The sequence below is a fragment of the Plantactinospora endophytica genome (genome assembly GCF_016862915.1).
Classification (GTDB): Bacteria; Actinomycetota; Actinomycetes; order Mycobacteriales; family Micromonosporaceae; genus Plantactinospora; species Plantactinospora endophytica.
This window is the reverse complement of record NZ_BONW01000052.1, coordinates 1-45,124: the sequence shown is the minus strand read 5'-3', so window position 1 is coordinate 45,124 and position 45,124 is coordinate 1. Positions and strand designations below refer to the sequence as shown.

Annotated in this window: 40 protein-coding genes and 5 pseudogenes; 22 read left to right on the top strand and 23 right to left on the bottom strand. The window is 66.8% G+C overall.

Going from position 1 to position 45,124, the window contains the following annotated elements; translation table 11 throughout:
- The 4 genes and pseudogenes from Pen02_RS42355 to Pen02_RS40295 all read left to right on the top strand — a co-directional run.
- Positions 1-184, top strand: a pseudogene (locus Pen02_RS42355) (IS110 family transposase); the annotation flags it as partial.
- A 210-nt stretch (positions 185-394) separates the two neighbouring features.
- A pseudogene (locus tag Pen02_RS40305) lies at positions 395-921 on the top strand (helix-turn-helix domain-containing protein); the annotation flags it as partial.
- A gap of 114 nt (positions 922-1,035) precedes the next feature.
- Positions 1,036-1,379: pseudogene (locus Pen02_RS40300) on the top strand (RNA polymerase sigma factor); the annotation flags it as partial.
- Positions 1,380-1,472: 93 nt separating this feature from the next.
- Complete coding sequence (locus tag Pen02_RS40295) at positions 1,473-1,919, top strand: sigma-70 region 4 domain-containing protein (protein ID WP_239142013.1); 447 nt, start codon at positions 1,473-1,475, stop codon at positions 1,917-1,919.
- A 318-nt stretch (positions 1,920-2,237) separates the two neighbouring features.
- Here Pen02_RS40295 and Pen02_RS40290 read toward each other — a convergent pair whose 3' ends face one another.
- Both Pen02_RS40290 and Pen02_RS40285 read right to left on the bottom strand, forming a co-directional pair.
- Entirely contained in the window at positions 2,238-2,786 is a 549-nt protein-coding gene (locus Pen02_RS40290) for a DUF6232 family protein (protein WP_275413670.1), read from the bottom strand.
- Positions 2,779-3,237: a hypothetical protein gene (locus Pen02_RS40285; RefSeq protein ID WP_203871482.1), complete on the bottom strand. Its 459-nt coding sequence runs from the start codon at positions 3,235-3,237 to the stop codon at positions 2,779-2,781. Before Pen02_RS40285 ends, Pen02_RS40290 begins: the two co-directional genes overlap by 8 nt.
- 447 nt (positions 3,238-3,684) lie before the next feature.
- Here Pen02_RS40285 and Pen02_RS40280 point away from each other — a divergent pair, with 447 nt between their 5' ends.
- Complete coding sequence (locus tag Pen02_RS40280) at positions 3,685-5,799, top strand: NACHT domain-containing protein (RefSeq protein ID WP_203871481.1); 2,115 nt, start codon at positions 3,685-3,687, stop codon at positions 5,797-5,799.
- 218 nt (positions 5,800-6,017) lie between these two features.
- Here Pen02_RS40280 and Pen02_RS40275 read toward each other — a convergent pair whose 3' ends face one another.
- The 3 genes from Pen02_RS40275 to Pen02_RS40265 form a co-directional block, all read right to left on the bottom strand.
- A complete protein-coding gene (locus tag Pen02_RS40275) occupies positions 6,018-6,851 on the bottom strand; it encodes a hypothetical protein (RefSeq protein WP_203871480.1) in 834 nt (277 codons plus the stop codon).
- Positions 6,852-7,420: 569 nt separating this feature from the next.
- A complete protein-coding gene (locus Pen02_RS42350; RefSeq protein ID WP_239142011.1) occupies positions 7,421-7,801 on the bottom strand; it encodes an excalibur calcium-binding domain-containing protein in 381 nt (126 codons plus the stop codon).
- A 581-nt stretch (positions 7,802-8,382) separates the two neighbouring features.
- Positions 8,383-9,636, bottom strand: coding sequence for an NYN domain-containing protein (locus Pen02_RS40265; protein WP_203871478.1), 1,254 nt, complete (start codon positions 9,634-9,636; stop codon positions 8,383-8,385).
- Between the two features lie 1,157 nt (positions 9,637-10,793).
- Here Pen02_RS40265 and Pen02_RS40260 point away from each other — a divergent pair.
- Both Pen02_RS40260 and Pen02_RS40255 read left to right on the top strand, forming a co-directional pair.
- Positions 10,794-11,069 (top strand): hypothetical protein, encoded by a 276-nt coding sequence (locus Pen02_RS40260; protein ID WP_203871477.1) that lies wholly within the window; start codon positions 10,794-10,796, stop codon positions 11,067-11,069.
- Between the two features lie 294 nt (positions 11,070-11,363).
- Positions 11,364-11,813: a DUF6283 family protein gene (locus Pen02_RS40255; protein WP_307837772.1), complete on the top strand. Its 450-nt coding sequence runs from the start codon at positions 11,364-11,366 to the stop codon at positions 11,811-11,813.
- Positions 11,814-12,142: 329 nt separating this feature from the next.
- Here Pen02_RS40255 and Pen02_RS40250 read toward each other — a convergent pair whose 3' ends face one another.
- The 4 genes and pseudogenes from Pen02_RS40250 to Pen02_RS40235 all read right to left on the bottom strand — a co-directional run.
- Complete coding sequence (locus Pen02_RS40250) at positions 12,143-14,965, bottom strand: NACHT domain-containing protein (protein WP_203871475.1); 2,823 nt, start codon at positions 14,963-14,965, stop codon at positions 12,143-12,145.
- A 112-nt stretch (positions 14,966-15,077) separates the two neighbouring features.
- Positions 15,078-15,626, bottom strand: coding sequence for a DUF6232 family protein (locus Pen02_RS40245; RefSeq protein ID WP_203871474.1), 549 nt, complete (start codon positions 15,624-15,626; stop codon positions 15,078-15,080).
- On the bottom strand, positions 15,619-16,077 hold the full coding sequence (locus tag Pen02_RS40240) for a hypothetical protein (protein ID WP_203871473.1): 459 nt from the start codon (positions 16,075-16,077) through the stop codon (positions 15,619-15,621). The genes Pen02_RS40245 and Pen02_RS40240 overlap by 8 nt, the downstream gene beginning before the upstream one ends.
- A 187-nt stretch (positions 16,078-16,264) precedes the next feature.
- Positions 16,265-16,865 (bottom strand): annotated as a pseudogene (locus Pen02_RS40235) (ISL3 family transposase); the annotation flags it as partial.
- An 18-nt stretch (positions 16,866-16,883) separates the two neighbouring features.
- On the opposite strand from Pen02_RS40235, the gene Pen02_RS40230 reads away from it, so the two are divergent.
- From Pen02_RS40230 to Pen02_RS40215, 4 genes are read left to right on the top strand one after another with little or no spacing between them, the layout of a single operon-like run.
- On the top strand, positions 16,884-18,383 hold the full coding sequence (locus tag Pen02_RS40230; RefSeq protein ID WP_203871489.1) for a hypothetical protein: 1,500 nt from the start codon (positions 16,884-16,886) through the stop codon (positions 18,381-18,383).
- Positions 18,380-19,177 (top strand): hypothetical protein, encoded by a 798-nt coding sequence (locus Pen02_RS40225; RefSeq protein ID WP_203871472.1) that lies wholly within the window; start codon positions 18,380-18,382, stop codon positions 19,175-19,177. Before Pen02_RS40230 ends, Pen02_RS40225 begins: the two co-directional genes overlap by 4 nt.
- Positions 19,178-19,186: 9 nt before the next feature.
- Positions 19,187-23,680 carry a coiled-coil domain-containing protein gene (locus tag Pen02_RS40220; protein WP_203871471.1) on the top strand — a complete coding sequence of 1,498 codons (4,494 nt, stop codon included), beginning with the start codon at positions 19,187-19,189 and terminating at the stop codon, positions 23,678-23,680.
- Positions 23,677-24,747 carry a Wadjet anti-phage system protein JetD domain-containing protein gene (locus Pen02_RS40215; protein ID WP_203871470.1) on the top strand — a complete coding sequence of 357 codons (1,071 nt, stop codon included), beginning with the start codon at positions 23,677-23,679 and terminating at the stop codon, positions 24,745-24,747. The genes Pen02_RS40220 and Pen02_RS40215 overlap by 4 nt, the downstream gene beginning before the upstream one ends.
- Before the next feature lie 79 nt (positions 24,748-24,826).
- Here Pen02_RS40215 and Pen02_RS43155 read toward each other — a convergent pair whose 3' ends face one another.
- The 5 genes from Pen02_RS43155 to Pen02_RS40190 all read right to left on the bottom strand — a co-directional run bounded on the left by Pen02_RS43155 (position 24,827) and on the right by Pen02_RS40190 (position 28,893).
- Positions 24,827-25,081, bottom strand: a complete 255-nt coding sequence (locus Pen02_RS43155) for an integrase core domain-containing protein (protein WP_372445769.1) — start codon at positions 25,079-25,081, stop codon at positions 24,827-24,829.
- Positions 25,082-25,205: 124 nt separating this feature from the next.
- A complete protein-coding gene (locus tag Pen02_RS40205) occupies positions 25,206-26,036 on the bottom strand; it encodes a CHAT domain-containing protein (protein ID WP_275413671.1) in 831 nt (276 codons plus the stop codon).
- Positions 26,037-26,261: 225 nt separating this feature from the next.
- The gene (locus Pen02_RS40200; protein ID WP_203871468.1) at positions 26,262-26,795 is read right to left on the bottom strand and encodes a hypothetical protein; all 534 of its coding nucleotides are present in this window, start codon (positions 26,793-26,795) and stop codon (positions 26,262-26,264) included.
- 10 nt (positions 26,796-26,805) lie between these two features.
- The gene (locus Pen02_RS40195) at positions 26,806-28,311 is read right to left on the bottom strand and encodes an RNA-directed DNA polymerase (RefSeq protein ID WP_203871467.1); all 1,506 of its coding nucleotides are present in this window, start codon (positions 28,309-28,311) and stop codon (positions 26,806-26,808) included.
- A 219-nt stretch (positions 28,312-28,530) separates the two neighbouring features.
- Positions 28,531-28,893, bottom strand: coding sequence for a hypothetical protein (locus Pen02_RS40190; protein ID WP_203871466.1), 363 nt, complete (start codon positions 28,891-28,893; stop codon positions 28,531-28,533).
- Positions 28,894-29,080: 187 nt separating this feature from the next.
- Here Pen02_RS40190 and Pen02_RS40185 point away from each other — a divergent pair, with 187 nt between their 5' ends.
- Positions 29,081-32,386 (top strand): P-loop domain-containing protein, encoded by a 3,306-nt coding sequence (locus tag Pen02_RS40185; protein ID WP_203871465.1) that lies wholly within the window; start codon positions 29,081-29,083, stop codon positions 32,384-32,386.
- A gap of 13 nt (positions 32,387-32,399) precedes the next feature.
- Positions 32,400-33,089: a hypothetical protein gene (locus Pen02_RS40180; RefSeq protein WP_203871464.1), complete on the top strand. Its 690-nt coding sequence runs from the start codon at positions 32,400-32,402 to the stop codon at positions 33,087-33,089.
- Between the two features lie 138 nt (positions 33,090-33,227).
- On the opposite strand, the gene Pen02_RS40175 is transcribed toward Pen02_RS40180, so the two are convergent.
- Positions 33,228-33,494 (bottom strand): hypothetical protein, encoded by a 267-nt coding sequence (locus Pen02_RS40175; protein WP_203871463.1) that lies wholly within the window; start codon positions 33,492-33,494, stop codon positions 33,228-33,230.
- A 165-nt stretch (positions 33,495-33,659) separates the two neighbouring features.
- On the bottom strand, positions 33,660-35,009 hold the full coding sequence (locus Pen02_RS40170) for an IS701 family transposase (RefSeq protein WP_239142009.1): 1,350 nt from the start codon (positions 35,007-35,009) through the stop codon (positions 33,660-33,662).
- Between the two features lie 114 nt (positions 35,010-35,123).
- Between Pen02_RS40170 and Pen02_RS40165 the strand changes: the two are divergent.
- Together Pen02_RS40165 and Pen02_RS40160 are read left to right on the top strand one after the other, a co-directional pair.
- Positions 35,124-35,993 (top strand): annotated as a pseudogene (locus tag Pen02_RS40165) (IS5 family transposase).
- 182 nt (positions 35,994-36,175) lie between these two features.
- Positions 36,176-37,066, top strand: a complete 891-nt coding sequence (locus tag Pen02_RS40160; protein WP_203871462.1) for an IS5 family transposase — start codon at positions 36,176-36,178, stop codon at positions 37,064-37,066.
- A 5-nt stretch (positions 37,067-37,071) separates the two neighbouring features.
- Here Pen02_RS40160 and Pen02_RS40155 read toward each other — a convergent pair whose 3' ends face one another.
- Positions 37,072-37,338: a hypothetical protein gene (locus Pen02_RS40155; protein WP_203871461.1), complete on the bottom strand. Its 267-nt coding sequence runs from the start codon at positions 37,336-37,338 to the stop codon at positions 37,072-37,074.
- A 250-nt stretch (positions 37,339-37,588) separates the two neighbouring features.
- On the opposite strand from Pen02_RS40155, the gene Pen02_RS40150 reads away from it, so the two are divergent.
- Positions 37,589-38,089 carry a PASTA domain-containing protein gene (locus Pen02_RS40150; RefSeq protein WP_203871460.1) on the top strand — a complete coding sequence of 167 codons (501 nt, stop codon included), beginning with the start codon at positions 37,589-37,591 and terminating at the stop codon, positions 38,087-38,089.
- Between the two features lie 186 nt (positions 38,090-38,275).
- On the top strand, positions 38,276-38,563 hold the full coding sequence (locus Pen02_RS40145) for a hypothetical protein (RefSeq protein ID WP_203871459.1): 288 nt from the start codon (positions 38,276-38,278) through the stop codon (positions 38,561-38,563).
- A 182-nt stretch (positions 38,564-38,745) separates the two neighbouring features.
- On the opposite strand, the gene Pen02_RS40140 is transcribed toward Pen02_RS40145, so the two are convergent.
- The 3 genes from Pen02_RS40140 to Pen02_RS40130 all read right to left on the bottom strand — a co-directional run bounded on the left by Pen02_RS40140 (position 38,746) and on the right by Pen02_RS40130 (position 39,719).
- Positions 38,746-39,075: a DUF433 domain-containing protein gene (locus tag Pen02_RS40140; protein ID WP_203871458.1), complete on the bottom strand. Its 330-nt coding sequence runs from the start codon at positions 39,073-39,075 to the stop codon at positions 38,746-38,748.
- A gap of 108 nt (positions 39,076-39,183) precedes the next feature.
- On the bottom strand, positions 39,184-39,477 hold the full coding sequence (locus Pen02_RS40135; RefSeq protein ID WP_203871457.1) for a hypothetical protein: 294 nt from the start codon (positions 39,475-39,477) through the stop codon (positions 39,184-39,186).
- Entirely contained in the window at positions 39,474-39,719 is a 246-nt protein-coding gene (locus Pen02_RS40130) for a hypothetical protein (protein WP_203871456.1), read from the bottom strand. The genes Pen02_RS40135 and Pen02_RS40130 overlap by 4 nt, the downstream gene beginning before the upstream one ends.
- Before the next feature lie 223 nt (positions 39,720-39,942).
- Between Pen02_RS40130 and Pen02_RS40125 the strand changes: the two genes are divergently transcribed.
- Genes Pen02_RS40125 through Pen02_RS40115 form a run of 3 tightly spaced genes read left to right on the top strand, consistent with a single transcriptional unit; the run spans position 39,943 to position 41,290 of the window.
- The gene (locus tag Pen02_RS40125; protein ID WP_203871455.1) at positions 39,943-40,278 is read left to right on the top strand and encodes a hypothetical protein; all 336 of its coding nucleotides are present in this window, start codon (positions 39,943-39,945) and stop codon (positions 40,276-40,278) included.
- On the top strand, positions 40,275-40,673 hold the full coding sequence (locus Pen02_RS40120; protein ID WP_203871454.1) for a hypothetical protein: 399 nt from the start codon (positions 40,275-40,277) through the stop codon (positions 40,671-40,673). Before Pen02_RS40125 ends, Pen02_RS40120 begins: the two co-directional genes overlap by 4 nt.
- Positions 40,670-41,290 (top strand): hypothetical protein, encoded by a 621-nt coding sequence (locus Pen02_RS40115; RefSeq protein WP_203871453.1) that lies wholly within the window; start codon positions 40,670-40,672, stop codon positions 41,288-41,290. Before Pen02_RS40120 ends, Pen02_RS40115 begins: the two co-directional genes overlap by 4 nt.
- A gap of 420 nt (positions 41,291-41,710) precedes the next feature.
- Here Pen02_RS40115 and Pen02_RS40110 read toward each other — a convergent pair whose 3' ends face one another.
- Positions 41,711-42,109 (bottom strand): hypothetical protein, encoded by a 399-nt coding sequence (locus Pen02_RS40110; protein WP_203871452.1) that lies wholly within the window; start codon positions 42,107-42,109, stop codon positions 41,711-41,713.
- Positions 42,110-42,289: 180 nt separating this feature from the next.
- Here Pen02_RS40110 and Pen02_RS40105 point away from each other — a divergent pair, with 180 nt between their 5' ends.
- Positions 42,290-42,454, top strand: coding sequence for a hypothetical protein (locus Pen02_RS40105; protein ID WP_203871451.1), 165 nt, complete (start codon positions 42,290-42,292; stop codon positions 42,452-42,454).
- Positions 42,455-42,482: 28 nt separating this feature from the next.
- Here the strand turns inward: Pen02_RS40105 and Pen02_RS40100 are convergent, their stop codons facing one another.
- On the bottom strand, positions 42,483-42,947 hold the full coding sequence (locus Pen02_RS40100) for a hypothetical protein (RefSeq protein WP_203871450.1): 465 nt from the start codon (positions 42,945-42,947) through the stop codon (positions 42,483-42,485).
- 9 nt (positions 42,948-42,956) lie between these two features.
- Complete coding sequence (locus Pen02_RS40095) at positions 42,957-43,412, bottom strand: Panacea domain-containing protein (protein WP_203871449.1); 456 nt, start codon at positions 43,410-43,412, stop codon at positions 42,957-42,959.
- A 1,528-nt stretch (positions 43,413-44,940) separates the two neighbouring features.
- On the opposite strand from Pen02_RS40095, the gene Pen02_RS40090 reads away from it, so the two are divergent.
- The coding region (locus tag Pen02_RS40090; RefSeq protein ID WP_372445768.1) for an IS110 family transposase at positions 44,941-45,124 on the top strand (184 nt) is incomplete at its 3' end.

Sequence of the window (45,124 nt, the reverse complement as noted above, 5' to 3'; positions counted from 1 at the left end):
CCGCGTCTTCAGCCTCTCTACCTTCGCCGCACTCACCTGCTGCCCAGACTCACGCGCCTACTACGACAGGAAGAAAGCCGAAGGAAAAACACACCGCCAAGCATCCGCCGCCCTCTCCCGGCGACGCGTCAACGTCCTCTGGGCCTGCATCCGAGACAAGACTCCCTACCAGCCACGACCACCAAGGCCAGGAAGCGAAGACTCACGATCAAATAAGCCGGACGTCACGAACGCGGCAGTCAGCGGGTCCGCCCCGTTCATGTCCTAGGTGTACTGACCAGGCACGTTGGTTGAGGTTGTGTGACGACACGACCTGACGGATCTTGATAGCGAGGACCTCCTGTCGTGGAGTGGAGCTGCCGAAGGCGACCACACCACTGACCAGGAGGTCCTCGTGTCTCACGCTAACGCAGCACTGACTCCGCGTGCCCGACTGCGTCTGGCCAAGCTCGTCGTGGATGACGGGTGGCCCGTCGCGCGGGCCGCCGAACGCTACGACGTGTCATGGCCGACCGCGAAACGTTGGGCGGACCGCTACCGGATGCTGGGTGAGGCCGGTATGCGGGACCGTCTGTCACGGCCGGTCTCGCAGCCGAGGAAGACACCACAACCCGTGGTCCGCGAGATCGTGCACCTGCGGTGGAAGCACCGGCTGGGGCCGGTCGCGATCGGTGATCGCCTCGGCATAGCCCCATCAACGGTGCACGCCGTACTGACCCGGTGCCGACTCAACCGGCTCTCACACATCGACCGAGTCACCGGCGAACCTGTCCGCCGCTACGAGCACCCGACCCCCGGATCACTGCTGCACGTCGACGTCAAAACCTCGGCAACATCCCCGACGGCGGCGGTTGGCGCTACGTCGGACGCGCCCAGGGCAAGAAGAACCGCAGCGCCACCGCGAGCAAACCCCGCAACAAGCTCGGGCAGGGTTGACAGTTGTTGCCATCTCCGGTATACGGATCTCTATACAGGAATTTGACTCTCAAACCACTGCCGTAGCTGCGCCAACGTTGGAGACATGTCCCGGCCGGCGGCGCATGGCTGGTCACCATCGCCCGCAACCTCATCGCGGACCACCTCAAGTCCGGACGCTACCGGTTCGAGATCAGCACCGGTGACACACTCGCCACCGACATTGAGGACCGCACTCCGGAGGGCAGCCCGAAACCACGGTATTGGACCATCTCACCAACGTCACCCTGCTCAGCGCCGTCAAACAGCTCAACCCGGAGCAACAGCAGTGCATCGCGCTCAGATTCCTGCAAGGGTTCTCGGTCACCGAAACGGCCCAGGCGATGGGCAAGAACTAAGGCGCGATCAAAGCGCTGCAGTACCGGTCAGTCCGTGCCCTCGCCCGACTCCTACCCGACGGCTTTGACGGAAACCAGCCGGCACCACCGGAGCAGACCAGCACACCGCCCGGCGGCGCCGCTCACCCCGCGCCGACGGCTACCGTTCAGACGCCACCAATGCCGGTCGACGTTCCCGCCGTCCCAGGTCCCCGCAACGACGACACCTCCGCACGGGTACGAACCTTGCCGGAACAGCAGCGGGTCATCTACAACATGATCATTGAGCAGGGCAAGACCACAGCCGAAGTAGCCCGGCTGATCGGCCTCGCACCATCCACGGTCCGCGTCCACCTCTCGCGGGCCAACCGCGCGGTCGCTGCCCCTCCACGACAACCACGACCTCAAACGCAGCCTCAGTGCCGCTACATCGCGACGGATTTCTCCGCGATGGACATCAGCCCGGCGAGCCTCATGCGACTGCCGAAGGGACAGCGCGATGTCGTACGGCGCTTCCTCGACGGGGCAAGCCGAGAGCAGATCGCCGACAAACTTCAGATCAGCGAGACGACCGTCCGATCACAGCTCTCCAAGGCGATGCGAACCTTGCACAATGATGACCGCTGACGGCCCCAGCACCAAACGGCGGTCACTATCGCCGACGTGCAGGCCGTCTTGGGCAACCACCGGTCCCACCAACGACGACAGCAGCGGCTTGTAACGTGCCGAACCCGTCGCACATGCATCGAGCTGGAAGCTTTGCCCCTGGTTCCAGTTGACTGCCCCTGTCCAGGACTTCTGACCTCGCCAGGTCTGGCAGTTGGCGCGAGGTCCGCGTCGACAAGTGTGAAGGCGATACCCCGTTGACCCCACGATGCCACTTCGCGCCTGTCATCACCCACGCCACCGTCGTTGACCGAGACTCACCGTAGACGGCCTGGGCGATCATCCACCCAGTGCGGCGGTCCCCTGGTCGGTGTCGGACCTCGCAACCGGCTTCGGCTGTTGCAGGCGGGCGACCTCGCGCGCGCGAATGAGAGCCCGGGTCACTTGCCCGAATCGGCGCTCGTCGGCGGTGACGAACAACAGGACAGTCTGACCTCGATACATGCCCCACAACTCGTATGTCCGGGGACGCCGACGGTGCATCAGCACCGCGCCCAGGGCCACGAATGTCGCCGCTCCGCCAAGGGTTGCCCCGACGATGCCGCCCAAGCCGCGCCAGGTGAGAGTGGCGGCAAACGCGAGCGCTACCGCAAGAGCCAAGACCGTCGCCCACAGGGATTCGTGGGGTCCGCGGGCCGTCTGTAGGTGCGACAGCTCGGCCACGGGAAACCGCCGGCCCTCCACCACGAACATCTCCCTCGTGATCAAGATGCCCGGTAGCCGCAGCAACGCGACCGTAGATGGGACGCTGGCAAGGTCGTCTGCTGCCGGGCGCCGAGGCGGCTCTTGGACATGCCCGGTGCCGGCGCTTCCTCCAAGCTCAGACATCAGCACTCCCAATGCGTAACGGATCGTCCCGATCCGGCACCACCGCGTCAGTGCCGTCATCAATAGAGGGGCCGGCGGTGCCACTGGGCGGAGGCAGGGCGGCCGGCGCGGGCGCGTCCATCGTGGTGATGGAATCCGCAGTGGGCTCCAACGAGGTCGTCGATACGGCACCGATCTGCGCGAGCGTGGCCCGGATGATCAACGGGGCGCCAACTCCGATGAGGAACGCCCCGGCCGCGCCGCTCACCTGGTCGTCTGCACCCAACGCGCCTGCCACGATCGTTGAGACGGCCAACCGGAGTAGCGAGCAGATCAAGTACAGCGTGGCACCGATCTCGCCGGGAACTTGCCACGGCCACGTCCGCTGTTGACGGATCGAGGCCACCAGATTGAGAGCTTCGACGACGAACCCACCGGCGAGTCCCCACATGGCCACTTCCGCCAACCCCACGAAGCCATGGTAGTGCCGCGGCAACGGATCGTGCCATCTAGTGCAACAGCGTGGGTGGCTACGGCGCCGCCCGTTGTGCCGTCGCCAGCGGCACGACGATGACAATGGATGAGATCAGCCCGGTTCGTTCCGGGCAGCTGCTGCCGGACCTTCTATAGACGGCGGACAGCCCGACGATCTGGATACAACGCGCCATGTCAGGCCCGCGCTTCTGCGGCGTCAAGGACTCGCCCGAGCGAGCTGACCCCGGGCTGAGATCGGGGTCAGCCCTTCCATGCGCCAACCGGCAGGAACAGCGCTCTCCGGCCGTACCTGCTGCTCGCATCGGTTGACGTCATCCCCTCTAGTCGGGTCCTGCGCCTGCCCAATCGTCAGCACGGACGTGAGCCGCGAATCGACCGTCTGCCCTATGTCGATCACCGTGAGCCGCATGGAACGCTGCGTCACGTGACAGGTCGCGTGGTCTTCCGGATGCTGCTCCGAGCCGGAGTGGTGCTGGTCGTGCTGGCCGGCGGCGTCGCCGGTAACATGTTGTTGGTCCGAGGGCAGAACGACCTGCTCGAACTGGCTATCGGTGCAACATTGGTGACGCTGGTCGGATCCGCTGCGGCGGGACGCGTAATAAGTCGCGCCAGCTCCCGTACGGCCTCGCCCGACGCACTCGACGCCGCTGCCGATGCGCTTGCCGAAACGGTCCGTCGGCAGTGGGAGGTAGCTGCGCTGGAAAGGGGCCTAGTCAGTCCGAAGCCAGTCCCGATCCGGTGGCGGTGGTCGCGATCGTCGGTGACCGGGCCGGTCACCGACGCCGTAGGAACAGACGGCGCAACGGCACGTTTTCCGCCGTTGCCCGGGACAACAAGGGTGTCAGAAAACGACCTGACCGGTGGCGGGATGCAGGCCCTGTTCGCGGTGTATGCCGGGCTGGATTCCGGGCGCCTGCTCATCGTCGGCGGCCCTGGCACCGGCAAGACGGGTGCAGTAATCACGCTCCTCATTACTGCCTTGCGGCATCGCGACGAGCTTGGTGAATCCGACCGTAAGGTGACACCGGTGCCGGTACTGGTCAACTGTCGTTACTGGGATCCGAGCCGCCTTGCGTTCGCGGATTGGGTCGCCAAGCAGTTGCGTGACACCTACCGATTTTTGCGCGCCGACGAGTACGGCGCCGACGTGGCTGAGCGCCTGATCGCTCAGCAGCGAGTCGCAGTGCTGCTGGACGGCTTCGACGAGACGCCCGAGGAGCTACGGCCGACAATCCTCGGAAGCCTCGACGGACAGGCACGCTGCCGGCTAGTCCTAATTAGTCGCAACGAACAGCTCGCCGACGCGGTCCGGCATGCACACCTCGCCGGTGCTGCGGCCTTGGAACTGCTTCCGGTCAGCAGGGAGGACGCCGCCGACTATCTGCTGCGCTGTCGAGTACAACCAGCACCCGAGTCCTGGCAGCGGCTCGTGGATCAGGTTCGGTCGGGCATCGACGGGGCTATTGCCGAGGCGTTGAACAAGCCACTCACGCTGACACTGGTCCGGGATACCTTCCACGCCGACGATGCCACAGCCCTACTGGGTCCGGCCCGCTTTGACAACAGCAATGCCGTGGAGGACTTCCTGCTGGATCGGGTGGTCCCGGCCGCATACGCGACCCGACCCGGCCGCCCTGCACCCCGCTACACCGCAGCGCAGGCAAACCGGTGGCTGCGCTATATCGCACGGAAAATGGGCGAAGAGGACACTTACGATCTTGCGTGGTGGCGCATCCCCGCCTGGCAACCATCTACGTTCCGGGCTGTCGCCAACGGGCTGCTCGCCGCTTTGGTGTTCGCGGTGATCGGTTGGGTGACGTTCGGGTCGGAGTTCGCCGCGATCACCGGTGTTGCTGGCCTGGTGGCCGGAACCCTCGTCGGTGCGTTCGCGGAGTGGCGACCCGAAGACCGCCCGGCAAGGGTCACGCCCATCCGCTGGCGAGCGCTCGGTTCACCGGGCCGGAGCCGGCTGAACCTTATCGGCCTGGTCATCGGCCTCGGATACGGCACGGTCGCCGGCCTCACCTTCGGCCTGCGGGGCAACCCGGCACTCGGACTTGCGTGCGGCATCGCAACGGCGCTCGCGTTCCAGTTCTCCACGGCAGTATCAATCTTGACGGCAGCCCCCTATGCTGACGCAGGCAATCCCGTCGACCCGCTCACAGGCTGGCGTCGGGACCGAGCTACGGGCCTCGTGGTGGGAATTGCCTTCGGCCTTGCCTCGGGAGTGCTAACCGGGATTGCCTTCGGCATGTGGTACGGATTTGGCCGCGGCCTGACGATCGGCGTGACTGTCGGCGTCGCGACTGGGATAGCCATGTCCCTGTCCTACGTCCGCACCTGGGACGCGCGGCTAGCATTCGTACAGATCTGGCTCGCTGGGGACGGTCCCGTTCGCTCGATGGAGTTTTTTGAGGACGCGCACCGCCGCGGCGTTCTAAGGACAGTCGGACCTGTATACCAATTCCGCCATGCCCGGCTCCGCGACCGGCTGATCGTCCAACACCATTCTTGCCATCAGGACGCACGGCCGGGGTGAAGTTCTCCCCGGGAGGCACCTAAGCCTCAGCCTCAGCCGCAAGACCACATACACTGCCGCCTTCGGCTACTGCCCCGTCGTCAACCCGTCGACCGGCCGCCCACCCCGGGCGGCGTCTCGGCTCGGACGTCGGGGGTGGGCTCTGACCCGTTCGGGCCCCGGCTGCCAGTCTGGTCGCGGCGAGGCGTCGACCAGTCGGCACAGCGTCCGGAGTTCAGCTACCGCCGGGAGAGTAGGATGACGTCGCCCTCGGCGTGGTCAGTCAGACACGTCGCGGCGTCGGGGCAGCCGTGCACGTGTACCCACACGCTGGCGCGGCCGAACGTGAACCCATCGCCTCCGCCGACCTGGGCCACCCAGCGTTGTGGCGTTGCGTCGCAGGTGGTGACCGATATGCCGAAGCCTCGAGAGATGGTCGTGCGGCCGACCCGCTGTTGCAGTTCTCCGTCGATCCGGGGCTGGCCGGTGGCGCGGCAGGTAAGGGTGCCGGAGACCCTCGCGGATCCGGCGTTCAGGTCGACCCGTCCGCGAGGATCGAGCGTGACGTCGAGTACCGACGAGCCGTCGAGGTGGAACCTGAAGTCGGCGCCCGGGGGTGACCACGGAAAGGCGCTGACCATCAGGTAGTAGGTGGTGCCGGCCACGGCGGTCCCGGCGCCGTTGTTGCTGCCGCAGACGACCGGTGTCAGGGCGCCCCGGGTACCGGTGTAGACGCTCACGAACGCGCCGTACGGTTCTGCCGTTCCGGTGGCTGCGTACATGCCGCTGCGGGTCGGGGTGAAGCGGTACCAGACGGTGGAAAGAGCGGTGCTGAGACAGGGCTGCGGGTCGTCCGTCGCCGTGGTCGCATCCGCGCTGGAGACCGTGTCGGCAAACGGCAGGGATCCTCCGACCAGGATCGCGTGGTCGAAGTCGTCGTTCGTCGGTGGCGCCGCAACTGCGGATCCGGGCCAGGTCAGCAGCGTGAGGGCGACCGGAGCGGCGACAATTGTCGTGCCTTTTATGGCTGACCTCGCTTCTCGGGTGCTGTCGCGCGATGAGCGCCCGGACACCAATGCTTCCCGGGCAGGTCGGGGTGCTTGGATCGTCCCGTTCCGACGGGCCGGCTCCGGCGGCCGCACCGGGAGGTACCGGCCATACCTCAACAAGACGGTGGAATCAGTCCGGCTGTTTGCATTTGATCGAGTACGCCTGCCTGGGCGGTGGCGCCCTGGACCGCCGCGAGCAGGGCCATCAGCTCCACCGCCACCCGCGCTCTCACCAGTAGAGTTCCTCGCGTCACCATGCGTACCAGTACCGGTCAAGCCCTTCGCCACAGTGCCGCCTCCTGCACCTCCTCGTACGGCTGGCCGGCGCAGCACTCGACGAGCTCCCGACCCATCGACATCCCGCCACTTCAGCGTCGACGTGCCGCTGGCTCGAGCAGCGACGCACTCCCGACAACAAGTTCACCAGCTGCATCCGTTTCGTGATCACGCTTGATTTCTGTGGCATCCGGTCCACTGTGTAGGGACGGCGGCGGCCGTGCGGCTGGCTGACCTAGTGGTGCTGCGGCCGCACCTGGCTGGCGTGGGTCGAGTTCCCCGAACGGTACAGGCATTGGGCTCTACCTCATCTGCGGTCATTCGCAGCCAACGCCATCTCCGTCTCGGTCCAGATGGCGGCCATATCCGGGTTCGCCCTTTCGAATCGGGTCCGCGCCCGCGGCTCGGACGGCGGCGCAGTTCTCGTAGTAAACGTCGCCGTCGGAGCCGGGTCCAGGGTCGCCGTTTCCCTGTCTGCCCTCGCACGCCTCGCCGTCCCCGTCTGCGTCCAGGGCCGCCCGGTATCCGGGCTCGCCTTCGAACAGAGGTGCAACACCGGCGTCGTATGCCTGGTCGCAGTTGCGGTAGTAGGGCACCTCGGCCGAGTCAGGTTCCGGATCGACCTTTTTGCCTGTCGCCGACGGCGAGGGAACCTCGACGCTTTGCGTAGCCGTTGCCGTCGTTGCTGGTGGCGTCATGGGAAGCAGCACCCAGTGTTCAGGGCTGCCCCACGTCAGGCCGCCGTCCTCCCGATCGAAGCAAACAACGTTGGATCCATCTGCGGTCGGAAGCGTGATCCCTGGCGAAGGGCAAGGTTCACCAGGAACGGGACCCGCCACCGTCGGGGTTGCGATCGGGACAGGCTCGGCGCCAGGAGCGCCCCGTTGGCCAGACGGGACGTTCTCGCCACCCACGACTCCGCCGATCAGCCCAACCGCAAAGATCAGGACCGCAATGACGAGACCGCGCCTCTCACTGCGAGTCAGGTCTGCTGCCCAATCTCGTGTAACGGCGGCAAGAACACGCGGGTGCACGTGCTGCAGAACTCGACGATGCGGCTGGCCAAGCATCGTTGCAGTGTGTCGGGAACGCTCGCCGAAGTGCACCCGTTGATCGGGTACGCGCGGCCGGCCGACCGTCCAACACCCAGCGGCGTTTACTGCTCAAATCGGAAGCCGAAGAGGCCGCCCATCGTTGTACTGGTCCGTAAGTCGCTGCGACAGCACGAACTAGTCGGCATCGAACCTCCACCGGCGGCTGCGGCCGGAGCGCAGCCCGTTCAGTGCTCGTTCTGAATCCACGCTCGTACCGCAGCCCGTTCCGCCTCCGACAACTCCATCCGGGCGTTGACCGTCAGCCGCAGCACGTTACCGGCGAACTCCGAGGCGAGGTTCGCTGCGTCGTGCTGTGTCTCTCGCCAATCGACCTCGCTGTACTTCAGGCCGATGAGCACGAAGTGGATCGCACTCCTCGTGACCGTGTGTCCCCGCCGAGCGCACGCCTCACGGATCACCTCCTCCGCCTGCGCCTGTGGTAAGGCGGGGTTGGCACGGCCCTCGTCGGCGATCGACCGGAACAGGGCCTGGTAGGCGTCTGTGCCAATCAGAGGTGCTCCGACGACCCGACTTACTCGTTCGGCGATCTCCGGCGCGCTCGCGGGCTGGACCAGTTCGTGCCTGGCCGGGTCGAGCAGCCAGCCGGGGTGGCGCGGCTCCAGCACCAGGGTCTCGTTCTGGATCGCCGCAACGAACTGCTTGAACCCGCCCGCCCGGACCCAGTCTTTCGTCGCCTCCCGTCCCACGACCTTGCGGACATAGTGTGCCGCGGAGGCGAGGTCGACCGGTGTCGTCGACTGTGCCACAAGCTGCCGCACCGCCGCCTCGAGGCGGTTCCGCACGTTGTCGCTGTCGAAGTCGGTCAAGGCAGCGGAGGCCGCGCGTGGCTGCGGGAGTGGGGTGCGGACCTGGTCCACCCCGGCTTGCGACTGACTCAGGCCTAAGGCTTCCTCGATGAACATGATGTCCGGGATCGCGAAGTCGCACACTGACTGTAACGCGGCGGCGGTTGGCCCGCTCACCAGCATCGCCGAGGTCCTGTCGTGCTCGCGCAGTCGCATGAACACCGGGGTGAAGTCCGCGTCGGTCGACAGGACGACGAAGTCGTCGAACCGGGTTGGGTGGGTGAGGGTATCGAGGATGTCGAGGACCATGTGGATGTCGGCACTGTTCTTGCCCCTGCTCGTCAGCGACGGGCAGTCCACGACCCGGAACCCGGCCCGAGTGAAGTATGACCGGAACTTGCCGGAATGGCTCGGCTCCAGGTAGCAGATCCGGCGTAACAGTACCCGCGGGACCTCGTCGTCGTCGACCCGGAATGGGCCGAGATCCTGCTCCATCCAACGCACCCAGCGGCCCGGGTCAGTAGCGAATGCCGCGGCCGCGTCGGGGCTCGAGTTACGCAAACCAAGGTACACATTCTCGAAGTCAACAAATAGCGCCGCACGGCGATACGAACCAAACTGGGCTTCGGCCATGGCGCTACCTCCAGAGATGTGGACGCCTCGACCATAGACGGCCGAGGACGTGTCCGGCGTCGACCATTCGGCCCCCAAATTTCCTACCGTCGGAACGAGTGTCGGGACCAGTCCGGCCCGCTCCGCTTCTCCTGGCGCTCGTGATTCACCGCCCCCACTGATGACGCGCGCCACACCTGCAGCGGTGGGCGTGCTTCGCCAATGGTGTTCGCGAAACATCCCGATGAGGCGCGACGCCGCGCACCGGCCGGTACACGAGAGCGATACTGACCACTACCGACTTGGGGAAGAGGCCGCCTTCACGACACGAGCCGACTGGTGACCTCATCCGAGTTTCGGAAGATGTCACGTCCCCGCACCGCGCCTGACCAGAGCCTTGATCAAATAGGTGCCCCGATCCGCACCTTCGGATCGAAGGCGACAGAGATCATCTCGGCGACTGCTCCCAAATCTGCCCCCAATGAAACGTTCAGCAGATCAACCGCTCCTTACCCACCACTCCCCCGAACCTCACTCTGCCAGGAGCGATAGACAGCAGTTGAAGTCCGTTCAGCGCCGTTGCGCGCAGTTGTGTCAAGGAACACCGGCCAACGCTCTGACCTGCAACGATACAAGGGGACCAAATCGGCGCAGTGCCGATACATGCAGGTCAAGGCAGCCAAGCGCCGTTTGACGCGGTTGGGAGCACAGCTTCGCTCCCGATCTGCTCCCCCAACAACCCGACAGCCGGAACCGCATGCCTCGCCCATGTCATTGGTCAACTACCGATGGCACGCGAGTGGGTCGTAGATGCGGGGAGCCGACACGCTCCAAGGTGGGGCCATCCGGCCTATCTGAGAGTTCACCGAGGAGTAGGGCATAAAACAAGCCTGCCGAAGAGGCGGGGCGGAAATCGCACTCGGCACCGCGACCGTCGGGCTGATGGCCGGCACAGCAGGCCCGCCGGCCACCGCGAGTGCCCAGCAGACCCGGGACACCGTCTCTGACGGTCCGGCAGGTAGCGACACAATCCGTAAAATCATCCTAGGATCATCGTCGAAAGGCGACATCGATCTGGCGGCCTGAAGTCGGTTCGGGCAGCCGTTTGCTGAGTTCGGGCGTGGCACTAGCATCGACTGGCGCTGCGAGGAGGCGTCAGTGACGTGAGGGGCTGACCGATGCCGGACCTGAGGATGACGCCGACCCGGATCGCTGTACTCCGCGCCGTCGCCGATCCCGCCATGACGATCTACAGGGTTCGGAGGTACGGCAGCGATGATTTCATGACGATCTGGTTGCAGGCCGGCACCGAGCGAGTCGTGACCCGAGTCGCGAACGACCTCGCTGGCGCCGATCTGATCGAAGCAGGCGACCTCCTCGGCCCGGAGTGGGCGGACAAGCGACCGTGGAGGCTGACCGAGGGCGCAGAGGTACACGCCGCCTTGGACGTGTAAGGCAGTGGCCACATCTGGCCGGAAGACCGCCTAGATCCAGACCGGCAAGAGATGACCGCTGGCGCGGCTCCCGGGTGAGCAGGAGAGCGCGTTCGAGGTCAACTCCCACCTGTGCAGGGTCTGCTGTAAGGGCTGGGGAGCGGCGACGGCGCGTCGTCGCCCTGCGCCTGAACCCTGGCCGGCAGCGACCGTCCGAGTTCGGGTGTGATCCTGGCCCCTCCCGGGATACGCTCCGGAGGGCAACGAGCAACAGGCGCTGGCACGAGACGCTTGCCTAGACTATCCACGTCGGCGATGCTCAGGCTCGTGTCGTCTTCTATGGTGCCTCCGGCGCCGCGCCCATGCGATAGCTGTCCATACCGGCGTGACGTGCCTTCCGGGGTATGGTCATTTGAAGAGTACGAGAAGCTCCGCAATTACGACGCGCCCACGTACGCCCAGCCGACCTCGCTCTGGCAATGTCACCAGACCGATGCCGGCAGCGACCACCGCCGGCTTTGCGCCGGATGGGTCGGATGCCACGGCGGCGACCACCTGCTCGCACTGCGACTAGCTCTCGCCGAAGGCCGCATCTGCGCGGACATCCTCCGCGCCGCTGCGGACTTCATCTCCCCCGTGCCGCTGTTCGCCTCCGCCAGCGACGCGGCCAACCACGGCCAAGCCGAGATTACGGAACCAGGCGAGGCCGCCCGCCGCGTCATCGCCAAAGTCACTCAAAGCCGCCAAGATCTTCTCGGCTCGTAGAGTCGCGGTCTACGAAAGCCGCCGGGCTCCGCGGCGACCCATCGCACGCAACAGGCTCTCGCCCGCCTCGACGTAGACCGGGTTCGGGCGGTCGCAATAAATGCCGACCCCGAAGGGGCCGACGACAGTGGTCAGGTCAGTTTCTCTGCGGCACCTGCACCTGCACCACCTCCTGGTCGGCCCCCGGAACGTTCGTCCGATGCACCGCGCGGATGCCCCGACCCTGCGGGACCCGGATTTTCGGCACCCGCAGGGTCGGGGACGATCCAGCCGTCGGCGCCCGGGCGACGAGTTGAGTCAGCGGGTGATTCGGACCTGGAGGACGAGCTTCACCGTAACGGCTGCGTTTCACCCACCACGTCGATGTGCCCGCGCATCCAGCGCATCAAAAATTCGCGAACGTGTACGGGGATGTTCCGATCGCGCAACTCGAGCTCGAACGCCTCCTGTTTCGGCTCGCCACCGACGCGGCATTCCCAGAGGCGGTCGATGACGGTGGCACGGTTCTTGCGGTCCGGGCCGAACTCCAGGTACGGCAGAATTAGCACTAGGCGGGTGGCAAGGTCCTCACCGCCGTTCGGCACTGGCTCCTCCTCGATACGCTGGACTGTGAAGGAAGTCCGGTCGGTTGGCGCGGGCTCGATCCGCGGCAGCCACGGGGTGGGTTGTCGCACCAGAAGATCGCGCAGCTTGTGTGCAGCATCCGTCAACGGGACTGGCTCCACAGACGCGACCGAGAGATCGTTCACGAGGAGCTCCACGACCCAGGGATAACCCGCCCCAGAGAGCGCCCCATCCGCAACGTAGAAGGGGGAAACGCCATGGAGGGTGAGGACGTCAGCCGCAGCGGAACCATGCCGAAGACGCGCCCATGGCCAACGGTGACGCCACCGCTGGCACGCTTCCTCATACTGCCCTTCGAGCTGCTTCTGAATCTCGATCCACGTCGTCCGGCGTGTCTCATCCTCCATGGCGAGACCTCGGGAGAGATTTGAAACTAGGAAGTGAGCGATATTGTCGTCGGCCTCGAGCCGCCTTCCGAAGGCTTCAGTCAGCCGGTGGCGGACGAACGGGAGATTTCCCGGCAGGCTCCGGTACAGGACCGTGTAAAGCGGGCCATCCACCGAGTCAAGCACGGTGAAGAACTCCGTCGACGGCAGCACCTGGAAACGGCCTGTCTCGTCCCACCCGCACGCCCGGTCAACGACCATGTCGACGACCCGGATCACCACGTCGGGTGAGACGCAGACGTCACCAAGCGAGCGGGCGCAGAACGCGATGAGCGCGTCTCGCTCCTCCCCTAATAGGCCGCTCAGATCGCCCATGGCGTGACGGAGTAGGCGATCGCCACCGTCGTCTATGTTCCGCTCGATTAGTTGCAGCGCGAGTTGGGCCACGACCTCCCACTCATTGCGGCGTACTCTCGGAGCGAGCTGCTTCCACACCCTCACCGGCGTCCTCGATCGGCGCACCAGATATTCAGTGGCGAAGTATTCGAGGAAGGTACGGTGCGCGAATCCGAAAATCGGCTCGGTGACGGTTGAGCCAACCTCGGCCAGGATCCAGGCGCGGCCGGCGCAGTAGTCGAGGAACTCCGCCGCCACCGCAGCGGCTTGGTCGTCGTCGAAGCCCTTGCCGGTCAGATGCTGCTCCAGGATCCGCTTGATCCGGCCGCGTGGCTGCTCTGGAACCGCGTGACGGGTCAGCAGCGTCCAAGCCAAATGCTGTACGGCCGAGCGCACCCGGCCCTCGAACCCGAGCCTCCGGGACACGCCACGTAGTTGGTCCCACTGCTCGAAAACCATCAGCGCGCAGCGCTCGTAGACCTGCCCCCGGTTCCGTGGGATGAAGTGGTCCGCCGCGTATATCGCGCACAGCACGCTGAGTAGGAGCGGGCTGCTGCGTAGATCCTCGATTGGCTTGCTCTCCTTAAGGAACATGCTGGCGAGCCGGTCTCGGGCGGCGGGCGGTGCGCCATCGTCAAGGTGGAACCATCGCCGCGCGTAGGTCTCGACTCGGTCCTTGTCGAACGGGGCGAGCCCACAGGTGCGAAACAGAGCGGGGTCGAGGCTGGCTTCGGCGTAGCCGATCCGCCGCGAGGTCGCGACTACCGGCACCAGCGGGTGGAGCAGCACAAAGCCCTTGATCAAATCGGTGACACGCCGTCGGAGTCCGATGTCGGTGAGTTCGTCCAAACCGTCGAAGATGACGACAGCGCGGTTGTTCATCACCAAGTACTCGACCGTGTCAGCGGTGAGGTCGACGTTGTATGGAGCCTTACAGACTGCAACCAGATGCTCGGCCACGGTCCGCTCGCCGGCCTCGAGAGCGGCCGAGAAGTGGCGCAGCACGACGAGCAGCGGCACGACAGTGCCGTCCGGATCGGCGGCAAGGTCGTGGGTCAGCTTCTCAGCGAGCGTCGACTTGCCCGCACCCGGGTCACCAAGAATCACGTGGCGTCGTCCCGGCTCGGTCAACTCCTCAATGTCAACCGCCGCGTCCTCCCGGGAGTCCAGATGCAGCGACGGCGCTACGTAGAGTCGGTCCCACGGCACGCTACGCACCTTGCCGTTGTGTGGCATCCGCATCTCGCCGTGCATAAGACTCACCTGGGCCCGCAGGCGCGCCCACTCATCGTAGATCCGAACCACGTCAGTAAGCCTGCCCAGGAAAGCGCCGTTGCGGGCGCCCGCCGCGGTGACATGTCCAAGAGCGACCAAGACCTCGGGCGCTGTGTCCGGCGAAGCCGTCTCGGCGCCGGCTGCCGCTAACAGCGCGTCGAGCACCACGTCGGTTAGTCCGAGCAGACACTCGGCGGGTAGGCACGCCACCAACCGCAGTCCATGCCGGATCTGCTCACGCACTGCTGACAGGTGCTCCTCTCGGGCACCGACGCCACGGTGCATTCGACCGATCACCACTTGGAGAGCGACCTGTTCGAACTCCGGAGAGGTCAGATAAGCCGCAAATCCCCCCATCTGGCTGGGCGAAACCTCGTCGATCAGGCCTGCAGCAGTTCTCTCTGCCATGAGCGGGCGAGCGGCGTCCCGGAGCCGGCGGACCCGCATTTCACCGCGGACCCCGCTCAGCAACTGACCGACAATCCGCCCGACCGTCCGGCTCAGTGTCGCTTCCAGCCCAGTGTTCACCACCAGTCAGCGCCTCCAGCTGAGTTCTCGAAGTTGTGTAGTGGATCGCTGTGGGCACCTGTCGTCATCGCCCACGCCGCCGGCGTCGACGGCCACCTCAAGACGTTTCGAACGCTTATGCACCGTTCGCGGACGTACCCTGGTCGGCGTCGGACGGCGCACGCGGCACTGGCCGTTGCAGGCGGGCGACTTCGCGCGCGCGGATGAGGGCCCGGGCCACCTGCCCGAATCGGCGTTCGTCGGCAGTGACAAACAACAGCACCGTCCGGCATCGATACATCCCCCACAACTCGTATGTCCGGGGGCGCCGACGGCGCATTAACACCGCGCCCAGGGCAACGAATGTCGCCGCCCCGCCGAGGCCTGCCCCGACGATGCCGCCCAGGCCCCGCCAGGTGAGTGTGGCGGCAAACGCGAGAGCTACCGCGAGAGCCATGACCGTTGCCCACAGGGATTCGTGGGGTCCGCGGGCCGTCTGTAGGTGCGACAGCTCGGCCACGGGAAACCGCCGGCCCTCCACCACGAACATGTCCCTCGTGATCAAGATGCCCGGCAGCCGCAGTAACGCCACCGTAGGCGGGACGCTGGCATCGTCGCCTGCCGCCGAGCGCCGGGGCGGCTTCTGCACATGCCCGGTGCCGGCACTTCCTCCAAACTCAGACATCACCACTCCCAATCCGTAGCGGATCGTCTTGATCCGGCACCACCGCCTCAGTGCCGTCACCAGCAGAGGGACCGACGGCTCCACTGGGCGGAGGCAGGGCGGCCGACGCGGGCGCGTCCATCGCGGTGATGGAATCCGCAGTGGGCTCCAACGAGGTCGTCAATACGGCACCGATCTGCGCGAGCGCGGCCCGGATGATCAACGGAGCGCCAACACCGATAAGGAACGCCCCGGCTGCGCCGCTCACTTGACCGTCTGCACCCAACGCGCCCGCCACGATCGTTGAGACGGCCAACCGGAGTAGCGTGCAGCTCAAGTACAACGTGGCACCGATTTCGCCGGGAACTTGCCACGGCCACATCCGCTGCTGACGGATCGAGGCCACCAGATTGAGAGCTTCAACGACGAATCCGCCGGCAAGCCCCCACATGGCCACCTCCGCCAAGCTCACAAAGCCATGCTACGGTCGCAGTGACAGACCGTGCCACCCAGCGCACGTAAAGTAGATGGCTGTGGGGCGCCGATCCTTGGGCCGTCGCCGACAGTATGGGGGCCTGTCTCGCTAACGGCTCTGTCTCACATTCGGTGGTGACGGAGCGTGTTGTTATCCGAGGAGGATGCGGTGGCGGAGCAGGGTGAAGCCTCTGGTCGAGCAGGCTGTGGAACTGGTGCCAGCGTTCCAGGGTCGTCTGCGCGCGAGGCCCGTCGTAGATGGGTGCGTCCAGCACGGCGGCCCAGCAGGCGCTGTGTGCCTTCACCTCGCTGAGCGCGGCTTCGCACAAGTTGTGCCACAGGTGCCACCTGTCGGCGACCTGGACCGCGTCGGGCAGGGCACGGCGGAGGCCTCGGCGTAGGTAGCTGAGCCGTCACGGCATACGACCTCGACGCCCGGATGCTCGCGTAGCCACGCTTCGAGGGTGTCGGCGGTGCGGTCGGGCAGCACGTCAATCCGCTCATGTGTCTCGGCGTCAATCAGCACGGTGGCATAGCGGTGCCGCCGACGCAGAGCGAAGTAATCGACGCCGATCACACGGGGCGTCCGCCCGGTGGGCAACGGGATGCGCAGCAGGGCGCGCAAAGCCGTGTGGCGAGACAGGCCTACGGCGAGTATCGCCAGCAAACGTGGCCCGCCAACTCCTTGACCACAGCTTTGACAAGCGTGCGGCAGGAACGGCGGCACCGGCGTCCCCCGTTCGCGAGTCCAGTATGAACCTGCGGCCGTATTTTCTGGCACGTTCCCGCGCTACTGTCCCCACCGTGGTGGAAACAGCGAGTGATGTCGGGCTTGCTCAGCGCATCAAGGCGCTGGCCTGCACTGCACCGTTGCACGATCTTGACAACCGCAAGACGCAGGTCCAGACCGGGAACTTCTCCGTCTACCAGATGAGCGAGCTGGCGCTAAACGCCATCGATCTGGTCACCCTGGCGATGGACTTCGACGCGGGGGCTCCGCCCGAGCGTATTGAAGTTGAGCTTTCCCGCTTTGTCGCTCGTCAGGCGCCCGACCATGACGAAGCCGAACACCGACGGGTTGCCCGGTGGGTGCTGGAGAACCTGCTCAACGTCGGCTCGACCGACCGGGGCTTCCGCGCGGTGTACGGCATGACCACCGGTGATGGCAGCTACAGCCGCTACGCGTTCGACTTCAAACTGCTGGAAGAGGTCTCTGGGCTGGACGGCGGGATCTTCCTGCGGGCCACGAACGAGGCAGTCAACGTGCTCGTCGGTGCGCTCGAAATCGACATCGAGTCGGCCCAGATCGCTGCAGACCTGCGCTTGGAGACGCTGATCCGGCGCGGCCGGCTGTCCGACGCTCAGGCTGCCGCCCAGGCCGCCCGCTACCGGACCATTCAGTACGGGGAGAAGCTGCGCCGGCGTCTGGAAGCAACCGAGCGCGATGTGCGCACCGTCGACTGGCTGCACGAGATGCCGCAGTTCATCGCCGAGGCAATCGAGCACATCGAGGCCCGCTACAAGGCGGAGAACGCGATTCTCGTCAACATCACTGAGGCGCGTGACACCGCCGATACTGCGGCCCGCAAGCTGCAGGCCGCCCAACTGGTCGAGGTCGTCCGTGACTGCCTGCGCCGGCATGAACAGTTGCAGGCAGCGTTGCAGGGCGCGGGTCGGCGGTTCCGGGCGCAGCAGGACCGGCAGACGTTTGCCGCAGGCAGCGCCGGGGCAGCCTTGGATCTGCACGCCCAGTTACTCCTGCCGGTCCTCGCGCTGCCGGTCGCACATGCCGACGAGGTCCTCGCCGCGTATTTCGTGCGCGGCGTTGGCGTGCGGGTTCCGCCGGCGCTGCGCCTGGTCGACCTGTTCACCGCGCTGGTGACCGCGCCAACCGAGCGGGAACTGCTCGGCGGCGAGATCGAGGACCCCGATCTCGACGAGGTCGTGGAGGAACCCGCCTTCCCGGCCGAGTGCTACGAGATGCTCGACGACCTGCTCGATCTGGATGTGGAAGCGCCGCGGAGGCTGTCCGGCCTGCTGGAAGAGGCCCGCACCCGGCACCCCGAACTCGCCGCGCTCGTCGTGGTCCGGGTCATTGCGCTCGCCGCGCAGGAGATCAACCCGGCGATGCGTCATCAGGCATCCAGCGTCTTTATCGCCGTCGACGATGGCACGCCACTGCACGATCCGGAGTACGGCGGAGCCGATCTCCTCGTGGCGCGTGCCGCCATCGAACGCGTGTACGCCGCCGACCGCCCCGTTTCTCGCATCTCGACGTCGATACCGGAGGAGGACGCCGCGTGACAACCGCAGCACAGCTCACGGCAGATGCGGCCCGGCTGATTGGCTACGGGTTCCGACCCAAGCTCGTACCGGCCCGCGATGACACGTACCGCGACCTCGTCCTGCGCGCCCGCACCGATGACGACTTCGCGGCGGAGGTCCAGGCGGTCGCTACAGGACTCGACCTGATCGTCCTGGAAATTAACGACCGCAGCGGCATTGTGGTCGGCTCCACCGAGGACAGCGTCTTCGCGGTGAAGATGACCGACTACGCCCGCCGCACCGGAGGCGAGGGCAAAGCGTCCGAGCGGGTCCTGCACGCCCTGGCCCACCTGGGCGCGGCGACATTGGCCTTTCCTCGGCCGGCCGACCTGGCCAACGAGACCTTTCTGGGTCGGATCACCGTCGACGGCGTCGAAGCGTTCGTCCGTGAAGCGGCCGGCCGTCTCGCCGAGGCTGCCATCGAAACCGACACCGCGGACGTCGCGACCGATCAGCCAGGGCTGGAGGCAGCCTGGCGTGTCTACACCCGGCGGGCACGAACCGGCAGCACCGGCGACGGCCGCAAACTGGCCAGCAGCACGACGGGAATCGTGAGCAAAGCGCTGACCTTCCTGGCCGATCAAGGACTTCTCGTACGCACCGGCGATGAACGCCGCGGCACCTTCCGCACCACACCCCGCTACCGCACCCAGGTCCGCGAGGCCGGCGTGGTGATGTTCGAGGAGCTGCTCCGGCTCGGGATCACCGAGATCAGCGACGGCACCGGGACCGTCACGGTCGGCTGGACGGCCGAGTCGCTGGCGCAGCTGTAGGGAGAAACGATGTACGAGCTCAACCGCGTCCGGTTGTTCTGTGTCGGCCCGCGCGGGGCCCGGTACACGGACGTCACGCTGGACCTGTCCGGTGTCGGGCAGATCATCGCTGGGCAGGGCAGCCTATTCAGTACGACCGTGCGGCGCCCCAGTCCGTACAGCCTGCTGCTGCTGGAGAACGGCGGAGGCAAGAGCGTGCTGCTCAAGCTGCTCTTCTCCGTCGTGTTGCCGGGCCGGCGCAACGCCGTCGGCGGGTCGGCCGCAGTGATGGAGAAGTTCGTCCTCGGCGACGACGCCGCGCACGTCGTCCTGGAATGGATGCATGTCCGCACCGGTGACCGTGTTATCACCGGAAAGACGCTGCAGCGGCGACGGAGCGGCTCGGCCGCCGACCGGCTGGCCGAACACTGGTGGTCGCTGCGCCCGCACCACGGCGTGGAGATCGAGACCCTGCCGTTCACGGCTGACGGCCGGCGGCTGCGATTGGAGGGGTTCCGCGAGGCGCTGCAGGAGATCGATCGCGCGGCACCGATCACCCAGCTGACCTGGGTCGGCGCGGAGGTAGGCGCCTGGGCCGACCATTTGCGGGACACCGGGATCGAACCCGACCTGTTCGGGATCCAGCGACGGATGAACGCGGACGAGGGCGACGCGGCCAGCGCGTTCAAGTTCAAATCCAGCCGGGAGTTCGTCGAATGGCTGCTGAAAATCGTCCTCGACGCGGAGGACGCGGTGAGCGTCGCGGGAAACTTTGACAGCTACGCACGAACGGTCGGCGACCGGCACGCGATGCTGCTGGAGCGTGACTTCGCGGCTGGTGCTGTGGCGGCGTTGCGGCCGGTGGCGGACGCCCACGAGCGTCATCACGCCGCGCGCACCAGCCGCGAGAGCGCCGTCCACGACGGGACCGCGCTGCTGCTGCGCGTCCGGGCTCGGGAGACGGCCGAAGCCGAGTCCACGCAGCGGTTGCGCCAGCTGGCCAAGGACGCCGCGGCGACTGCCACTGCCCGGGAAGGCGACCGCGATCGGGCGCGCGACGTCGTCAACGAGACCCGCCGACAGACATTCGTCCTGGAACGCGCCGACGCCCAAGAAGCGCATGATCAGGCGAAAGCTGGGCGTGACGCCGCCGATGCCGACCTGCGCGGATGGGCGCTCGCCGACCTGATCGAACGCAAGACAGCGGCCGAGCAGAAGTCGGCCCGGCTCGCTGAACAGATCACCCAGGCCGAGCGTGATGCCCGGCCGGCGTTGGACGCACGCGACCGGGCTGCCGGTGCGTTGCTGAGCAAGCTGCACGCCGAGGCAGCAGCCGCCCGCGACGAGCGAGATCGGCGGAACGAGCTCGCGGCGGCGCACCTGGGCAACGCCGCAGAGTTAGACAAAGAAGGTAGACAAGCGCTCGTCGAGGTCGAACGGCAGCGGATCGAACAAAAGGCGATCATAAAAGAGGTCGCTAACAGCCGGGCGAAGGTGGAGGCCGCTGTCACGGCGGGTCTGCTTGCGGCGGGCCAGGGCGTGGCGGAGGCAGCGTCCGAGGCGCAGGAGACGGCCAGGCTCGTCGCCGAGCGGATAAAACAGGGTGAGCAGGCACTCGAAGGCGCGAAGAGCGCCGTTCGTGACACCGCAAAGGCCGCTCAGAAAACACGCGAGGCGTTGAGCGTCGCTCGCGGTCGCCACGAGGATGCCAACCGGGATCTTCAAGCTGTCCTCGACCCGGCCGCCCGGCTGACCGCGAACGAGCTCGTCCAGGTGGCGCTGTCCACCGATGCCGTCGACATCGACATGCTGGACGACAGCGCCGACGCGCTGGCCGAACGATTGCACGACGACGACGTGGAACGCGGGCTGGAGCTCGACGAGCTACGCGACGCTCAGCGCGAGGACCAGCGCCTGCTCGACGCGCTCGGCGACGCCGGCCTGCTCCCGCCGCGCGTCGAGGTCGAGGCAAGCCTGGAAGCCCTGCGAGCCGCCGGTGTCGGGGCGCACGCCGGCTGGCGCTACCTGGCCGAGAACGTGCCCGCCGCCGAGCGCGGCCAGGTGATCGAAGCGCATCCGCAGCTGGCCGACGGCGTCGTCATCGTCGACCCCGCCGCCATGCCCGCCGCCCGCCAAGCGCTGAACGCCGCGCGACTGCTCCCGGCCGCCGCGGTGGCCGTCGGCACCGGCGCCCGCATGTTGACCACCCTCGCCGAGCAGCCGGGTTTCGATCCGGCCGAGGCCGTCGGCGAGCAGTTCGTCGTGCAGCCCAACCCGGCGCTGTTCGACGCCGAGGCCGCGGAGATCAAACGTGGCCAACTCCGCGAGACGATGGAACTCCGCGGCAGCGAAATCAACTCTGTCACCGCCACGCTGACGAGCCTTCGGGAGGTTCAGACTGAGCTGGCCGCCTGGCGGCGACGTTGTCCTGCTGGACGGCTCGACGAGCTACGCGAGACCCTCACCACCCGACGGCAGGAGCTGGCGGATGCCGAGTCAGCCGACGGAATCGCCGTTGCAGCAGCCGAGGCGGCTGCGACGCTCTGTGAACGAATTGAGGACGAACTCCGCGATCTTCGCCCGGTCGAACGGGCCGCCGCTGACCGGGCGGGGGAATTGGACCGGCTCGCGACAGCCATAGCGGCTAGCGAAGAGCAGCGCAAGCGACTGCCCGAGATCGACGATGCGATTACCTTGGGCGAGCGGACCGCCGAAGAACTGACCCAGCAACGCGACCGCGCGCAGGAGCAGGCGATCGAGGCCGCACTTGCCGCCGAGAACGCGAGCGCCCGTGCCGAGCGTCACCGTGCCGAAATGGGCGACGTTGTCACCTCCACCGGTGAGCACGCCGCGACAGTGCCAGCGGACGGCATCCCGACGCTGCGCTCCGCCTATCAGGCTGCGGCAGCCGCCTACGCTGCGGTCGAGGTCGGCCAAGACCTGCGCGCCGCAGCCGACACCGCGGACTCCGATGCGGCACGGCTCCGAGCCGACGTCAACGGCCACGACCCGGACGACATCGCCCGCGCATCGGAGCTGCTGAGAAGCCCCGACGGCGCGGACGCGACCGGTCGGCAAGCCGCCATCGCCCGAACCAAGCGTGAACGGACTCGCTGCGACGAAGCCATGAGCGCCGCCAAAGAGAAGGTCGGTGTGGTCACCGGAGAGCTGAAAGCGGTGACACCGTCGGACAACCGCAACGTGTGGATCCAGTTGCCCGAGGAACGCCGGCCCACCAGTGTTGAGCACGGCCGGCAGTTGCTGACGGCAGCGATCGTTGACCAGCGGGCCGGCCAGCAACGCTACGAGGAGTCATTCGCCGAGGCAACTCGCCTGCAACAGCGCGCTGGCGACGCCGGCGAGGCGACCCGTGCGTTCGGTGCGGTCGGTGAGCCCCTGGCAGCCCGGCTGGACCAGCCCGACGCTGACTTGGATACCGGCTCCGTTGAACCGTACGCCGGCACCTCCGAGCAAGCCCGCATAGCCGCCGCGGCAGCACAGGAAAGGCTGCGGGAAACCATGGCAGCCGAACGGAGCGCGCATCAGGAGGTGATCCGGCTCGTCGACGTGGCGGTGCGTCTGGCCAGCGAACCGAAGTTCGAGGCGATGACGAACGTCGCCCGGCGCGCCCTTGTCGGCCTCGACCGGGAACAGCTGGCGGCCCGCGCGGACGAGTTCGCCACCCAACTCGAACAGCGCCTCGCCACCCTCACCAGCGACCTCGACTCCGCCAGCCGGCACCGCAAACTGATCGTCGACCGGCTGGCCGCGCTCGTCGACGGCGCGCTCAAAACCTTACGAACCGCATCCCGGCTCTCCAAACTGCCCGCCGGGCTCGGCGAATGGGAAGGCAAAGAGTTCCTGCGCATTCGCTTCGCCGAACCCGATCCGAGCCTGCTCACCGCCCGGGTCGGTGAGGTCGTGGACGAGTTGTCCGCTACGGCCACCGGACGGGCCGGCAACGCACCTGCACCAAAGCGGGACGGCCTTGCACTGCTGCTGCGCAGCATCGAGGCAGCCGTGCCGAAGGGCTTCCTCGTCGACCTCCTCAAACCCGACGCGGTCCTGCGTGACGAACGAGTGCCGATCGAGAACATGAACGAGGTGTTCTCCGGTGGGCAAGAGCTGACCGCCGCCATCGTGCTCTACTGCACGATGGCGGCCCTGCGGGCCAACGAACGCGGCCAGATTCGGGCCCGGCACTCTGGCGTGTTGTTCCTGGACAACCCGATCGGCAAGGCCAGCGCCGAATACCTGCTGGAACTGCAACAAGGCGTCGCGGCGGCGCTCGGCGTGCAACTGGTGTACACGACCGGGCTGTCCGACGATCGCGCCCTGTCGGCCTTCCCCCTGTGGGTGAGGATGCGCAACGACGCCGACCTGCGGGCCGGACTGAAACACATTCGCGTCGCCGAGGTCGTGCGCCGCCAACTGCCCGAACCGTTCCCTGACAACGACCTAGCCCCGAGCGGGACCGCGTTGGGCACGGTCACCGCCACGCGTGTCTACCGCAGGCCCGTATGAGCGTCGGGACTTCCCTCGCGTCGCCAGCTGACCATCCGCTGAGCCCGCGCGCCGCGCGGCTGGCCGCCGAGCTTGAAGCCTGGGGCAGGCGCACCATCACGCTCGCCGAGCTCTGGCCGCTGTTCGCCCGCGCTGACCCGGCCTCAGCCACCCGACCGACCCGCCGCGCTGATCTTGCCGCCACGATCGCCGTACTGGCCACGGCCGGCATGGTGAAGACGTCGAGGAACCTCGACCGAACGGCCGAACCGCCGCTGCCGGCGAGGCTGACGATGTCTCAGCCAACGGCAACAATGTCCGCCGCCGCGCTCGCCCTGGCAGTGCCATGGCGCCCGGAGCTCGCCTGGGCGGCCACTGCGCGACTCACCGTCGGGCAGGTCGGCGTGCTCCAAGTCGTGAACACCTGGCTGCGCGACCACGGCCGGGACATCGACATCCTGCCCCTGCGAGAGCGATCCCTGGATCTGTTCGGGTACGAGAAGCGACTCGACGCTCTGCTGAGCACGTCGCTGTTCGGACCGGACCGTCTCACCCTGCGAATGCTGCGCACCTTCCGATCCCATCCGCCGCTTCCCGTCCGCCGCATCGGCGACGGCCCAATCCTGCTCGTCGTCGAAAACGCCGACACCTTCGACTCCCTACGCAGGGCGCTGGCCGCCGCCTCCAGCGGGGTCGGGCACATCGCATGGGGTGCGGGCGCGGCCTTCGAGGCATCGGTGCTCAGCATCGGCGAACTACCCGAGGTGCGCGACGTCGCCTACTTCGGTGACCTCGACGCCGACGGGCTGCGCATCCCATCATCGGCCGCCGTGTCGGCCGCTGCCGAGAACCTACCTCCTATACGCCCAGCCCACGGCCTGTATCAACTGCTACTCGATCAAGGCTTTCCGCAACCAGGGCAGAAACCTGTCGACCCGCACCGGGCCATCGAGCTCGCGAGTTGGCTGCGCAAACCAGCGGCGTCGGTCGAAGATCTGCTGGTCAGAGGACTGCGCATCCCGCAGGAGGCCGCCTCGGCCAGGATGCTCGGCAACACGGCTGACAGCTGGATTGCAGACTTGCGCTGACCTGTGGCACTCGTAAGTCCGGGTCGGGCTACGCGGCCTGGGTTTATTCGCTGATCAGTCCGCCGAGAACCGGTCGTCTTCAAATTTTCGTGGCGGTCGTGGGGCCGGCGGTAGGTGGGAGTGGACCGGGTGGTTCCTGATCGAGGGCCTGGTGTGGACGGTGCTCGTTGTAGTGCGTGGCGTAGTCGGTCAGGACGACGTGTAGGTGCCGTTCGCCGAGGATGAGCATCCGGTCGGTGCACTCGCGTCGGGCTGATCCAATCCAGCGTTCGGCATGGGCGTTGGCCCTGGGCGCCCGCGACAGGGTTCGCCCTGGATACGGCGGTGGCCCCACAAATCGCACTGACCACCCATCGAAGCGAAACCCTACCGCGTTCGCGGGCACGCTCCCAGGGAACGAGGTTGTGTCCCGCCGAGCGTCGCCGGGGCACAGTGACAGATATCCCTGACAGTGGGGACTACGGACCGACGTGGATGAGCTGGGTCCATAGGTGGGGGTCGTTCGGGCATACGGCTCGCCGTACCTTGGTGACGTGGTTCAGAATGCGGGCGGCATTCTCAGTCGTCTCGAAGTCGAGCAGTTCGTCGTAGAACAGGCGCGTGGTGTCGACGCTGATCGCGTCGTCGACCGGCCACAGGCTGCCGATCACGTGCCGGAACCCGGCCAGCTGGAACGCCGACGCCAGGGTGATGACCTCGTCGGCCGCGGCTAGGCCGCCCTGCGCGGTCGAACAGGCGGACAGGTAGGCCAGCTCCGCGGCGCGCAGGCGCAGCCCGCTGATCTGGCGCACGTCGAGGTCGCCGTCGAAGAGCAGCATCCGGCTGCGGAACGACGCGCCCGGTTCGCTCGTGCCGTGGCAGGCGAAGTGGGCCCAGGCAGCCCCGGTCAGGTCGGTCCGGACCTGTTCCACCGTGGCCGCCGGGCCGAGCAGCGTGGTCGCGTGCGGGAAGCGGCCTGCGATGGTGAGGGCCTCCGCAGCGGTACCGGTGAGGTCGGCCGGCTGGGTACCGTCGCGGGCGGGCGTGGTCGGCATCGCGACGACCAGCCGGGTCCGGTCTGTGGTTGGCGGCGATGGTACTCGTCCGGCGTACCCGGCCAGTGTCCGCAGGGTAGTAGCGTAGGAGGACACGACGGAGTCCAACATGGATGGGCCGCCGGGCAGGCCGGCGGCGTGTAGAGGCAGCAGCGTCAGCAAGCCGGTGGGGACCCACCACAGCCGTGGAAGAGGGTCGCCCGCAGCTGGGGCCCGAGATTGGCCTGCCGTGCTGGCGTAGCCGAGCGCGGCGATGGCGCTAGGACGCAGGTGGGTGCCCTGCCGGGCGGCACGTCACAAAACTGCACAACGCGATCGGCCGATCGCTGATCATGGAAGGCAGTTTCGCGTTTGAGTAGACAGACCCGACCTTTGCCCGCCCCGTCCCGCCCGGCCCCCGTATCGGTGGCACTGCGACCGCTGGTTGGCTCGCCACCCCTGACACGTCTACAGGACGGCCCGGTCGGGGCAAGGGCTCTGCTAGGTCTTGGGCGCGTGGAGGTCCAGGAATCTGACGAATCCTTCGCCCACATCGCCGCATCGGCCTACATCCTCGGGCGTAACGAGTACGCGGTCGCCGTCAAGCTGCACTCCGGTGGCCACGATCTGCCTCAGCACTTCGTCCCGGTGCTGGCCAAGTTGACGTTCGGTGAGCCGGCCTAGGCCATGCTCAAGGGCGTTCCGGACTTCGACAAAACCTAGAACGGCCTGCAACTGGGGGTAGGTGGCCAAGTCCACGCCGCCATACTTCTTCCACATCTTGATGCGATCGGTCCATTTCATGATCTGGTTGTAGGCGACCGCCGGCCGCAGGTGGAGTAGCCGAGTGACCGTGAAGGATTCCAGGACAGCGACAAGATCGGTGAGCGCGTTGCCGTGCCGCACCACAGCGGAGCCTCGGAGATGTCGACCGCTGTGACCGTCCGGCGCTCCTTGTGACAATCGCAGCAGCATACGGTAGTCGGCGACACGGATGGCGAGCTGCCCGAGGGCCGCCTCGCCAAGAGCGGTCATGCCGGCGGTGCTAGGCACCGGTGGGCGCCCATTCATACACCCACCGGTGCAGCGGATTGTCTTGGGTGACCGCTTTGCTGATGCGGTTGGGGGGCTTTGTCAACGCGATGGCGGCGACCAGCAACGGTCGGGCAGTAGCACCCGTCCGGTCGTACAGACGAAGTAGCTCGTCAGCGTTGATCTGGCCGTGGCGGGCGAGGGTGAGGGCGGCGTACGCGCGCGGTGTCGGGGCCTGCGCGCCGAAGGCCTCGTGAACCCACTCGATTCTTCGCTTGGCGCCGTCACCGGTCCCGAAGGCTGGGTTGGAAGCGATCGCCGACTGTAGCCACCACGACTGCCAGTCGTTCAGGTAAGCCCTGGAGGTCAACAGTTTGTCGAAGGCGGCGATCACTGGAGCGGGATCCGTGCGTCCTGCAAGGTACCGGCAGACCGCCGGCGTCATCTGCCGGGCGAATCGCAATATCAGCATGAGGTGCTTCAAGAGTTCGGAGTCTGTCGTAGGTTCCGTCTCCAGCGTCGCCAATGCCGAGGACAGCAGGTCGAGCAAAGCTCGATGTTCCTTCACTCGCCTCGCTGCGATCTGACTGCGACCACCGACCTTGGCCCACCGCTCGACGATCCGCGCGGCGGCTTCTCGGTCGACATCGGTTGGGTCCGGCGGCTGTGAAACGACCTCGTCGCCGTACGGGTCATACTCGATCAACGTCAGGTCATATTGAGCGTCGGCGGCGATCTGCTTGCGGAGGTCCTCGGCCTCATCCAGGGAGCGCTGGTAGGTGGAACGCTTCCAGGTGAGGGTCTTGAGATCATTCATCGTGAGGCCGAGCCGTCGCGTTTCCTCGGAGAAGATTTCGATCGCGCGAATTGCATCGGACCAGGACCGGCAGGTGAACCGGAAGTCGTCGTTGTACCTGCCTGCCTGGATTCCTCGGCGTACCAACACCCGCTCTAAGCGGTCCAGCAGGGCTTCTGCGAGCAGGTCGCTGGCTGCCGATTGTTGCGGAATCCCATACGTCCGGCCTTGAGTGGTCGAGAGAAGGTCGCGGAGCGTGTTGACGGCGGCGTGCTCGCCTACCTGTATCAGCAGCTCGTCCATGAGGAGGTTGTGGTCGATGTACTGATAGCAGGAGGCGATGTCCGTGGCGATGATGTACGAGCCGTCATACTCCAGCGGCGCCCGTCTGAACGCAGCCCATTGCGTCTGTCCACGGTCTACCGACGGCAGGGAGGGTTCGAGGTGCATGGCCAAGGCGCCGTAGAGGACCCGGGTTGGCAGGTCCCAGACCGCTACTGGGCGGACCCCGTGGTTGATCTTGCTGACCGCGACCGTTTCCTCTGTAGACGGCGTAAAACGGCCGCCCACGACCTGCTGCACCCACGTCGCCGCCTTGGGGCGGCGTTGGGACAGCGCTTGCAAGGCGCCGTTCTGTGGCAGCATGCGCGGGGGCTTGTCGATCTCCCGGTCTAGAGAACCGGCGAGATCAATGCCCTGCAGCAGGGTGGGGTCGATCTCCACCACTCAGGTCTACAGCATCTGACGCGGTTTAGGAATTGTGGATCAGAGGTCGGCGGCGCTCCACTTGCCTGCTCTCCCTACTGGTCACGGCCTGATCGTCGCTCTCATCGCTGGCCGTGGTTGCCCGCCGCCGGCCGCCACAACGGGCACGCCGCCGGCGACACGCGCAGCAAATTTGCCGTGTCGCGGTGGACGGGTCCATCACGACCTCTGAGAGGCTTACCCAGCTTGTCCCCGGCCGGTGAACCTCGTACGGATCAGCGCCGTGTTTTTTCCGCCGACAGCCACGGAGGCCGGCCCGGTCGCGCTCACCCCGCCGTCCGGAGCAGGCGCCGCCGATGGGATGGTGCCCGTGGCCTCGGCGATTACCTCGCCGGTGTTCGTCCCGCCGATCGCAACCGCACCAGCCCCGCTAGCGTGCGCATCGGTGGCCTCGTCATCTTGGCTCGAAGGTATGAGATACGGCGCGATCAGCGCTAACAGTGCCGCGACCGCGCCAATGCCACTCGCGACCTTGTCGGCCTTGTCTAGGCCCACCGACATCAGGTACGTGACCAGCCCGCCTACCAGCAGAAGGCACACGAGCCGTCCGGCCCACAACCAGCGACGACCCCTACGCGCCATGGCGACCTTCCTCCGGCCTCTCCAATCAGTCTACGAACACGGTCCAGTGGCCGAGGTGGCGCGGTGCACGCTGTCCTCCTTGGACAGCATCACATAAGCTCAAGGACTCTCTGCCGCACGTTCGATCTTCGTGGAGCCAGCAGTCGTGATCCTCGGCAAACGCCAGCCGGCCGCGCCACTAGCGGTGGGCGATGGCGCCGTCTCTGTGGGTGGCGACAACGCCGGGCCGATTACGACCAATGTTCTCCAGATCACTGGGCTGGACTCACGGTGGGCGGCGCAACCGGTCTACCTGGAACAGGTGCGACGCATCGCGCCTCCGGAGTTACTTGACCGCGAGGCTGAGCTGGCCGAGCTGACAGCCTTCTGCACCGAGGCCGGCCGGGGACCGTACGCCTGGTGGCGCGCCGATGCGTGGGCCGGCAAATCCGCGCTGCTGTCGACGTTCGTGTTGCATCCACCAGCCGCGCTGACCGCCGCCGGTGTGCAGATCGCGTCTTTCTTCATCACCGCCTGGCAAGCCGGGCAGGACACCCGCGAGGCGTTCACCAAGGCCGTACTCGGCCAACTGTGCTCGCTAACCGGCAACGATCTTCCGACCGTAGCGGACGACGGCACCCGAGAGACCTTGATGCTCACTCTGCTTCGCGAGGCCGCAGCGGCGCGGCAGGAGGCCGGTGGAAGGCTTGTCCTGGTCGTCGACGGCCTAGACGAGGAGCGCGATGCCTCCCTCGGCCCGTACACCAACAGCATCGCCGGGCTGCTGCCGGCCGACCCGCCTCACGGCATGCGCGTCATCGTCGCGGGCCGGCCGAATCCGCCCCTTCCCGCCGACGTGCCCGGCTCACATCCGCTGGGCGATCCGAGGATCATCCGTCGGCTTGACGCTTCGCCGCACGCTGGTGACAAGGGGCGGCTCAGCCGGGCCGAACTTCGCCGCATCTTGAAGGGGTCGGAGGTCGAGCGGGACCTCCTCGGTCTGCTGGCCGCGTCGCGCGGCGGTCTCTCCCAGGCCGATCTGCGTGAGCTCACCGGCGCGGATCTTTTGACCGTCGAGGACGTCCTGCACACCGTGGCCGGCCGGACCTTCACCCGCCGAGGCGGCGTTTGGTCGCCCGAAGCCGGCGAGGTCTACCTGCTCGGTCACGAGGAACTGCAGCGGACCGCCGTCGATTACCTCGGCCCACAACGCCTCGCCGCCTACCGCGAGCGTCTGCACGTGTGGGCTGACACCTATCGCGGTCACGACGGCGGCACACCGTGGCCGCCCAACACCCCGGAATACCTGCTAAGGGACTATCCGCGAATGCTCGCCGAGATCGGCGCCACGGAGCGGTTGATCGCACTGGCGACCGATACCGCCAGACAGGATCGGATGCTCGATCTCAGCGGCGGGGACGCCGCCTTGCTGAACGAGATCCTCGAGGCCCAGAATCTCATCATGGGTCGGCCCGAGCCGGATCTGGCAGCGCTGGCGCGACTTTCCCGCCACAGGGCTGCCCTGCAGGCGCGTAACGCCGCCATCCCAACCAACCTGCCAGCACTGTGGGCCACGCTAGGTCACCCGGTCCGCGCCGAATCACTCGCGCACAGCATCCCGAACAAGAACCAGCAGGTGCAGGCCTTGGCGGAGACAGCCCGGGCACGCGCGGCCGCTGGTGACAGGGCCAGCGCCGCCAGATGGGCCACCGACGCCGCCCAGGTGGCGCTGACCATCACCGATCCGATTGGCCAAGCGAGGGCATTCGCCGAGGTCGCCGGTGCGATGGCGGCCGCCGAAGATCGGGGGGAGGCGGACAGGTGGGCCCAGGCCGCGTGGCGGGCGGCCGCCGAGGTGCCGAGGTATGCCGACCGTGACGGCACGCTGGCAGGCATCGCCCGCACGGTCGCAATCGCGGGCGCCCTCGATCAGGCGGAGCTGATCGCGGCCTCCGTGACAGCCGGGAGTCTGCGGTCGCAGACGATCGACGTGATCGCCCGGATCCGTACTGCCGTCTCCGGTACGGCCTATACGGGCGGGGCTGGGATAGAGCAGCAGCAATCGGCGGCCGTGACCGCTGGCGATCCGGGCCGAGCTGAAGAGGTGGCCCTTGGCCTGCGCCGGCCAAGCGAGCAGGCGCAGGCGTTGGCGGCGGTCGCCTTGGCGGCCGCGGCGGAGGATCACGAACGAGCCCGAACCCTGGCCGTGCAGGCCGAGCGGATCGCCCGCGCAATCTCGAGCTACGACTGGGATGCCGCAAAGCTGACGGTCGTCGCCCGGGCAGTGGCCATCGCGGGTGACGCCGACCGGGCGGAACGGATCGCCAACGCACTGGCCGATCCAGATCGGCGGATCCAGGCACTATCGGAAGTCGCCGTAGCTGCCGCCGGTGACCCGGACCGGGCAGAGCGCATCGCAGGGACGATCCCCGCGGTTTACCGGCGAGCCCTGGCCCTGGCGGCGGTCGCCGAGACGGTGGCCGGAGCTGGTGACCGTACCCGCGCCGCGACGTTGGCCCGGGCAGCTGAGCAGGTCGCGCGGACCGTCCCGGCGGCGTCCCAGCAGGCGCAGGCGTTGACCGCTGCCGCCCGGGCGGCAGCGGTGGCCGGTGACTCCGAGCACGCGGAGACGATTGCCTGCCGCATACCCGATCCGGGCGATCGGGTCAGCGCACTCGTGGAGGTCGTCGGGGCGGGGCGCCGGGATCGTGCCCTCAGCGTGGCGTTTATGGCCGAGGAGGCAGCCCGGACTGTCATCGCCCGTCACCGAAGGACCCGGGCCATGGCCCTGGTGGCCAAGGCACTGGCGGCAGCCGGCGATCAGTCGCGTGGCCGGGACTTGGCCGCGAAAGCGGCCGAGGAGATCGCTCCCTCTTCCCATGGGCGTCGAGAGACCTCGGTCCTGGTCGACATCGCTGGTGCTCTCGTCGCTGCCGGCGATGTCGACCACGCCCTTCAAATCGCGGTCACAATGGTTCGGCCGGGCGATGCGCCGAACATCTTGGCTGAGGTAGCACGCGCATTGGCTGCGGACGGGTACTGCGACCGTGCCGAGAACGTCATCAACTCCTTGCGTCTTGGTGTACGCGTTGTGTCGCCGGAGGTAACCGAGGTCGCGCGACTGGTTGCGGCTGCGGGCGACAACGAACGGGCGGAACGGATCGCGCGCCGCGTCGATCCGGCTTTCGGTGATCAGGAGCGGGCCCTGGCGGCGGTTGCGGTGGCTACTGCCCCCCGCGACCCAAGACGAGCGGAAGCGGTCGCCGGCACGATCACCCGACCTGACCTGCGGGCCGAGACGCTGGCGGAGATCGCCCATGTCATGGGATTGCCGGCAGGCCGGCAGCTCTACGCGCGGGCCTTCATTCTGGGATCGTGGTTGACCCCGCTCCCGGCACTAGCCGAACTGCAGCCCGGCCTAGTCCTTCGAATCACCGAAGGCTACGGCGACAACCCATCGCCTACCCCGTGAGATCGAGCCGACGATGACCTCAAACCGTGGCACCCGAGCGGAACACCAGCGGGCGTCGCCGGCCGCCCGTGGGGCGACGGCGAGCGCCTGGGATTCTCGCCGCTGGTTGCTGCCCGTGTTCACAGCCGCCGGAGTGGTTGGTCTCGCCGTCTTCGGCGGGTTCCTGATGTTGGCTGGACTCGACGTCGCGGACAAGATTGCCAGCATCGTCGGTGTCTTTATCGCCCTGATTACCGGAGGCGCCGCGATTGTCGGCTGGCTGATGCGGAACCGGCCGACAGAGGACCGGCCTTCGCCGTGGGGCATCGACGTGGCAGACCTTGTCAACGAGACTGGTCCGGCAGGTTCACTGCCGGACTGGCCGCAGAGCTTCCCCGGATACAACCTGGGCGTGCAGGGCAACACCACTGTCCGGGTCTTCGGCGGCGAAGGAGGCCTCGCTACCATTCCAGGTTTCCCGGCCACGATGAACGGCTGCGCGCATCAGAGGTTCCTTATCAGGTGGCGCAGCCTCGGTGACGTCCCTATAGCTGCTTCTCTGGTTTCCGCTCCCGACCTGATCACTGTCGAGCCGGCGGCGTACGGTACGGCCGGATGGATGTCGTCTCATGGTTGCGGACAGCCGGCGTGGGGGATCGTCCACGATGACAGTCGAATCGAGGACATCAGCGTCACCTGGCAGGTGTGGGTACCGACGGCCTGACCGCGCAGGGAGATGTGCTACGCCTTCGACAGGAGAAGCGTGTTGGGGGTCGTGCCCCGGCCAAGCGCCGGGGCACCAGGGTCTCTCGCCTCCGTGCGCCTCGTGTCGAATCCGACACGTTCCACGGAACTGCACTGCCTAACGGGGATGGTGGTCCCACCGCGTGCAGTAGGGGCATGTGGGCAGGGTCGGCTTGTCGACGTTGATGCGGACGCCGCCTTGGTCAGCCCGGTAGGCGAGTTGCTGTTTGGGTGTTCGCAGGCCGGTGAGGTGGACCATCGCCTCTGTGGCTGCGAGTGAGGCGACGGTGCCGTTGATGGTGACCACGGAGGGTCCGGTGTGGTCGAGGGCGTCGGCAGGTACGCCATAGATCACGGCGTCGGTCGCCCGTTCCTCGTTGGTCATTGCGGCCCGGCGGATCTGCCGCTGGTCGAGGTGGCCTAGTAGTGCTTTGTTAGGTCTGTCGATGTCTGGTGCGGTGTTGGGGTTTGACGGTTTGGTGGCAGGTTGTGCATGCGCCGGTCCAGGTCGCGAGGAGGTATTGAAGCTCGCGGATGGTGGTGTAGAGAGTCAGGCCGGCGCAGCCGCTTTTGGGTCGTGTCGTAGCAGGGTGATGAAGAGGTGGGCGGCGGTGACGAGGGTGACGTGGCGGTGCCAGCCTGTCCAGCTGCGGCCTTCGAAGTGGTCGAGGCCGAGGCCGGTTTTGAGTTCGCGGTAGTCGTGTTCGATCCGCCAGCGGGTCTTGGCGGTGCGGATCAGGTCGGCGGGTTCGGTGTCGGCGGGTTGGCTGGTCAGCCAGTAGGTGACGGGTTCGGGCTGGTCGTCGGGCCATTCGGCGATCAGCCAGCGTTCGGGCAGGGTGCCGTCGGGGGCGCGGGGGATTCGGTGTCCGGCCGGCCGGACGCGCAGGAACACGAATTGTGAGCTGAGGGTGCCTTTGCTGCCCTCGCGCCAGGTGACGGTGACTGCCGCGTCCCGGCCGGCCTCGCGGACGTGTTCGGCGACGCTGACCGCGTCGTCGGGGTAGTCCGGACTGGTCCGGGTCGGGGGGCGGCCTCGTGCGGACCGGGTCCGCTCGACCGGTGTCGCGTCGGCGGGGTGGGCAAGGGTTTCGCGTTTGACCTGGACGCTGTAGGCGATGCCGCGTTCGTCGAGCGCGGCCCGGAACGGGCCGCTGTCGCCGTAGCCGGAGTCCGCGGCCACTACCGGCGGCCGGAGCCCGCGCCCGGCCAGTCCGTCGATCATCTCGACAGCGAGCATCCACTTCGGACGATGGCCCTCGTCGTCCGGTATCCCGCAGGCACGCCGCCGGGCCCGGGCGGTCTCGGTCGCGACCCGCGCGACCGCCTCGAGATCCACTCCGCCCGCGTCCGTGGCCGAGGCCGCTCGCGGAGCATTGATCAGCGTCTTGCGCCGTTTGGCTTTGGCCGCTTTCACGGCGGCCGGTCCGGCCTTGACCGGATCCCACGACTCGGGCAGGAACAGCCGCCAGTCCAGCGGACACGAGGCGGCGTCGGTGACCGCGTGGACACTGACCCCGATCTGGCAGTTCGCGACCTTGCCCAAAGTGCCGGAGTACTGCCGGGCCACGCCCGGCGAACCGTAGCCGTCCTTCACGAACCCCGTGTCATCGACGACCCACGCGACCGGATCGACGACCTCGACGGCCCGGCCGGCCAGCCGCGCCCGGACCGCCGTGGTGTCCCACGTCGAGGTCGTCACGAACTGCTGCAACCCCTGATGATCCACACCGAGACGCTGCGCCATCGGCTGCATCGACTTCCGCCGACCGTCAAGCAGCAGCCCACGCAGATACGTCACGCCCTTGACCCGCTGATCCGACCTGGCCAAAGGCGCGAATATCTCCGCGGCGAACGCCTCAAGGCGTCGCCGCACAACCGAAAGCTCGTCAGGAGTCACCGAGGCATGAAACTACCCGCCCCGCCCGGACGACCCACGACACGCCAACCCAACAAAGCACTACTAGGGCGTGTCCTGTCGATCATGTAGCGGTGGGTCGTTGACCATGTTCTGGTGGTACGTCGTGGTGAGGTGACCGACGAGGCGTGGGCGGTGATCGCGCCGTTACTTCCCGAGCCGGGGACGCGGTCTGGGCGGTGGCGGGATCACCGGCAGGTCATCAACGGGATCTTGTGGAAGCTGCGTACGGGTGCGCCGTGGCGTGACCTGCCGGAACGCTACGGACCGTGGAAGACCTGCCATGAACGCTTACGGCGGTGGACAGCCGACGGCACCTGGGATCAGGTGCTGGCCGCGGCGCAGGTGCATGACGACGGCACACCGGTGCAGTGGACGATCAGCGTCGACTCGTCGATCGTGCGGGCGCACCAGCATGCCGCTGGCGCCCGCAAAGAAGGGGCTGTCCAGCCAGTGCGGCGACGCCTGGTGCGCAAGATGGCGAGGCCATCGGCCGATCACGCGGAGGGCTGAGCACGAAGATCCACCTCGCGGTCGACGGACACGGCCGGCCGTTGTCGATCCTGCTCACCCCGGGGCAGGCCGGCGACAACCCCCAACTGTTGGCGCTGCTCGACCAGATCCGGGTCAACGAATCCGGACCAGGGCGGCCCCGCAAACGTCCTGACGTGCTGATCGCGGACAAGGGCTACGCCCACGACTCCACCCGCCGTGCCCTGCGCGCTCGCGGAATCCGGCACGTCATCCCGGAACGCTCGGACCAGATCGCCCGCCGCGCCGCCAAGGGCAGCAACGGCGGGCGACCACCAGCCGTTCGACCGCGCGGTATACAAGAAGCGCAACGTCGTGGAACGCTGCTTCAACCGACTCAAGCAATGGCGCGACCTGGCCACCCGCTACGCCAAACGGGCATCCCTGTACCGGGCCGGCCTCGTACTCATCGCCACCATCATCTGGCTCTCATGACCGCTCGGATGCGTCATCCAGGATCACAAGCCCGTTCAGCTCACCGATGACCCGCAGGTCTAAGGCGTGTTTCGTAAGTCAGGCCGGCTGCGTCGAGGTCACGGCGTGGCGGTGATCGACAACTGAAGAGGTCTCCGGTATCTGGTTCTGCGACCAAGCAAGAACTTCATACCGGAGACCTCGTGCCCAGCGTAGCGGTGACGAGGCGGCACGACCTGACCGACAGGCAGTGTGCTGTTCTGGCTCCGCTGCTGCCTGCCGCGTCGACGACAGGTCGTCCGCCGAAATGGGAGAAACGGCAGCTCATCGACGGGATCCGCTGGCGGATCCGGATCGGCGCCCCATGGCGCGATGTCCCGGCCGAGTACGCGCCCTGGCCCACCGTCTACGGCCTGTTCCGCCGCTGGCAGCGTGACGGCACCTGGGACAAGATCCTGACCGCGTTGCAGGCCGCCGGCGACGCGGCCGGCCGTATCGCCTGGACGGTGAGCGTGGACTCGATGACCAGCCGCGCCCACCAGCACGCCGCCGGCGCCCGCACCGGCCACTTGCAGAAAGAGTCGCCCGGCGGCGTGCACGACGAACCAGCCGACCACGCGCTGGGCCGATCACGCGGCGGGCTGACCACCAAGACTCACCTGGCCTGCGAGCAGGGACAAAAGGTCCTGTCGATGATCGTGACCGCCGGACACCGTGGCGACAGTCCGCAGTTCATCCCCGTCCTGCGCCGCATCCGCGTTAGCCGCCTCGGCGTGGGCCGGCCCCGTAGCCGCCCCGACCTGGTCCTGGCCGACAAGGCCTACACCAGCCGAGGCAACCGCGCCCATCTCCGTAAGCGTGGGATCAAGGCCTGCATCCCCAGCAAGACCGACCAGGACGCCCACCGCAAAGCCAAAGGCTCCAAGGGCGGGCGGCCACCCGCGTTCGACAAGGACCTCTACCGGCTACGCCACGCCGTCGAGAACGCCATCAACCGGCTCAAACGCCATCGCGGCGTCGCCACCCGATACGACAAGTTGGCAGTCCGATTCCAAGCCGTTCTGACCATCACCATCATCACCGAGTGGCTCTGACCGGCTTATGAAACACGCCTTAGATCCCAACGTCGCGCGAGATCGGTGATCACCGCGTACTCCTCACCTGTCAGCCGGACCCGGTAGTCGAGGGCGTTGACGCAGAGCGTCTCCAGCCCGAGTTGCTCCTCGCCCGCCATCACATCCACCAGCGAGTCCTCAAGCCGTGGATCGAGAGGTGCACCCATCTCGGCCTCAGCCTGCGCATCCGCCCGTCCCGACAGCGCCTCGACCAGACACTTGAAACGCCGGCGATCCTCGGTCCAGTACACGACCGAAGCATGTCATGACCAGGACCGCCGATTCATGATCGACAGGACACGCCCTAGTCCAGCGGGTTGTCGCCACGCCATCGCCCATCACTGAAAAGCCACACGACGTCCCCTCCGGCTAGGACTACGTCGTCCGTTGGCGTGAGGGGGCCGAATAGCTGACCCCCGTCCAGGCGACAGACGGTTAGCTGACCATCACGCACCCGATCATCGGCTACCAGACGCGACCCGCCGTCGGAACACTGCGACGGTGACTTACCAACAGGAGCCGCACACCCCGCCGCCCGCGAAGAACAACCGCACGCTCATAATCGCCGCCGCAGCCGTAGGCATTGCCGTCGTCCTCGTCTGCGGAGTCTGCGGCATCGTCGCCATGGTCACCGGCGGCGAACCCTCCACCTCAACTTCGGCGACGAGCGAGGCGAAGGCGTCGTCGGCACCGGTCGTCACACCCGTGCCAACCACACCCGCCGCCGCACCGACAACCGAAGCGCCGCCGCCGGCACCCACGACGCCGGCCGGTCCAATCAAGGTGAAGGTGCCGAACCTGGTCGGGAAGAACGCCGCCGTCGCCGAGGACGAACTACGGGCGCTCGGGTTCACCCGGATCGACTTCGGCTCGGAGGACGAGGAGGACACGTTTGTGATCCTGAGGGCGAACTGGACGGTGACGAAACAGTCGGCGAAGGCTGGCACGTCGGTGCCGGTGGACACGTTGATCGTGTTGACCTGCACGAAGAAGCAGAGCTGATCGGTGCAGCGACGGAGCCCGGCACCATCGTGTCGGTGCCGGGCTCCGTCGTACCGGTGACCGTAGATCACCCAACCGTCGCCAACCGTGGGCAACCAGCCGACCCCGCACGATCCCCGAACCCGAGGTCAACACACGTCACGCCGGAGTAGACAGGAGGAACACCGCCGATCAAGGGAGATCGCGATGCCCGCGCACATGCTGCCCGACCCCGAACAGACCGCCTACTTCCTCGGCCAGATCACCGACCGGCGAGGCAGGGCACGGCACGGCGGCATGTCGTGGGCTATGGGCCGCATGCACCATTGGGCGATCGAAGCGTCCCGCACTCATGCCGCCGGCTGCCAGGTCGACGACTGTCAGACGTGCGCCCAATTCATCACTGCCCTGTCGTTGTGCGCGGCGGTCGCGCAGACGGTACCGATGACACCGACGCAGCGGGCGCGGCTTGCGGAGTTGCACGAGCAGAACTGATCAGCGCAGCGGGCGGGGCTCCAGGAGGTTTCGTCCATCCCAGCGCCTGTGGATGACAAGCCATGTCGCGCTGCCGTCCGGCCGCGTCACCGCCTCGGTCTCCGCCCCGCATGGGCAGCCGTACGTGGCGTGCCGGTCGGACTCATCGGACGGGATGACGTATGGGTCGTCAACCTCCACGATCAGGCCGCCGCCTGCTCGGTCAGCTCGTCGCGGCTCGGCGGGTCCGGCAGGGCGTCCACGTCCAGCGGCTCCCAGCCACCAAGCGCGGCATGAACCTCGGCCGCCCAGCCGCCCCACTGGCGCTGAAACTCGCCCTGAATGCCCTCATGCCAACAGGCGAGCAGCACCTCGCGCCGGGTCAGGCCGAAGTCTTCGACGACGTCGTTGACGCTGTCTCCACCCATGACCCGTCCGGCGAGGGCTCCGGTCGTCACGCCCTTGATCTGAGGGCGTCCGAACGCGAGGGCCGGATCAATCACGACCACGGGCCGGTCCTGGTCGGCGGGCATGCCCTCAGTGTGCCGCACCGTCGTACCCTGCGCCTACGGTGCTCGGCGGGCGGCTCCGGCGTTGTCCCGCACCATCACACGTGCCGCCGGAGCCACCCCCCGACCGCGTCAAGCCACAAACATCGGGCGCGGGCCGATGGCGGCGTCGAGCTGTTCAGCGACAACCAGCATGTCGGCAGCCCGGACTGTGTCGCCCGAGCCGATGAAGTCGGCGGACATGAGGTCAACAAGCGCCTTGACCACCGGATCGTGAGGGATCGACTGCTTGATGGCGCCCAGGGCGGCGTCGAGAACCGGCAAGGCGATGCCCTGAACCTCCTGTTCCGGGTCGCGTTGAACGAGCACCTGCAACGACTTGACCAGCGCAGTGACTCGACGCTTTGCGTCGTACGGGTAGCTCACAACGCCTCCTCGTGTTCGTACCGCTCGGCTTCGATGCCGGCCTCGCGGAGCTGTAGCAGGTTCATCCAGTGCCCGCACGGCTCGACGGTCCAGGTGACGTCGATGGCGTCGTTGGGGATGAAGTCGGGTGGGGCGTCTCTGAACCGGAGTGCGGTGGCGGCGGACAGGGTCATGAGCCGGATCAGGCCTTTGATGGGGGCGGTGCAGGTGGCGCACCTGCCGCGTTGCAGGCTTTCGCTCATTGCCCGAGCCTTGCTCGCCGCGTCCGGGGGCGGTACCGGTCGGTAGCGTCACGATCACGAACGAGCGTTCAGGGTGGGGTCGGCCGCAAGACCCACACCGGCGTTGGCCTCAACCTTTCGTCATGGATCGAACGGACCCAGCAGCCTCCACCAGACGGGCAACGGGCTGTCGGACCGGCGACAGTCCATGGAAGCCCGCAGGTTGCTGCACCACGATCGCCGGATGGAGAAGTGGGAGTACGGCGAACTGCACTTCGTGCGCCTCACCTCATACGAGCCCCGACCCAACTCGCCAAGCCGACAAACCGAGCTGATAGCCGTATACCTGGGCGGCAACCGGGTCACCTGGTCGCAATGGGACCGATCCTTGGTCGACGTCCAAAACGAACTGGGCGCCGAGGGGTGGCAGGTCTCTGCCGTTCCGGCAAAGTCCGACGCCCATCAGTGGATCAAGGAGAAGGCAGACGAGCAGCCAGTTCTCAAGGATGAGAAATGGACGGCAAGCCTCGACGTCGTATACCCAATGCGGCGGCGGACGATCGTGGCGGATCCGGCATGACCGACGACACCTACGATGACGTTGACGAAGACCTCGACGACGCCGACGAGCCACCGATGCAGCGGCCGATGGCGATCACCTCGGTCGCCGTCATCTACGGGCTCCTTGGCCTCTTCGGCGCCCTCATCGCCGCGACAAACCTTGGTCTCGGCACCCAGTGGAGCCTGCCGACTGGGATCCTCGCAGCCGCGTACGCGCTCGCCTGCTGGACAGCCACGGTCGCATTGTTCCGCCGCAGGAGGTACGGGTCGTATCTGGCGTTCGGCCTGGCCCTCGTCATGGCCCTGATGTCGCTGACCTCGGTCGGCTTGGCGTTGTGGGGTCTCGGCTGGCTCGCCGTGGTCATGGCGTGTCTGATGACGCGGCCGGCGAAGGACTGGCTCGGGTTCGCATGAGCCCGCAGACAGACCTGCTGTTGTCCGCAGCGGAAGATCCTAAGGTCACCGACTGGATGCAGGGTTGGGGCAGCGTCCTCGGCGTAGCTGTCGGCTTGATCGCATCCGCAGCGACCGCAGCGCTGCTCGTCTACGAAATCCGGGCTGGCCGGTGTGCACGCGCCGAGGCAGCCCGGGATCGAGCCGAGGCAGCCCAGGACCGAGCGCTGGCTGTCGCAGAGCGACGAGACGCGGTCGCAGCCCAGGCGCGGACGGTGGTCATTAATGGCATCCACATCAGTAACCTGAGGACCGGCATTCTGAAGCGTTTCGCCTTCACTGTTGCCAACTATGGGTCCGGCCCGATCCTCGACGTGCACCCGCAGGTCGTCATTGACGGCGATACCGTGGACCGGCTCAAGTTTCGCGGGTCGGCAGCCCTCGGGCCGGGCGAGAAACTGGAATTGGAAAAGCGGTTCCAGTCAGCATTCGCCAAGCTCAAAGATGGTGAGCCGATGCAGGACGCCGAACTCGCGGAGCACATCACGATCGAAGTTCGCTTCACCGACATGGCCGGGCTGCGATGGCTTCGCCAAGACAGCGGACAACCGCAGCGCATCTTGAAGGACGAACCCTAACGGCCGGGGCTCCCGCGCAACTTGCTACCCCGCGACCGGAGCCGGTCCAGGTCGTCCGGTCGGGGTTCGCGGAGCGACGCTCGGCAGCGCCGGTCAGGATGCGCGATGCAGCCTCGGCGAAGAGGCATCCACCGTCGGCCGGCGGGTCCAACGGTCTGAAGTCGCTCGCCGCGCGACGCTCGCCGGCGGCCTGGTGCCGCGCCAGCCACTCGTCCAGGCCCTCTCGGGTCATCGGCGCACCGGTCGGCTTCGGTCGGGCCAGCAACTGCGCCTTCAGCGCTTCCCGAATGTCGTCGTCGGCCAGCGACGCCGGCTCCAAGCCCTCCGCGCCCCAGCACTTCGCGTCAGCCCGGTACCAGCCGGGCCACTACCGATCGTCGGCGATCTCCCGCAGCCGAACAGCGAGCGCGCTCGTGTCGGTCATCGGTTCTTCCGCTCCTGCGCCTCTCGTCGTAGTTGTGGAGCCTCATACTCGACGCCGTGCGCAGCGCGTGCCGCCACCATCTCAACCATGCCGCGCTCGACCAAGTCACCCGCTGACAGTTCGCCGATAATGTCGCTAATCGCCGCCGCCTGGACGGCAGGTGCCCACCGGGAAAATAGATCCATCAACTCTGGGAACGTGTCAACCTTCATGAACGGCGACGTGTTGAGGGTGTCGCTCATCGCGATTAGAAATCCACCGTCGGCGTGCCGCCACGACTTGATTGACAGGCTGTCGGTGTACTGCCCAAGAGGCATGAAGGGCTTCCAGCCGATCGACTTGAGGTAGTCGTCGACCGCCGCTCCATCAGGGCAGTTGGCGAGAACTTCGGGCATCGGCACCCATGATCCGGCCCGGTAGTGGAGGTCGCTCCTATCGCTGTTCGCAAAGGGGTCGGAACCTGCGGCGGCCATATCAATCTCCTTAGCTAGGTTTCAGGTGAGCAGGATTCACGGATCGTGGACACTTCCACACAGTCCGTTGAACCTACCGCCTGCGCGTCGTAGCCTGCCCAGATGCCGGACGCCCTCACGGGACTCCTCGGACTCGCCGTCGTCATCGCCGCCGCCGTCGGCCTGTGGAAGTGGGCCCACCGCGACGACGACGTGTGGATCGACGACGACGGCTGCGGCAGCTACTACTACGAGGAGTGGGGGGAGTGGTACGAGGAGGAGCGGTGACCTGCCTCGACCTGCTGCGCCGCCCTCGTCACGACGACGACGGCCAGATCTCGTGCTTCGGATCCCAGAACACGGCGTAGAACTCCGGATCACGCCGGAACCCGTACAACCGGCCGGCCCCGCCGATCCGCAGTCGACTGACACACGTCTCGTCCGCCAGCCCCAGCTCCTCCAGGCGCTTCCTGGCGTCGCGGTTCGGTAGCCGTGCCGGCTCGCCGTAATCCTTGCCCAGATCGCCGGAAAACACTCGGGCCGGGGTCATGCCCTCCATGTCCCGCAGGCGCATCATCAGCGTCACCAAGGCATCGGGAGTGGATGCGCCGATGCACCACGGCCCCTGGTAGTCGAACCGGTTCCAGCGGACCCGGAACAACGTCTGGTCGACCGCGACGAAGCCCCTCGCCGGCGAGGCGGCACCAGCCGGGACAGCCTTGCGGGGAGGACCCGTCTGGATCCTCCCCGCCGGTACCCGCTTCCCGGAGCCCTTGCCCACCAGGGCAGGCTACTCGGTTTCAGCCGTCGCCAGGGTCAAGTAGAACTCGTGCATCGCCGCCGTCGTGATCTCGGCCGTGCCACGGTCCATCGGGGACAGCCCGGCGGACTCCCGGGCCTGCTGCCACGGGTCTTCCCGATGAGTCAGGTCCGACAGTTGGTGGGCCGTCATGCCGCCGTAGAAGTCGAGGACGGCGTCGACCGTCTCCCGCTCCTCGGGCGTCAGCGCGTCCGCGTCGCCGGTGATGTCGCCCGCGTCGAGGTTGAAGCAGCCCCGGTGCATGCGGTACAGGTCGGTAATGACTGGCCCGTTCGCCCACGCTTCGATGCGGGCGTCGAACAGCGGCTGGTCCTCCCAGACGAGGTTCCATGCCTGCGCGTAGTAGCAGAGCTTTTGCAGCTTCATCGCTGTGATCGGGCCGCGCTGGTCGAGGACGTACGCTGCGACGTCTTCGATTCGTGCCATGCTGATCACCTCCGGGATGGGGGAAGTCCCGTGCCTTCTCCTTGAGGAGGCGGTCACAGGGTAGCGGCTGCATACGACTTTCTTAAGCCCAACGTTACACGCCAGTGACTGGGGACGGTCTGTTTTGCCTGCTCAACGGGCGGTTCGTCCGTACTGGCAACTGACGTGATCTTGTTCATAGACCGGAGGACCCTCCCCTCGGGCCGACGACCGGGAGTGTTTCGCCAACGGTGTTGCAAGACATCCAGGCGAGGCGCAACGCCACGCACCGACGGCGCACGTGGACGAGCCTGACCACTTCCGACTACGGGAAGAGGTCGCCTCCACGACACAACCCGGGCGATGACCTCTTCCGAGTTTCGGAAGATGCCACCACCCCGCATCGCGCCTGATCAGAACCTTGATCAAATACGTGTCCCGACCCGCACCTTCGAATCGAAGGCGACAGAGATCATCTCGGCGACTGCTCCCAAATCTGCCCCCAATGAAACGTTCAGCAGGTCAAACGCTCGTTACCCACCACTCCCCCGAACCTCACTCTGCCAGGAGCGATAGACAGCAGTTGAAGTCCGTTCAGCGCCGTTGCGCGCAGTTGTGTCAAGGAACACCGACCAACGCTCTGACCAGCAACGATACAAGGGGGCCAGATCGGCCCGATGTCGATACATGCAGGTCAAGGTAGCTGAGCGCCGTTCGACGCGGTTGGGAGCACAGCTTCGCTCCCGATTTGCTCCCCAACAACCCTGCTCCACGACCCCGCAGCCGCCCAAAATCTTCTCCCAAAGTCTGTCGAGGCTATGGAGACTCGCGCCCACCCCGACGGCCTCACTGCCGCTAGGTCATACCGGAAACGGATCGGCCTCCCGCCGACACACACAGCGCGCCGGGCTCCAGGGTCCGGGGTTAGGGGTCGGGCGACGCCGCTACCATCACCTACCATCGATGCGACAGGCCCGCGCCATCCTGCGGATTAAGAGTCTAAAACAATTTACCTCTTCGTTTAGGGTTGCGTCTGCCACAAAAGTGTCCGTCCACAGCTTCTCCACTCCGACCACGTCCGGGTGCATCCGCCCAGGTCTTGGCCCTGCAGCCAAGCAACATCGAGCCTAAGCAATGACCAGCACCCTGGATGGGTCCCAGAATTCCACCTGCATCCGAACGACTCCGCGCCAGTCCCCCGGCGTTCGAGCACCCACGGAGCAACCACATCCGTCCATCCCAGGGCGATCACGGCTGGTCGCGTGGCGGCGATTTGATTAGATAGCTCCGAAATTGAGTACTTTTGATTTGACCTTAGGCGAAGACATGGCATCCGCGCCGCAACAACACGGAGCCCCAGTCGTTGTGCAGGTGAGCCCAGAGGGATCGGGACTTGCCTTAAAGGACAGTGCCTACAATGGCCCCATCTTACACCGACACCCCGACCCTACCCTGCCGCCGATTCAACACTTCGAGACTGTTGCGAACAATCGCCCCCCACTATATGTGGCACGGATCGGGGCGCACCTGGACTCCTGAATAACATCAAATGGAAGGAATGCCTGTGGTATCACTGTGGGCTGGCGTCGATGTCGGCAAGACCCACCACCACGTCTGCGTCATCGACGATGACGCCACCGTCATCCTCTCCGAACGGCTCCCCAACGACCAGCACACCATCAGCAACCTCCTCGACCGACTGACCGGGCGCCAGCAGCCGATCCGATGGGCGC

Excerpts from the sequence above, each read along its gene's own strand:
- Pen02_RS40295 (WP_239142013.1), top strand. The coding sequence starts at position 1,473 with ATGCCGGTCGACGTTCCCGCCGTCCCAGGTCCCCGCAACGACGACACC.
- Pen02_RS40145 (WP_203871459.1), top strand. The coding sequence starts at position 38,276 with ATGCCCGCGCACATGCTGCCCGACCCCGAACAGACCGCCTACTTCCTC.
- Pen02_RS40220 (WP_203871471.1), top strand. The coding sequence starts at position 19,187 with ATGTACGAGCTCAACCGCGTCCGGTTGTTCTGTGTCGGCCCGCGCGGG.
- Pen02_RS40115 (WP_203871453.1), top strand. The coding sequence starts at position 40,670 with ATGAGCCCGCAGACAGACCTGCTGTTGTCCGCAGCGGAAGATCCTAAG.
- Pen02_RS40105 (WP_203871451.1), top strand. The coding sequence starts at position 42,290 with ATGCCGGACGCCCTCACGGGACTCCTCGGACTCGCCGTCGTCATCGCC.
- Pen02_RS40200 (WP_203871468.1), bottom strand. The coding sequence starts at position 26,795 with ATGACCGCTCTTGGCGAGGCGGCCCTCGGGCAGCTCGCCATCCGTGTC.
- Pen02_RS40120 (WP_203871454.1), top strand. The coding sequence starts at position 40,275 with ATGACCGACGACACCTACGATGACGTTGACGAAGACCTCGACGACGCC.
- Pen02_RS40125 (WP_203871455.1), top strand. The coding sequence starts at position 39,943 with ATGGAGAAGTGGGAGTACGGCGAACTGCACTTCGTGCGCCTCACCTCA.
- Pen02_RS42350 (WP_239142011.1), bottom strand. The coding sequence starts at position 7,801 with ATGACGCCACCAGCAACGACGGCAACGGCTACGCAAAGCGTCGAGGTT.
- Pen02_RS40265 (WP_203871478.1), bottom strand. The coding sequence starts at position 9,636 with ATGGCCGAAGCCCAGTTTGGTTCGTATCGCCGTGCGGCGCTATTTGTT.
- Pen02_RS40175 (WP_203871463.1), bottom strand. The coding sequence starts at position 33,494 with ATGACCAACGAGGAACGGGCGACCGACGCCGTGATCTATGGCGTACCT.
- Pen02_RS40290 (WP_275413670.1), bottom strand. The coding sequence starts at position 2,786 with ATGTCTGAGCTTGGAGGAAGCGCCGGCACCGGGCATGTCCAAGAGCCG.
- Pen02_RS40245 (WP_203871474.1), bottom strand. The coding sequence starts at position 15,626 with ATGTCTGAGTTTGGAGGAAGTGCCGGCACCGGGCATGTGCAGAAGCCG.
- Pen02_RS40110 (WP_203871452.1), bottom strand. The coding sequence starts at position 42,109 with ATGCCCGAAGTTCTCGCCAACTGCCCTGATGGAGCGGCGGTCGACGAC.
- Pen02_RS40140 (WP_203871458.1), bottom strand. The coding sequence starts at position 39,075 with ATGCCCGCCGACCAGGACCGGCCCGTGGTCGTGATTGATCCGGCCCTC.
- Pen02_RS40255 (WP_307837772.1), top strand. The coding sequence starts at position 11,364 with ATGCTCAGGCTCGTGTCGTCTTCTATGGTGCCTCCGGCGCCGCGCCCA.
- Pen02_RS40180 (WP_203871464.1), top strand. The coding sequence starts at position 32,400 with ATGACCTCAAACCGTGGCACCCGAGCGGAACACCAGCGGGCGTCGCCG.
- Pen02_RS40130 (WP_203871456.1), bottom strand. The coding sequence starts at position 39,719 with ATGAGCGAAAGCCTGCAACGCGGCAGGTGCGCCACCTGCACCGCCCCC.
- Pen02_RS40095 (WP_203871449.1), bottom strand. The coding sequence starts at position 43,412 with ATGGCACGAATCGAAGACGTCGCAGCGTACGTCCTCGACCAGCGCGGC.
- Pen02_RS40260 (WP_203871477.1), top strand. The coding sequence starts at position 10,794 with ATGCCGGACCTGAGGATGACGCCGACCCGGATCGCTGTACTCCGCGCC.
- Pen02_RS40215 (WP_203871470.1), top strand. The coding sequence starts at position 23,677 with ATGAGCGTCGGGACTTCCCTCGCGTCGCCAGCTGACCATCCGCTGAGC.